Genomic DNA, 40631 nt, shown 5'->3' with positions numbered 1-40631 from the left:
CCCCCGCCTTTGTTGGCCTATCGGTGCCGGGGCCCCCCCCCCGGGATTCGGTGCCGTGCCGGGATGGGGCGCGAAAACCGGTTTACGCTGCATAAAGATATCTTTATATCTGTATCCAGATCGGCAGGCCATGGTGGTCCGCCGGTGTCCGATGCGGGCGCGAGGCGGTTTCGGCGGTCATGGACGATCTGCTTGCGACATTGAAGGCGGCGGCGGAACCCACACGGCTTCGGCTGTTGGCGCTGTGTGCCCATGGCGAGCTGACGGTGACGGAGCTGACCCAGATCCTGGGGCAGAGCCAGCCGCGCGTGTCGCGCCATCTGAAGCTGCTGTGCGACGCCGGGCTGCTCGACCGCTTCCGCGAGGGCACCTTCGCCTTCTACCGGCTGGCCGAGAAGGGCGCCTCGGCGGAGCTGGCCCGCGTGCTGGTGGACGCCATTCCCGGCGACGACCCCACGCTGACCCTGGACCTGGAGCGGCTGGAGGCGATCAAGCGCTCCCGCTCCGAGGCGGCGGCCAGCTATTTCCGCGACAACGCCGCCCGCTGGCACGAAATCCGCTCGCTGCACGTCCCCGAACGCGAGGTGGAGGAGGCGCTGCTGCGCCTGATCCCCGCCGACGGCATCGGGGAACTGCTGGACGTCGGCACCGGCACCGGCCGCATGCTGGAGGTGCTGGGGCCGCGCGCCCGCCGCGCCGTGGGCGTGGACCAGTCGCGCGAGATGCTGGCCATCGCCCGCACGAAGCTTGAGGACTCGGCCCTGCGCCACTGCCATGTGCGGCAGGCCGACATGTACCAGCTGCCGTTCCCGTCCGGCTCCTTCGACGCGGCGGTGATCCATCAGGTGCTGCATTTCGCGGAGACGCCGGCCGACCTGCTGGCCGAGGCCGCGCGGGTGCTGAAGCCCGGCGGGCTGCTGCTGGTCGTCGATTTCGCCCCGCACGGGCTTGAGGCCCTGCGCGCCGAGCACGCGCACCGCCGGCTCGGCTTCGCCGACGCCGAGGTGGTCGGCTGGTGCCGGCAGGCCGGGCTCGACTGCGGCTCCGTCGTGCATCTGCCCGGCGAGCCGCTCACCGTTTCCATCTGGCCGGCGGTCCGCACCGCGAAGAGTGCGCCGGCCTCCTCCTCCATCCTCTCCACCAGCGGAGCCCAGCCATGACGTCCGGCACCCCGTCGGTCAGCTTCGAATTCTTCCCGCCCAAGACGGAGAAGATGGAACAGAGCCTCTGGCAGGCGATCCAGCGCCTTGCCCCGCTCAGTCCCTCCTTCGTCTCGGTGACCTACGGGGCCGGCGGCTCGACGCGCGAGCGCACGCACAACACGGTGACCCGCATCCAGAAGGAAACGGGCATCCCCGCCGCGGCGCACTTCACCTGCGTGGGCGCCACGCGCGAGGAGATCGACGCCATCGCCCGGACCTACTGGGACGCCGGCATCCGCCACCTCGTCGCGCTGCGCGGCGATCCGCCGGAGAGCGCCGGCGGGGTGGGCGGCCGCTACGAGCCCTTCCCGGGCGGCTACGCCTACGCCGCCGATCTGGTGGAGGGGATGAAGAAGGTTGCTCCCTTCGAGATCTCCGTCGCCGCCTATCCGGAATCCCACCCGGAGGCGCCCAGCGCCCAGTTCGACCTGGACAACCTGAAGCGCAAGGTCGACGCCGGCGCCACGCGGGCGATCACCCAGTTCTTCTTCGACAACGACGCTTACTTCCGCTTCCTCGACCGCTGCGCCGCCGCCGGGATCAACGTGCCGATCGTGCCGGGCATCCTGCCCATCACCAACTTCGCCCGCGCGGTGGAGTTCGCCGGCAAGTGCGGCGCCTCCATGCCCAAGGGGCTGGCGGAGACCTTCGAAGGGCTGGACGACGACCCGGAGACCCGCCAGCTGGTCGCCGCGACGGTGGCGGCGGAGCAGTGCAAGGCGCTCCAGGCTCAGGGCATCAAGGACTTCCACTTCTACACGCTGAACCGGTCGGACCTGACCGTCGCCATCTGCCGCATGCTCGGCGTGAAGGCGAAGCAGACGGCGGTGCAGTAAAACCGCTGCCCCACCTTATGTTAAGGTGGCGCGGATGATCGCGGTCGCGGAGGGGCGAGGCCATGGACAGCCGGATCGGGTACGACGAGGACTTCTACGCCTGGACCCAGGAACAGGCGCGGCTTCTTCGCGACGCCGCGCGCGAACGGCTGAACACGCCCATCGACTACGACAATCTGGCCGAGGAGGTCGAAAGCATGGGGAGGTCGGAAACGCGGGCGGTCGAAAGCGCGCTCTCCCGCATTCTGGAACATCTCCTCAAGCTTGAGTTCTCGCCGTCCGCCGATCCTCGGAACGTCTGGAAGGCGTCGGTCGTGGAGCACCGCAGCCGCGTCCTGCGCGATCTGAAGGCAAGCCCCAGCCTGCGCGGCAAGATTGACCTTCCGGACGTGTATGAAACCGCCCGCGAGTTGGCCGTTCTCGGTTTGGCGCGGGACGGCATCGCGGAAGCCGATTTGCCGGCCGACTGCCCCTACGCGCTGGATCGCATCCTCGACAAGGGCTGGTGGCCGGCGAACCGGCACGGGCTGGAGGGCTGACCCATGGACGGCCGGACCGGGTACGACGACGACTTCTACGCCTGGACCCAGGAACAGGCGCGTCTGCTGCGCGAAGCGGCGCGCGAACGGCTGAACACGCCCATCGACTGGACGCAGGTTGCGGAGGAGATCGAGGATATGGGCAAGAGCGACCTTCGCACGGTCAACAGCCATCTTGCCCGCGTCATCGAACATCTTCTCAAGCTGGAATTCTCACCGGCCCAAGACCCGCGTGGCGGCTGGCGGAAGACCGTGCGGGAGCAACGCTCCGCCGCCGTGGATACGCTCGACGACAGCCCGAGCCTGAAGGGGCGCGTGGATCTCGCCATGGCGTTCCGTCGCGGGCGAGGCTATGCCATTGATGGGCTCGGCCAGGATCGCGTCGAGGAGCGCCTGCTGCCCGCCGAATGCCCTTACGACCTCGAACAACTCCTCGACGAGGACTGGTGGCCGGTGAATCGGCACGGCCTCGACTGACAGTGCACCGCGACCGACTGACGACTTCCTGAAACGGACAAGACCTTCCCATGCCCCACATTCTCGACACTCTCCGCGACCGCGTCCTGCTCTGCGACGGCGGGTTCGGCAGCCGCATCCAGGCGCTCGACCTCGACGTCGAGAAGGATTACTGGGGGCATGAGAACTGCACCGACATCCTGCCCCTGTCGCGCCCCGACATCGTGCGGGAAATCCACCGCGGCTATTATGAAGCCGGCGCGGACATGGTGGAAACGGACACCTTCGGCGCCTCCCCGGTGACGCTGGGCGAGTTCGGCATCTCCGAAAAGGCCTTCGAGATCAACCAGCGCGCCGTCGAGCTGGCGCGCGAGGCGGCGGAGACCTTCAAGGACGGCCAGCCGCGCTTCGTCATCGGCTCCATCGGGCCGGGCACCAAGCTGCCGAGCCTGGGGCACATCGCCTATCAGGATCTGGAGGACAGCTTCTTCGTCCAGGCCGCCGGCCTGATCGCCGGCGGGGCCGACGCGATCCTGGTGGAGACCTGCCAGGACCCGCTGCAGATCAAGGCCGCCGTCAACGGCATCAAGCGCGCGCGGACCGAGGCCGGTTCCGACACGCCGGTCTTCGTGCAGGTGACGGTGGAGACGACCGGCACGCTGCTGGTCGGCACCGACATCGCGGCGGCGGCGACGGTCATCCAGGCGCTGGACGTGCCGCTGATGGGCCTGAACTGCGCCACCGGCCCGCTGGAGATGAGCGAGCACGTCAAGTGGCTGACGCAGAACTGGCCGGGCCTCGTCTCCGTGCAGCCGAACGCCGGCCTGCCGGAACTGGTGGACGGCAAGACCCACTACCCGCTGCGCGCCGAGGACTTCGCCCACTGGCTGGAGCGCTTCGTGACCGAGGACGGGGTGAACCTCGTCGGCGGCTGCTGCGGCACCAACGTCCCGCACATCGCGGCGGCCAACCAAATGCTGCGCAAGCTGGCCCCGGCCGGTTCGCACCGCCCCGCGCCGAAGGGCCGCACGGTGCATTGGGTGCCGGCGGTGGCCTCGCTGTACAGCCAGGTCACGCTGCGGCAGGAGAACGCCTTCTTCGCCATCGGCGAGCGCTGCAACGCCAACGGCTCCAAGAAGTGGCGCGAGCTTCAGGAGCGTCACGACTGGGACGGCTGCGTCGAGATGGCGCGCGAGCAGGTGAAGGAAGGGTCGCATTCGCTGGACGTCTGCACCGCCTTCGTCGGCCGCGACGAGAACGCCGAGATGCAGGCCGTGGTGTCGCGCTTCGTCGGCTCGGTGACGGCGCCGCTGGTCATCGACTCCACGGAGTATGGGGTTCTTGAGAAGGCGCTGGCGCTGTACGGCGGCAAGGCCATCATCAACTCCATCAACTTCGAGGACGGGGAGGAGCCGGCCCGCAAGCGCCTCGCGCTCGCCAAGAAGTTCGGTGCGGCGGTCATCGCGCTGACCATCGACGAGGAGGGCATGGCGAAGACGCCGGAGCGCAAGCTTGCCATCGCCAAGCGCCTCTACGATCTGGCGGTGAACGAGTATGGGCTGGCCCCGGCCGACCTGCTGTTCGACCCGCTGACCTTCACCATCGCCACCGGCAACGAGGACGACCGCAAGCTCGCCATCTGGACGCTGGAGGGCATCGAGGCGATCTCCAGGGAGATGCCGGGCTGCCAGATCATCCTGGGCCTGTCCAACGTCTCCTTCGGCCTGAACGCGGCGGCGCGCCATGTGCTGAACTCGGTCTTCCTGGACCACGCGGTGAAGCGCGGCATGACCGGCGCCATCGTGCACGTCTCCAAGATCATGCCGCTGCACCAGATCCCGGAGAACGAGGTCAAGGTCGCCGAGGATCTGATCTTCGACCGCCGCGCGGACGGTTACGACCCCCTTCAGGTCTTCCTGTCGCTGTTCGAGGGCCGCAAGGCCGCCGACACCAAGAAGAAGGCCCGCGCCGAGACGGTCGAGGAGCGGCTGAAGGAACGCATCGTCGACGGCGACCGCACCGGGCTTGAGGACGACCTCGCCGAGGCGATGAAGAGCCATTCGCCGCTGGAGATCATCAACACCTACCTGCTGGACGGCATGAAGGTGGTGGGCGAGCTGTTCGGCGCGGGCAAGATGCAGCTTCCCTTCGTGCTCCAGTCCGCGGAGACCATGAAGGCCGCCGTGGCCTACCTGGAACCGCACATGGAGAAGATCGAGGGCCAGCAGAAGGGCACCATGGTGCTGGCCACGGTGAAGGGCGACGTCCACGACATCGGCAAGAACCTCGTGGACATCATCCTGACCAACAACGGCTACAAGGTCGTCAACCTGGGCATCAAGCAGCCGGTGACCGCCATCATCCAGGCCGCCAAGGAGCACAAGGCCGACGCCGTCGGCATGTCCGGCCTGCTGGTGAAGTCCACCGTCATCATGCGCGAAAACCTGGAGGAGATGACCCGCGAGGGGCTGGACGTGCCGGTGCTGCTGGGCGGTGCCGCGCTGACCCGGGCCTATGTGGAGACGGACTGCGTGGCCTCCTACGGCGCCGGCCGCGTGGCCTACGCGGGCGACGCCTTTGACGGGCTGACGCTGATGGATCAGGTGGTCACCGGCACCTTCGACCAGCAACTGGCCATCCAGCAGGCCAAGCGCGCCGGCAAGGCGGTCAACCGCCGCCGCGTGCTGGGGCAGGCGACCAGCGCCGCCACCGGTCCGGTGGACAAGGACGCCGTGCGGGCGCGCCGGCACCGCCTGGCCGAAGGCGTGCCGGTGCCGACGCCGCCCTTCTGGGGCGCCAAGGTCATCGAGCATGTGCCGCTGAAGACGTTGGTCACCTATCTCAACGAGCGGATGCTCTACCAGCTCCAGTGGGGCTACCGGAAGGACGGCAAGTCCTTCGAGGAGTTCAAGGAGTGGGCGAAGAAGGAACTGCGGCCGGTGCTCGACCGCATGCTCCAGATCGCCGCGAAGGAGGAGATCCTGCGGCCGCAGGCGGCCTACGGCTACTGGAAGGCGGCGGCCGACGGCAACGACGTCATCCTGTTCGCCGAGGACGGCACCAGCGAGGTCGCCCGCTTCACCCTGCCGCGCCAGGGCAAGGAGGACGGGGAGTGCATCGCCGACTTCCTGCGCGACGTGAATGACGGGGAGCGGGACGTGATCGGCCTCCAGGTCGTCACCATGGGCCAGCACGCGTCGGAGGTGGCGCGGGACTGGTTCGCGGAGAACCGCTACCAGGACTACCTGTACCTGCACGGCCTGTCGGTGGAGATGACCGAGGCGATGGCGGAATACGTCCACGCCCGCATCCGCGCCGAGCTGGGCTACGGCGCCGAGGACAGCCGCGACAAGGAGAAGCTGCTCCAGCAGGAGTATCGCGGCAGCCGCTACAGCTTCGGCTACCCGGCCTGCCCGAACCTCGCCGACCAGGAGCAACTGCTGAAGCTTCTCGACGCCGGCCGGATCGGCATCGAGATGTCCGACGAGCACCAGCTCCACCCCGAGCAGAGCACGTCCGCCATCGTGCTGCACCACCCGAAGGCGAAGTACTTCAGCGTGTGATGAGGCAACGCCTCCGCTCCCATGTTATACCCTGTGTTATTGGGGGGAGCGGAGGCATCCCATGGCGGTCGTTGACGAGAAGCTGAAGATCCTGCTGGACCGGATCGTTCCGGCGATGAACCCGGAGGCCGTCTACCTGTTCGGCAGCCGGGCGCGCGGCGATTTCCACGAGGACAGCGACTACGACCTGCTGGTCGTCATGCCGGACGATGCGCCGAAGGAAAAGCGGGCAGCGCGCCGGGCTTATGAGGCGAAGATCGGCACCGGGATTCCGGCGGACATCGTTCCCTGCACGCGGACGGGCTTCGAGCGCGCCAAGGACATGGTCGGCACGCTGAGCTACGAAGCTAACCACTTCGGAGTGCGGGTCTATGGACGCTGAGGCGCTGTCGGCCTGGATCGTCGTTGCCGACCGGGACATCAAAGGCATCCGCAACAACCTCTTCGGTCCGGAGCCTGAGGTCGGCGTCGCCGCCTACCATTGCCAGCAGGCGGCCGAGAAGCTTGTGAAGGCGGTGCTGCTCTCGATGGGGACCAACCCGCCGAGAATCCATGACATCGACGCGCTGATCGACCGCATCCCGGTGGAGAATCCCCTTCTGCCCATTCTGCGGCCGTTGGGGCGGTTTACCGAATTTGTCGCTGCTCTGCGCTACCCCGGCCCAGGTCCCTTCGACGACCCTCCCGACGAACCGTCCTTGGACGAGGTTTCCTCGTGGCTTGCGGAGATCGTCGCGGTTCGGGCGGAGGTGGTGCGGTATTTGGATCTCGCGATGTGAATGTGGTGGAACACCGATGGCAGTCGTTGACGAGAAACTGAAAACCTTGCTGGACCGGATCGTCCCGGCGATGAACCCGGAAGCCGTCTACCTGTTCGGCAGCCGGGCACGTGGCGATTTCCACGAGGACAGTGATTACGACCTGCTGGTCGTCGTGCCGGATGATGCGCCCCGGGAGCATCGGTCGGCCGTCTATGCCCATGCGGCCAAGGCGGGAACGGGCATCCCGGCCGACGTCATCCCTTGCCGACGTTCGTTCTTCGAGGCCAACAAAGATCAAGTTGGTACGTTGAGCTACAAGGCGACCCGTGAAGGAGTCCGTGTGTATGGTTCGTAAAATCGGCCCTGCGGACTGGATCGAAACCGTCGACGAAGACCTTCGTGCTGTCGAAGCGTGCCTGAATTCACCGAATCCCCCTGTCAAGGCTGCGACCTATCACTGTCAGCAGGCGGCAGAAAAGCTGGTGAAGGCGATACTCGTGTCCTTGGGAGCCGACTTCCCCAAAACGCATGACATCGACTCCCTGATCATCAGAGTTCCTCGAACCGAATCGGTTCGCGCCCACATAGAGCCTCTTGGGCGCTTCACGGCCTTTGCGACGCTTTATCGCTATCCGGGTGAGTCGAGCGATGTTTCCGACGATCCCACCCTGGACGAGGTCTCCTCGTGGCTTGCGGAGATCGTCGCGGTCCGGGCGGAGGTGATGCGGTATCTCGGCCTCTCGGCCTGACGGCGTAGGCCGTTCCCAAAGGGGCGCGGCTTCGCTTATCCTCGATTCATGAGCCAGAAAGCCCCCGCCAGCGGCCCTTTGGAGCTTCACCAGGAGACGGTGCGGCCGGAGTGGATCGACTACAACGGCCACATGAACGTGGCCTTCTATCTGCTGGCGTTCGACCACGCCACGGACGCGGTGCTCGACCATTTCGGGATCGGCAAGGCCTACGCGGAAGGCGAGGGGCGGTCGATGTTCGTGGTCGAGGCGCACCTGACCTACGCCCGCGAGGTGACGGAGGGGGACGGGCTGCGCTTTTCCTCGCGCATCCTGGGCTCCGACGGGAAGCGGCTGCACCTGTTCCATGAGATGCGCCACGCGGAGGACGGCTTCCTGGCGGCCACGGCGGAGTTCATGCTGCTTCATGTGGATCTGACGGAGCGGCGCGCCATGCCCTTCGCGGAGGAGACGGCGGCGTCGATCGCGCGCGTGGCGGCGGAGCATGCGCGACTGCCGGTCCCGGTGCAGGCCGGCCGGTCCATCGGCTTCCGGGGCGGGAAAGCACCGTAGGCGAACGGCTTTCCCGTTTGTCAATCTGGACGCGCCGACCTATGTCTTGGCGGATGAAGACGACAATTTTCGCCGCCTTCGCGGTTGTGACCGCCCTGACCATCACCCTGTTCGCGCCGGACAGGGCTTGGGCCGAATGCACCGACCCGGCGCAGCCGAAGGTCACATGGCGCCGCTGCTATTTCGACGGGCGCGACCTGGCCGGTGTGAACCTGTCCGGCGCGGAACTGCGCGACGCCACCTTCCAGCGCTCCACCCTGAAGGACGCGGATCTGTCGAACGCCGATGCCTACCGCGCCAAGTTCTTCAGCACGACCATGCCGGGGGTGAAACTGGATGGCGCGCGGCTGATCGAGGCGGACTTCACCCGCGCCGACCTGACCGGCGCGTCGCTGAAGGACGCCGACCTGCGCAACGCCAAGCTGGTGAACGCGACCCTGGTGAAGGCGGACTTCACCAACGCCAAGCTGGGCGGCGCCGATCTGCGCAACGCCGACCTGACGGGGGCCACCTGGATCGACGGCAAGCATGTCTGCGCGGAGAAGTCCGTGGGGCAGTGCAATTAGCTATCGCGCAAGTAATGAAGCGGCTTCGCGAAATATGATGTCCTGGAAGGAATGTCGCTTGCCCGCCTGTTTGTCGCCGCTATAAGTTTTGCACGCGACCAAGGGGAAAGGCGACGGGGATGGCGGGCACCGACGATTTCGAGAAGGCGCGCGACCTTGCCGGCCGCGCCATGGATCGCATGCTCGCCGAACGGCTGTCCCCCAATCCGGAGAACTTCACGCTGTGGTACGCCTATTTCGGCGGCCAGCTTCCGGACCTGACCCGCGCCATCGACATCGCCCAGCGCGACGGCTCCTCCCTGTCGCAGACCCATTGCGACGAGCTGTTCAAACGCTTCTTCACCCTGGACGCGGAAGCGCAGGCGATTCGCGAGACGTCGGAACGGGCGCGCTTCGCGCTCGGCCGCATCCTGGAGCAGCTGGGCACCGTGGGGTCGGAGACGGACCGCTACGGCCAGACGCTCGCCGGCTTCCGGGGGGAGCTGGACCAGCCGCTGACGGTGGAGGAACTGCGCGCCATGGTCGCCGCCATCGCCGCGGAGACGACCGCCATCGTGGACCGGCAGGCGCGCTTGCAGAACCAGCTTCTGGAGTCGAGCCAGCAGTTGGCCGAACTGCGCGTCATCCTCGATTCCGCCCGGCGCGAGGCGCTGACCGACGGGCTGACCGGCATCGCCAACCGCCGCGCGCTCGATCAGGCGCTGGCCGGGGCGGTGGAGAACGCCGCGCAGGACGGCACGCCGCTGTCGCTGCTGATGGTGGACATCGACCACTTCAAGCGCTTCAACGACACGCACGGCCATCTGGTCGGCGACCATGTCCTGAAGCTGGTCGCCAAGGTGCTGACCGAAGGAATAAAGGGCCGCGACACCGCCGCGCGCTACGGCGGGGAGGAGTTCTGCATCCTGCTGCCGAACACGGAGCTGACCAACGCGATCAAGGTCGCGGACCAGCTTCGTGCCTCGGTCGGATCGCGGCAGATCGTGAACCGGGCGCGCAACGTCGCCTACGGGTCGGTGACGCTGTCCATCGGCGCGGCGGAATACCGGTCGGGCGAGGACGTGCTGACCCTGCTCCGCCGCGCCGACGAGGCGCTCTACGCCGCCAAGCGGGGCGGGCGGAACAGGGTGTGCGCCGAGGGGATGCCGCTCGGTTAAGCCCGGCCGGCCAGCCGGTTGATCACCGCATCGGTCTCCGCGACGAGGCGGTCCACAAGAGCCGCCGCGGGCTGGCGGTTCGCCATGCGCAGGCCTTGTCCGGCCCACAGCGACAGGAACTCCGCCCGGCCCTGCTGCGCGGCGGCGGTGCGCATCGGGCGGGTCAGGGCGTTCTGGTAGGGGAAGGGCAGGATCGCCTCGCCCGACACCGCGTCCATGAAGCGGTTGACGACGCCGCGCGCCGGACGGCCTGAGAAGGCGCGCGTGATGCGCGTCTCGTGCTCGCCGGCCTTCAACAGGGCCTGCTTGTAGGCGTCGGAAACGCCGGCCTCGTTGCAGGTCAGGAAAGCCGTGCCCATCTGCACCGCGCAGGCGCCCAGCGCCAGCGCCGCCGCGATTCCGCGCCCGTCCATGATGCCGCCCGACGCCACCACCGGCAGGCGCACCGCGTCCGCCACCTGCGGGACCAGCGCCATGGTGCCGACAAGGCCGGCGCCGCTGTCCACGGCGCCCAGGTTGTTGGCGAAAGTGCCGCGATGGCCGCCGGCCTCGGCGCCCTGGGCGATGATCGCCTCCATGCCCGCCCGCTCCAGCGCCACCGCCTCGTCCACCGTGGTGGCGGTGCCCATCAGCAGCATGCCGCGCGCCTTGATCGCGGCCAGAACCTCGGCCGGCGGAATGCCCATGGTGAAGCTGATGCTCGCCGCACCGCTGTCCAGGGCCACGGCGACCTGCTCGGCGAAGCTGTCGGCCGCCAGCGTCGGCGGGGTGGGGGCAGGGAGGCCGAGTTCGGCGTGGCAAGCGGCGACACGCTCCAGCGCCGGGGTGAGATCGGCGGGCGGCTCCGGCGCCGGGGAGGGGGCGAAGAGGTTGATGCCGAAGGGCTTGGCCGTGCGGGCGCGGACGGCCTGCGCGCGTTCGGCGATCTGCGCCGGGGTCAGGTAGGCCGCGCCGATGAAGCCGAGTCCGCCCGCCTCGCTGACCGCGGCCACCAACTCCGCCGTGTCGCCGCCGCCCGTCATCGGCGCCTGGATGATCGGGTGGGCGAGGCCCAGCCGCTGCGTCAGAATGGTGTGTACCGGCATTGCTCCGCCCTCCGGGGATGGTCGTGTGTTGAGTGAGAGGCTAGGGCGGAGAGGCCATCGTGAAAAATGAATTGTTTTGATGGGGGCGTTCGCTTTTGGTGATGGCGTTTTGCCCCCTCCCTAACCCTCCCCCTCTTCGAGGTGGAGGGGACTGCCGCCGCTTCGCCAAAGCTCCCTCCACCGCCAAAGGCGGGGGAGGGGTGGGGAGGGGGCAAAACGCACCCTACGCAGCGCGCAGCCACACCGCCGTGTCGTGGAACGCGGCACCGCCCGCCGGGGGGATGGGCTCCGGCGAGGTCAGCGTGTTGATGCCCAGCCCCTCGACGAAGGCGCTGTTCGGCCAGATGCCCTCCACGATCACGACGCCGCGCGGGACTCCGGCGAAGGGCTTGGCGTGGACGACCACGCTGCCCTGCGTGTTGCCGACGCGCACCGCGTCCCCCTCGGCGAGCGACAGGGCGGCGGTGTCGTCCGGGTGGATCAGGGCGGTGGGGCGGCCTTCGCGGCGCTGCGCCGTCAGGGTCTCGGTGAAGCTGGTGTTCAGGAACTGCCGCGCCGGGGCGGTGACGAGGCGGAAGGGATGCTCCGCGTCGGTCGGGCGGCCCGGAGTCATGTGGTCCGGCAGGTCGGGCAGCTGGCCCGCGCCGTAGGGGCCGAGCGCCGCCCAGTCCGGGGCGAAGCGGAAGCGCCCGTCGGGGAAGGCGAAGCCGTTCAGGAAGTGCGAGGTCTCGAAGTCCGGCTGGGCGTCGATCCAGCGCTGTTCGGTCAGGGTGGCGGCGTCGGGCAGGTCGGACGCCTTGAGCATGGCGTCGATGATTTCCAGCGCGGTCATGCCGAAGCCCGGATGCTCCGCCCCGACGCGGCGGGCGAGTTCGGAGATGACCCAGTGGTTTTCGCGCGCCTCGTACTGCGGCTCGATCACCTTGCGGCCGATCAGGATGTGCATCTGGCCGCCGCCCCGGTAGATGTCGTCATGCTCCAGGAAGGTGGTGGCGGGGATGACGAGGTCGGCGAGCTTCGCCGTGTCGGTCATGAACTGCTCGTGCACCGCAACGAACAGATCCTCGCGCAGGAAGCCCCGGCGGACGCGGGCGGAATCCGGGCAGATGGTCGCCGGGTTGGTGTTCTGGATCAGCATGGCCGTCACCGGCGGGCCGCCCTGGATGTCCTCCCCGGTCAGCACCGCGCCGATGCGCGACTGGTCGAAGCCGCGCACCGTGGGGTCCAGCCGGTCGAGCCCTTCCGACAGGGTCCTGTCGAGCCTGTAGATGCCGGACGAGCAATAGAGCGCCCCGCCGCCCTTGTGCGCCCAGGCGCCGGTGACCACCGGCAGGCAGGATACCGCGTGCATCTGCGCCGCCCCGTTGTGGGCGCGCGTCAGCCCGTAGCCGAGCCGCAGATAGCTGCGCTTGGTGGCCCCATAGAGGCGGGCGAAGGCGACGATCTCCTCCACCATCAGGCCGGCGATGGCCGCAGCCCATTCGGGCGTGCGGGTGGCAAGGTGGTCCTCCAGCCGTTCCGCGCCGGCGGCGTAGCGGGCGAGGTAGGCGCGGTCGGCGAAGCCCTCCTTGAACAGGACGTGCATCACCGCGCAGGCCAGCGCGCCGTCGGTGCCGGGGCGCAGCATCAGGTGCAGGTCCGACACCTCCGCCGTGCCGGTGCGGTAGGGATCGATCGTGACCAGCTTGGCCCCGCGCGCCTTGCGGGCGCGGCTGACGTGAGTCATCACGTTGACCTGCGTCGCCACCGGGTTGCCGCCCCAGTTCACGATCAGGTCGCTGTCGGCCATCTCGCGCGGGTCGGCGCCGCGGATGTCGCCGTGGCCGGCCAGCCAGCCCATGTTGGCCGGGGTGTCGCAGACCGTGCTGATCTGGCGCGAATAGCCCTTGGCGTGGCGCAGCCGCTGGATCGCGCCGCGCTGCACGAGGCCCATGGTGCCGGCGTAGAAGAAGGGCCAGACGGCTTCCGGCCCGTATTGCGTCTCGGCGGCCAGGAAGGCGTCGGCGATGCGGTCCAGAGCCTCCTCCCAGCCGATTTCCCTCCATTGGCCGGAGCCTTTGGGGCCGGTGCGCAGCAGTGGGGTCTTCAGCCGGTCGGGGGAATGGACGCGCTCCGCGTAGCGGCTGACCTTCGCGCAGATGACGCCGGCCGTGTAGCTGTTGGCCGCCGCGCCGCGCACCTTTCCGATGCAGTCGGGGGCGAGCCGTTCGACCTCCAGGGCGCAGGTGCTGGGGCAGTCGTGTGGGCAGGCGGTCGGCAGGAACGGGGACGTCACGGAGCGTGGCCTCGGTGCAGGAGAACTTCCGCCGGAAGCTTATGTCCAGGGCCGCGGGCTCCGCAACCCGTCCGGAAAACGAAAAAGGCCCTCTTCCGACAGCGCCGGGAGAGAGCCTTTCCGTTCGGTTGCCTTGGGGCGCCTACATCATTCCCCCTACATCATTCCCAAAGTGCGCGGCAGCCACAGGGAGAGGATGGGGACGTAGGTGATCAGCACCAGGAAGCCCAGCATCGCCAGCAGCCAGGGCCAGACGGCCACGGTCAGCTCGGTGATGCCCATCTTCGTGATGCCCGACGCGACGTAGAGGTTCAGCCCCACCGGCGGGTGGCACATGCCGACCTCCATGTTCACGACGATCAGGATGCCGAAATGCACCGGGTCGATGCCCAGCTTGATCGCCACCGGGAACAGGATCGGCGCCATGATCAGGACGATGGAGGACGGCTCCATGAAGTTGCCGGCCATCAGCAGCAGGACGTTCGTCACCAGCAGGAAGGCGATGGTGCCGAAGCCCTGGGCGACGATCCAGTCGGCGATGGTCTGCGGGATGTTCTCCGACGTCAGGACGAAGGAGAAGAGCACCGCGTTCGTGATGATGTAGAGCAGCATCGCCGACATGTTCGCCGACGACAGCAGCACCTTCGGCACACCCGCCAGCGGCATGTCGCGGTAAACGAAGACCGCGATGATGAAGGCGTAGACGGCGCTCATCGCCGCGGCCTCGGTCGGGGTGAAGATGCCGGTGTAGATGCCGCCGATGACGATCACGATCAGCAGCAAGCCCCAGATCGCCTCGCGGAAGGCGTGGAACCGCTGGGCGGCGCTGGCCTTGGGCAGGCGGGGGTAGCCGTTCTTGCGCGCCCGGTACCAGGTGACGCCGCCCAGCAGGGCCGCCAGCATCAGGCCGGGGATCACCCCCGCCATGAAGAGCTGCCCGACCGACGCGGCGTTGACGGAGCCGCTGGTGGCGACCGAATACATCACCATTACGATGGACGGCGGGATCAGGATGCCCAGCGCGCCGGAGGTGGTGATGACGCCCGCCCCGAACTGGCGCGGGAAGCCCTGGTTCACCATGGCCGGCAGGATGATGGAGCCGATGGCGACCACCGTCGCCGGGCTGGAGCCCGACACCGCCGCGAACAGCGCGCAGCCCAGCACGCCCGCCAGCCCGAGCCCGCCGTGCCAGTGCCCGACCATGGCGGTGGCGAAATTGATCATGCGGCGCGCCACGCCGCCGTGCGTCAGGAAGTTGCCGGCCAGGATGAAGAACGGGATCGCCATGATCTCGAACTTCTCGATGCCGGTGAACAGCTTCAGCGCCACGGCCTCGATCGGCACCTGGGTCATGGTGAAGAGGAAGGTCAGAACCGTGAGGCCGAGCGAGATCGAGACCGGCATGCCGGTCAGCATCAGCACCAGCAGCAGGCCGAAGATGATGGCGGCGCTCATCGGTCGTTCTCCTTCGGCTCGTTCGGTCCGGGCGGCTCATTCGGTCCGGGCGGTTCATTCGGACCCGAGCGGCGCTTGCCACCCTCGTGATGGGCGATGTCGTGCGGGTGCAGGTTGTCGTCCATCTCGAACCAGTTGACGTCCTGCGCCTCGCGCTGCGGGTCGGCCGCGTCCTCCTCCAGCCCCTCGACATGGCCGTGGTCGTGGTGGGGCAGTTCGCCCGTGCGGACGAAGCTCCAGGCCACCTGAAGGAAGCGGAAGCACATCAGGTAGGAGCCGAGCGGGATCGCCAGATAGATGATCCACATCGGCCATTCCAGGTCGGCCGAGGTCTGGTCGGTGTCCGCCATGTGCCAGACGAAGTTGGCGCCCAGCGTGCCGACGGTGCCCGTGAACAGGGCGCCGGCGAGAAGCCCGAAGACGATGAACTTGGCGCGGACGGGCGTGTCCAGCTTGTTGATCAGCACGTCCACGCCGACGTGGATGCCCGTGCGCACGCCATAGGCGGCGCCGAACTTCGCCATCCACACGAACATGTAGATGCACAGCTCCTGCGCCCAGGCGAGGTTCCAGTGCAGGATGTAGTCTTGGATCACCGGAACGCCCGAGGCGTAGCGGTGGACGACGGCGACGAAGATGATCAGCGTCGCCGCGGCCATGAGGAAGCCGATCAGCACCTCCTCAAGCCGGTCGAGCAGTTTCATGAGCATGGCGGCGGCTCCGGCGAGCGCACGGTCTCCCTCTCCCCGGAGGGGAAGAGGGAGACCAGGGCGTCGGTTACATCTTGAAGCCGGCGGCTTCCGCTTCCTTGTAGATCTGCTGGATCAGATCCTTGCCGACGCGGGATTCGGCGTCCTTGTGGACCGGCTGCAGGGCCTTCACCCAGGCCTGGCGCTCTTCCTTGGTCTGCTCGTGGAACTGGGTCTTGCCGGACGCCTTCATCTGGGCCATCGCGGTGTCGTTCTCGTTCTGGGCGATGTCGTTGGCGTAGGCGGTGGCGTCCTTCATCGCGTCTTCAAGCTGGGTGCGGACGTCGGACGGCAGGCCGTCCCAGAACTTCTTGTTCACGATGACCGCGTAGCCGAGATAGCCGTGGTCGGTCAGCGTGGCGTGCTTCTGCACCTCGTGCATCTTCTGGGTGTACATGTTGGAGGGCGGGTTCTCCGTCCCGTCCACGACGCCGGTCTGAAGCGCCTGATACACCTCCGAGAAGGCCATCACCTGGGGCAGGGCGCCCAGCGCCCGCATCTGCGCGTCCAGCACCTTGGAGGACTGGATGCGCATCTTCAGGCCCTTCATGTCCGTCGGCTGGATGAGCGGCTTGTTGGCGCTCATGATCTTGAAGCCGTTGTCCCAGTAGGCGAGGCCGATGATGCCCTTGCTCTCCAGCTTCTGGAACAGCTGCTTGCCGACCGGCCCTTCGGTGACGCGGCGCAGAACCTCCTTGTTCGGGAAGATGTAGGGCAGGTCGAAGACCTCGAACTCCTTCGCGCCCAGCGGGCCGAACTTGGCGAGCGACGGGGCGAGCATCTGGACGGCGCCGAGTTGCAGGGCCTCCAGCTCCTCCTTGTCCTTGTAGAGCTGGCTGTTCGGGTAGACCTCGACCTTCACCTTGCCGCCGGTGCGCTGTTCGGCCAGTTCCTTGAACTTCTCCGCACCCTTGCCCTTGGGCGTTTCCGGGGCGACGACGTGGCTGAACTTGATGACGATCTGGTCCTGGGCAAACGCCACCGCCGAGGTCATCAGGCAGCCGGCCGCGGCCGCCGCGCACAGCAGCTTCGTGAGCTTCATCGGGCTTTCCTCCGTACAATTCTTGTTTCGGCCGCCGCTGGCGGGGCCGATTGTCGATGCTTCAAGCTTTGTGCATTGTTCGATAAATCCGGGCGGCATTGCTATTGTGGAAATCCGTATCCGCGGAGATAACGCTTTGGAACTCATCCGCCGCAGCCCCCGGCATAACGTGCCATCGCAGAGCACGCCCATGCAGGCGACGCCCATCGTCGCGATGGCGCTGGTCGTGGTGCTGCTGGGTGTCTTCCTGTGGCTGCTGCAACGGAGCGAGCAGGAGGAGGAGGCGCTCACCCTCATCAAGGATATCCTGTGGGTCGAGCAGAACCTGCATTTCCAGCTCAACTCCGACCAGGAGAAGCTGGAGCATCTTGCCGAGGCGCTGGGCCGCCAGGAGGAGACGCCGGACCATTTCGCCGCCATGGCGCGCCACGTCGTCGTCGCCAACCCGGCGATCCAGCGCGTGGTCCGCCTGGACGTCCACGGCAAGCCGGTCCTGTCGGAACCGCCGGTCGAGGACGATCCGGTGATGGACGATGCCTTCGGCCCCAGCCCGCGCGCCGACGCCTTCCTGATCGCCCAGTCCTCCGGACGGCGCGCCTTCTCCGCGCCCTACCGGCTGGACGGGACGGACAGCGCCTTCGAGATCGTCATCCCCGTCTTCCGCGGGTCGGAATTCGCCGGCGCCCTGGCCGCCGTTCTGTCCATCGATGCCATGCTGACCAGCCACGTTCCCTGGTGGTTCGCCCAGCGCTATCAGCTTGAGGTCGTGGATCCCTATGGCGCGGTGCTCGGCGCCAAGTCGCGGATCGAGGTGCCGGAGCCGCGGCACAGCCACACCGTGCCCTTCGACCCGCCCGGCCACGGGCTGATGCTGGTGGCCACGCTGCACCAGACGGAGGACAATCCGGGCCGCAACATCCTGGTCGCGGCCATCTTCGCGCTGGCCGTGTCCGCCCTGTGGAGCCTGTGGGCCCTGCGCCGCCACGTCGCCGGGCGCATCCGCGCAGAGGAAGCGCTGCGCGCCGAGCACGCCTTCCGCAAGGCCATGGAGGACAGCCTGACCGTGGGCATGCGCGCCCGCGACCTGGAAGGGCGCATCATCTACGTGAACCCCGCCTTCTGCCGGATGGTCGGCTTTTCCGCGGAGGAGCTGGTGGGGCGGGGACCCGTCATGCCCTATTGGCTTCCGGAGGATTTGCAGCACACCGAGGAGGTGTTCCGCGCCGTGCTGGCCGGCAACGCCCCGCCCAACGGGTTCGAGCTGCGCTTCCAGCGCGCCGACGGGGAGCGGTTCGACGCGCTGATCTACGAGGCGCCGCTGATCGACGCCAAGGGCCGGCACACCGGCTGGATGGGCTCCGTCCTCGACATCACGGAGCGCAAGCGGGCGGAGGAACTGGCGCGAAGGCAGCAGGAACGGCTCCAGCAGACCGCGCGCCTGATCAGCATGGGCGAGATGGCCTCCACCCTGGCGCATGAGCTGAACCAGCCGCTGTCGGCCATCGCCAGCTATTGCACGGGATGCCTGAACCGGCTGCGCTCCGGAACCGTGCAGACCGACGAGCTGGCGGCGGCGCTGGACAAGCTGGCCGCCCAGGCCCGGCGCGCCGGCCAGATCATCCGCCGCGTCCACGACTTCGTCCGCAAGAGCGAGCCCAACGTGGCCCCCTGCTGCCTGGCCGGGGTGGTGGAGGACTGCGTGGCCCTGATGGACGGCGACGCCCGCCAGCAGGACGTTCGGCTGCTGCTGGAGGTGGAGGACGGGCTGCCGGCCGTGCCGGGCGACCGCATCCTTCTGCAGCAGGTCGTCATCAACCTGATGCGCAACGGGATCGAGGCGATGGCCCACGCCCCGCCGGAGGAGCGCACCCTGCTCATCGGGGTCGCCGCCGGGAACGGCGCGGTTACCGTGCGCATCCGCGACCGGGGGTGTGGTATATCGCCCGAACACGCGGAGAATTTGTTTTCGCCGTTCTTCACCACCAAGACCGAGGGCATGGGCATGGGGCTGAACATCTGCCGGTCCATCGTCGAGCACCACCAGGGACGCCTGTGGTTCGAGCCCGCCCCGGAGGGCGGCACCGTGTTCCTGTTCTCCCTGCCGGCGGTTCAGGCATGAGCGACGCTCCCGCAAGCGACATCCCCGGCGGCGAGCCCCCCGCCAGCGAACCCCCCGCCAACGGGCCGAAGCTGCACATCGTCGACGACGACGAGGCGATCCGCGACGCGCTGGGCTGGCTGTTCCAGTCGCGCAACGTGCCGGTGGTCTCCTGGGCGTCGGCGGAGGCGTTTCTGGCAGACTACGCGCCCGATCTGGCGGGCTGCCTGCTGCTGGACATCCGCATGGAGGGCATGAGCGGGCTGGAGCTGTTCGACCGGCTGCGCGAGTTGGGCTGCCGCATGCCCGTGCTGTTCCTGACCGGCCACGGCGACGTGCCGAAGGCGGTGTCCGCCCTGAAGAAGGGAGCCCGCGACTTCGTGGAGAAGCCCTTCAACGACAACGACCTCGTCGACCGGGTGATCGAGGCGATGGCCTTCGACGCCGCCCAGCGGGAGCGCGAGGCGGGGCAGGCCGGTGTCGCCGCCCGGCTCGCCACCCTGACCCAGCGCGAGCGGCAGGTCATGCAGCTTGTGGTGGCGGGCAAGCTCAACAAGGTCATCGCTGACGAGCTGGGCATCAGCATGCGCACGGTCGAGGTCCACCGCGCCCACGTCTTCGAAAAGATGGGCGTCAAGACCGCCGTCGAACTGGCCCGCCTTCTGGCTGCGGTGGGGTGACCCGCCGGAGCTTCCCGTAACGCTTGACAACACGGCGGCGGGAAGCGGCAATGCATTTGGGAATGCGCTGAAAGGGCGGAGACATCGTTGCGCCTGCCGTCTTCGACACTTGGGCTTGGGCTCGCCACCATCGCGCCGCTGCTGCTGTTCCTGGTCATCGTGGTGTGGGTGCTCGACCACAAGCAGCAGGAGGAGTTGGAGACGGAACTGCGCGGCAACGCGCGCACCCTGTCGCTCGCCATCGACCGCGAGCTGGAAAGCCAGGCGCGCCCGCTGGAACTGCTGGCGGCGCTGGGGCGGAGCACGGTCAACGACCTGCCCGTGCTGCAGGCCCATTCCATCGAGGCGGTGCAGAACCAGCCCGGCTGGCTGGCCGTCGGGCTGATCGAGCCCGCGACGCTGAAGTTCCTGTTCCACACGCAGTTTCCGCTGGGCGCCGACCTGCCGCCGCCGCGACTCGACGACATCACGCGGCGGGTCGTGGAGACGGGCAACACCGTCGTCGGCGGGGTGCTTCCCCCCGGCGGGCCGCCCGGCCGGCCGGCGCTGATCATCCGCGCGCCCATCATGGAGCAGAAGCGCGTCCGCCACGTGCTCTCGCTGGCGGTCGGGCTGGAAAGCCTGGATGCGGTGGTTCGCGCGGCGGGGCTGCCGGCCACCTGGACCGTCGCGGCCATCGACCCGTCCCTGACCATCGCCGCGCGGACCCGCGAGGCGGAAATCTACGTCGGCCAGCGCGTCACCCCGTCCATAGAAGAGCTGCTGACGCACAACCATCATGGGCTGTCGCAAGCCACCACCAAGGATGGGCAGCTCGTCTACACGGTCTTCCACCGCTCGCCGGAAACGGGCTGGTCGGTGGCGCTGGGCGTGCCGTCGGCCCAGGTGCGGGGGAAGCTGCTGCAAAGCCGCTGGACCATCATCGCGGGCGGTCTGGCCGCCTGCCTGACGACGCTGGTGCTGGCCATCGTGGTCACGCGCGACTACCAGCGCCGGCGCAAGGCGGAAGGCGATGCCCGCGCGGCACGCGAGGCGATGCTGGTGGAGCAGCGCCGCCGGCTGGAGGCGGAGAAGGAGCATGCGGAGGCGGCGAACCGCGCCAAGTCGGACTTCCTCGCCAACATGAGCCACGAGCTGCGCACGCCGCTGAACGCCGTCATCGGCTTCAGCGAAGCGCTGCTGTCCGGCATCTTCGGGCCAAGCCCGCCGAAGCACCGCGAATACATCGCCAACATCCACGCCTCCGGCCAGCATCTGCTGACGCTGGTGAACGACGTGCTGGACATGGCGAAGGTGGAAGCCGGGCGCCTGGAGCTGTTTCCGGAGCGGGTGCCTGTGTCGGCCCTGCTGACGGAATGTCTGGAGCTGGTGGAGACGCTGGCCGGCCAGAAGGGGGTAGGGCTGAAGGCCGGGGCCGTGGCGCCGGATCTGATGCTGTTCGTCGACAACATCCGCGTGCGCCAGTCGGTGCTGAACATCCTGTCCAACGCCATCAAATTCACGCCGGAGGGCGGGCTGGTCCGCGCCGACGCGCGCCGGAACGAGGACGGGACGGTCGCCATCGCCATCGCCGACACCGGCATCGGCATGTCGGAGGACGAACTCCGCATCGCGCTGGAGCCGTTCCGGCAGGTGAACAACTACATGACCAAAACGCAGGCCGGCACCGGCCTCGGCCTGCCGCTCGCCAAGCGCTTCGTCGAGGCGCATGGCGGCCGGCTGGAGGTGCGCAGCTCCGTGGGGGAGGGTACGACGGTCGTCATCACGCTGCCGGCCGAACCCGCCCCCGTCGGGATGTCTGTAGTGAACGTTTAAGCGGCCTCGCGCTTGAGACGGACCTCGGCGGCGTCCAGGCCGGCGACAAGCTCGTCGACGGCCTGGTCGGCCATGGCGCGGGCGAAGGGCCACGCCTCGTCGTTGGCGAGGTGGGCGGCCTCGACACGGCCGGCCACCCGGTTGAGAAGGCCGCGCAGCGCGTCGAGCGTGCGTTCCAGCTGCTCCCGGTCGTTCTGGTTCCAGCGCTCCACCTGCGTCCGCAGCCGGTCGAGCCGGTCGGAGGCGTGCAGGAGAAGGTCGCGGCACAGGCTGTCGTGGGCTTGCCGTTGACGGCAGCTCATGGATGGATCCCCCTTTCGGATCGCTTCGGAATCGCCCGGCCGGCGGCTGCGGACGGCGTTTGTGCAGCGCAATGTTTTGAGGAACATGGTGCGTTGCAGCAAGTTGCGCGCCGCAGTGCCAAAAAGAAAACCGACCGGGTGGCCCTGCCATATACAATGGAGAGCGGCCCAGGTTCCCGAAGTGTGAAAGTTTCGTGGAGCGTTCCCTCGGTCGGGCGGTTGAGTCCGCCCGTGAATTGCGGATGTTGTTTTGTTTTTGGTTGCTGCGGTTTCTGCCTCATCGGTGACGAATCGTCAACCGAACCAAAAGCATATGCCATTGGCGATTTGTCGCAGCATCGGGGATAGGCCGGACGGCCGCCCCCTCGGCAAGTGGAAATTGTGTCGGGGAACTATTCGGCGGCAACGCCGTAGGGGTAGCTGTCGGCGTTGGCCGGTTCGGGCGCGGTCTGCGGCTGGTTCTGGTAGCCGGGGCACTGGTTGGCGCAGTGCTGTTGCGCCATGTCCCGCATCGTCGGAACGCATTTCCCACACTGCACCTGACGGTCGTAGTGCCGGAAGACCGAGGCCGGCGTCCGCGCGCCGTTTTCGAGGGCTTTCGTGACCTGCTTGTCGTTCAGCGCGTGGCAGATGCAGACGTACATGATCCCTCGACGATGGTGATAGGCGAGCGACGTTGGTGCACTCAGTTAATGCGATTGAGAATGACTGTCAAATGATCTGGATCATAGTTTGGGCCACATGGCGGCCCCGCGTCCGCTTGTCACACTCCAATCGAAAGGGCCAATCGAACGAGGAAGGTGGGCATCGCGATGCCCGGCCCGCGACAACCCTTGCATTCGCCCGCAGGGGGCGGTAGCCCCTCGGCATGACCGACGCACCCGAACCCCGCCAGCCGGGGCAGCCGACGCCCCGGCCGACTCCCCTGGGGCAGACCATCTATCTGGCGCCCGAAGGATTCGTGAACGACCTCGTCGCGGAACTGGGCGACGTGTCGGCGGTGGAGGACCGGTTGGTCTTCGCGGACGGCCCGGCCCGCCCGGCCGCCTGGGCGCAGAACATCTGGTACGATCCGGTCAAGATCGAGATCGCCTCGATCAAGGACGGGGCGCGGGCCTTGCGTGGGATCCAGCGAAACTGGGCGCTCTGGTCGCTGCGCCACCACCGCCGCGCCAACCTGATCCAGGAAAATCTGCCGCACGTCTCGGCCAAGCCGGTGGTCTTCCCGTCGCCGCTGCCCACGGCGCCGCTCGGCTCCTGGACGCTGCTGGACGAGAACACCATCGTCGCCGCCGCACGCTGCTCCAGCCCCTACCGGCACGGCGAGGTGAGTTTCGTCGAGAACAGGACGGCGCCGCCGAACCGCGCCTACCTGAAGCTGTGGGAAGCGCTGACCCTGTTCGGGGAACAGCCTGGGCCGGGCGACCGCTGCATCGACCTGGGCGCCTGCCCCGGCGGCTGGACCTGGGTGCTGCACGAGCTGGGCGCCAGCGTGGTCAGCGTGGACAAGGCCCCGCTGGACCCCGCCATCGCCGCCCTTCCGCGCGTCGAGTTCCGGCAGGAGAGCGCCTTCGGGCTGAAGCCGCAGGACGTGGGGCCGGTGGACTGGCTGTGCTGCGACGTCATCTGCTACCCGACGCGGCTGTTGCGGCTGGTCCAGCAGTGGATGGACAGCGGGCTCGCCAAGCGCTTCGTCTGCACGCTGAAGTTTCAGGCCGAGACCGACCACGAAACCGCCCGCGCCTTCGCCGCCATCCCCGGCGGCCGGGTGCTGCACCTGCACCACAACAAGCACGAGCTGACCTGGATGTGGCCGGTCGCGACCCCGTGACGGCTCACGCCCGCCGCAGCGCCAGTTCCAGCGCCGGGCGCAGGATGGAGGCGGCGGCGTAGCCGATCTCCACGACCTCTTCGGCGCGGTCGAACTCCAGGATGCCGATGTGGGCGAGGCGGGGGGCGATCAGCACGTCCGGCGGCTCGCCGGCGAGGCGGGAGCGCGTGATGCGGTCCTGCATGATGTCGATGGAACCGGCCATCACCTCCATCACGTTCGGGTTCGGGGCGGCGGTGCGCTCCAGCTGGTTGGCGAGGAAGCGCGTGCGCGGGCCGGGCCGCCGGCCGAGCCAGGAGGCGATCTGCGAGGTCAGGGTGGAAAAGGCGGGGGAGGTCGCGTCACCCGCCGCCGCGACATGCTCCGCCACCACCACGGGTGCCGGGGCGCCGCCTTTTCCGGCGTTGGAGCGCAGGGTGGGGCGGCCGAGCGGTGACAGCTCGCTGTTCAGGTTCACGGCGATCACCACGTCGGCGCCCAGCGCGCGGCAGAGCGACACCGGCACCGGGTTGACCAGCGCTCCGTCCACCAGCCAGCGCTCGTCCCGCCGCACCGCCGGGAACAGGCCGGGCATGGCGGCCGACGCCTGCACGGCGCTCAGCATCGGCCCCTCGCGCAGCCAGATCTCGCGCCCGGTGCTGAGATCGGTGGCCACCGCCGCGAAGGGCTTGTGCAGCCGCTCAATGGTCACGTCGGTGCGGTGGTTGCGGAAGCGTTCGAAGGTGCGCTCGGCCGCCAGCAGGCCGCCGCGCCGGAAGGTGAGGTCGATGATGCCCAGCATGCCGCGCCAGCCCATGCTCTGCGCCCAGCTCTGCAACTCGTCCAACTGCTCGGTCAGGTAGGCGGCCCCGACCACGGCCCCGATGGAGGTGCCGCAGATGACGTCGGGTTCGACGCCGATCTCCTCCAGCGCGCGCAACACCCCGATGTGCGCCCAGCCGCGCGCGGCACCGCTGCCCAGCGCCAAACCGATTTTCAGTCCGCTCACGCCATGCACCCCCGGAAGCCTCGTCCTTGGCTATTTGGGGAGAGCACCGGCCGGGGGAAATCCTTCCTTCGGAGGGACACGGACTGCACCGAAGTAAGCCGCACAAGGGAGCCGAAAATTGGCCGAAAGTTTTCGCGCAATTTGATCAGGACTGGCCACTTTTCTTCCAGTGCTGTGGCATTTTCATGGAAGAGAGATTTCATGGCGCGCGTTAACCAAACAGCAATTGGTCAAGCGCAGGATCGTCGCAGGAACCGACAATCAGGGATGGCGGAGGTTGCCATGGCCCAGGATCTGAAGAGCTTCAAGAAGGATTGGCAGCGCTGGACGCCGGCGGAAAAGCTGGTCGCCGTTGCTCTGCTGGTGGTCGCCACCGTCGTTCTGGGCGGCCCGGTCACGGTCTTTCTGTAAAGCACCGTCCACCGAAGGGAGCTAAAGGAGCGAGGCGAGCGCCGCGATCCCGAAGCCTCCCAAGACCGCGCCGGACGCGCGGTTGATCCACAGCATGGCGGCGGGCGTGACCCGACGCCGGAAAGCGCCCACCGAGGCGCTGAGCGCCAACCACCACATCGCGGATCCGACGAACACGCCGAGCACCAGGACGGCGGCCACGGTCGTGCTGTCTCCGCCCAGGTCGCCGGCACCTGACCCGCCGGCACCGCCGGACAGTCCCAGCCCGCCGAACACCGCGGCGAAGCTGAGGATCGTCGCCGGGTTGGCGAGCGTCAGCAGGAAGGTGGAGGCGTAGGCTCCGGCCAGCCCGCGCGCCGGGCGCGCCTCGGCCGGACGATCCGCCGGGTGCGCGCGCAGCGTGCTCCAGCCCAGCCACAGCAGCATCAGCCCGCCGACCAGCTTCAGGGCGACCTGCCCACCCGTCAGCGCGTCGGTCACCAGCGCCACCCCGAAGCCGGCGATGGCCCCGTAGAGCGCGTCGGCGCTGGCCGCCCCCAGGCCACTGGCGAAGCCGTGCGCCGGCCCGTCCGCCAGCGTGCGGCGGATGCACAGCAATCCGATCGGCCCGACCGGGGCCGCGATGCTGAACCCGATGACCAGCCCCTTCAGCAGGGCGGGCAGCATGTCCATGGGACTCCGCTCCGGCAGGCGGGAGGGATTGCGATTTTGTGATTTTCCAATCCTTGTGTCGCCAAGGATAGTGCTTTTGGCTGGGCAATTACATCGCGCTGAGGTGCTGACCTTAGGCACTCAGAGCGATCCCAACGAGCGACCGCCGTCCCGTTCCGTCATCCCCGCGAAGGCGGGGATCCAGGAAACTCCGCACAGACGTGGCTGAAAAGACTGGATCCCCGCCTTCGCGGGGATGACGGGTTCCCTATGGGACGTTTTCGGCAAATGTGATGGCGTTAACGCCTTTGGCTGGGAATCAGCGCCGCCGGGCGCCCCGGCCTTTCAGGTGAGCGCGTTGCAGCTTCGCGCCCGCGAGATCCGCGTTTTCCAGATCCGCGTTCTCCAGGTCGGCCTCGGTCAGGTTCGCCTGGGTCAGGGTGGAGCCGACCAGAAGCGCCTGCCGCAGGTCCGCCCCCATCAGGTTGGCCGCCCAGGAGCGGCCGGTGGGGCGGCCGGTCGGGTCCTTGATCTCCGCCGGGCCGAGATTCGCGCGCGTCAGGTCGGCGCCGGACAGCTTGGCGTAGCTGAGGTTGGCCCCGGACAGGTCGGCGCCCATCAGGTTGGCGCCCGTCAGGTTGGCGCCGGACAGGTCGGCCATCATCAGCCGGGCGCCGGTCAGGGCCGCGTCCGACAGGTTGGCGCCGCGCAGGGAGGCCGCGCTGAGGTTCACGTCGCGCAGGTCGGCCCGGCTGAGGTCGGTGCCGTCCAGTTCCGCCCGCTCGCCACGCTGTCCGAAGCTTTCGATCCAGCGCTCATGGTCGAAGATAGCGCGCTGGATTTCCGACCCCATGCTGTCGATGGGGCGGGGCAGGCAGGCGTTGCCGAGGTGGACCTGCGACAGGTCGCAATCGGCCATGCGCGTGCCGACCAGATCGGCGTTGTCGAAGGTGGCGCCGCCCAGCTGCGCCCCCGACAGGTTGGCGCCGTTCAGCCGCGCGCCGGTCAGATTCGCGTTGGTCAGAACCGCGCCGCTGAGGTCGGCGTTCTGAAGGACGGACCCAGTGAGATCGGCGTCGCTCAGGTTCGCACCAGCCAGCACGGCGCCGGTCAGGTCGGTGGGCACGCCGTCCGCCGCCTCGGCGTCGCCGCGCAGGCGGGCCAGGACTTTCCGGTGGAACAGGCGGGCGGTCTCGGCGTCCTGGACGTCGGGGCCGGTGCCCCGGCGGGCGCTGCCACCCGGTTCCAGCGTGCCGTTGCGCAGGTCTGCGCCGCGCAGGTTGGCGTTGGAGAGGTCGGCCGCGCGCAGCCGTGCACCGCGCAGGTCGGTCTGCATCAGGTTGGCGCGCGTGATGTCGGCGTCGCGCAGGTCCACGCCGAACAGGTCGGCCCCCGCCAGGTTCGTACCGCTGAGCCTGCAACGGGCCAGCCGCGCCCCGATCAGCCGCGCGCCGCGCAGGTCGCGCTGCGACAGGTCGGCGCCCTCCAGGTCGGCGAGCGTCAGATTGGCGCGCGCGCCGCCCGGCTGGCCCTTGATCCAGCGGGCATGCCGCTCCAGGACTTCGGCCAGTTGATCGGGCCGGAGCGGGGTGGCGGCTGGTGGAGGGGCAGTGGTGACCGCGGGCACGGAAAGGATCCGCCGCACTTTGTTTTCGACCCTCAAACTATGGGGGTAGATTCCTTACCGAAGCCTAAACGGTACAGTTCAGGCCATGTCCTGTCGGGCGGGGCGGACTTGTGGCGGCAATGCCACAGGCTGCGATCCTTTGGAAACAGTGTCTGGACAGTGGGCGAGCGGCGGTTTATCGATTCCGCAGGTTTCCCAAGCGGATTCGGGAATCCGGCCATCGCTCCGAATCGGGGGCGATTCGCCGCGTGTTTCAGCGCTGTAACCGGCCGCCCCGGCCGGGCCGTGTAAATTTTTTCGTGGGGAAGCCCGCGAAAACCGTCAGCTTGGCCGCTCGTTAACCATTGGTTCCTTGACACAAGGCGGGGTGTTGCCCCCAAAAAGTCTCAAACGATAGGGGTAGGGCCTGAATGCCCACCCGGTTTGGGACCAGATGGAGGCGATATGACCGAGGCGAAATCCCAGTCGACCCAAGCAGGCATGCTCGGCCGACGGGAACTGCTGCGCATCGGTTTGGCGGCCGCGGCCGCCGGGACGGTGATGGTGCCGGAGGTGTCGGAAGCGGCACTGCGCGCCCCGCCGCGTCAACTGACTCTTCTGAATTTGCACACCGGCGAGCGGGTGCGGACCGAATACTGGTCGAAGGGGCACTACCAGCGCGACGGCCTGCGCGAGATCAACCATCTGCTGCGCGACCACCGCACGGGCGCCATCCACCCGATCGACCCGAAGCTGCTGGACCTCCTGCACAACCTGACCCGCAAGGTCGGCAGCCAGTCGCCGGTCCACATCATCTCCGGCTACCGCTCCCCGGAAACCAACGCGTGGCTGCGCGAGCAGGACGGCTCCGGCGTCGCTCAGCACAGCTATCACATGCAGGGGAAAGCCATCGACCTGCGCGTTCCGGGCATGCCGCTGCGCAACCTGCACCGTGCCGCGCTCAGCATGCGGGCGGGCGGGGTGGGCTATTACCCCGACAGCAACTTCGTGCATGTCGACGTAGGGCCGCTGCGCCACTGGGTGTCGGAGTAACGCCGGTCCTTCAGCAAAGAAAAAAGCCCCCGCCGGGTCGTTCCGGCGGGGGCTTTTTCTTTGTGCAGGCGTCTCCGCTTATTCGACGGTAACGCTCTTGGCGAGGTTGCGGGGCTGGTCGACGTCGGTGCCCTTCAGGACGGCGACGTGGTAGGCCAGCAGCTGCACCGGGATGGCGTAGAGCAGCGGGGCGACCAGCGGGTCGCAGGCCGGCAGCTCCACCGACCAGCGCACCGTGCCGCCCAGCTTGTCGATGCCCTTCCGGTCGGCGATCAGCAGCACCTTGCCCGAGCGCGCGCACACCTCCTGCACGTTCGACACCGTCTTCTCGAACAGCCCGTCCGAGGGCACCAGCACGATCACCGGCACGCTCTCGTCGATCAGCGCGATGGGGCCGTGCTTCAGCTCGCCCGCCGCGTAGCCCTCGGCGTGGATGTAGCTGATCTCCTTCAGCTTCAGCGCCCCCTCCAGGGCCAGCGGGTACATCGCCCCACGCCCCAGGTACAGCACGTCGCGCGCCTCCGCCACCTCCGCCGCCAGCTCGCGCAGCCGCTCGTCGTGCGCCAGCACGTCGGCGGCGCGCGCCGGCACCTCGCGCAGCGCCTGGGCGATCTGCCGCATGCGCTCCGGCGCGATCGCCCCGCGCGCGCGCCCGGTCACCACCGCCAGGCAGGCCAGCGTGGTCAGCTGCGTCGTGAAGGCCTTGGTCGAGGCCACCCCGATCTCCGGCCCGGCCATCGTGTACAGCACCGCGTCGGATTCGCGCGCGATCGTGCTTTCCGGCACGTTCACGATCGACAGGATCTTCTGCCCCTGGCGCTTGCAGTAGCGCAGCGCCTCCAGCGTATCCAGCGTCTCGCCCGACTGGCTGATGAACAGCGCCACGCCGCCCTCCGGCAGCGGCGCCTCGCGGTAGCGGAACTCCGAGGCGATGTCGACCTCGACCGGCAGCCGGGCCAGCGTCTCGAACCAGTATTTCGCCACCACCCCGGCGTAGTAGGCGGTGCCGCAGGCCACGATGGTCAGCTTGCTCGCCTGCGCCAGGTCGACGCTGACCTCCGGCAGGGCGATGCGGCTGGTTTCCGGGTTGATGTAGGCGTTCAGCGTGTCGCCGATCACCTGCGGCTGCTCGTAGATCTCCTTGAGCATGTAGTGCCGGTAGCCGTCCTTGCCGATCAGCGCCCCGGACAGCGCGGTCGTCTTCACCGCGCGCTCCACCACCGCGCCGGATGCCTCGTGGATCACAGCAGCCGCGCGGGTCAGCTCGACCCAGTCGCCGTCCTCCAGGTAGCAGATGCGGTTGGTCAGCGGGGCGAGCGCGAAGGCGTCGGAGGCGAAGTACATCTCGCCCTCGCCATAGCCGACGGCCAGCGGCGTGCCATGGCGGGCGCCGATCAGCAGGTCCTCGCGGCCGGCGAACAGCAGGACCAGCGAGAAGGCGCCGGTGAAGCGCTGGAAGGCGGCGGCGGCCGCCTGGACCGGCTCCAGCCCTTCCTTGTCCAGATAGTAGGTGACGAGGTGGGCGATGACCTCGGTGTCGGTGGCGCTCTCGAAGACGTAGCCGTGGCCGATCAGCTCGTCCTTGAGCTCCTGGTAGTTCTCGATGATGCCGTTGTGCACGACGGCGACGCGGCGGGTGGCGTGCGGGTGGGCGTTGTGCTCGGTCGGGCCGCCGTGGGTGGCCCAGCGGGTGTGGCCGATGCCGATGACCCCGGGCAGCGGCGCCTCGCGCAGCTTGGCGTCGAGGTTGAGCAGCTTGCCCTCGGCGCGGCGGCGCTCGATGCCGCCGTGGACCAGCGTCGCCACGCCCGCGCTGTCGTAGCCGCGGTATTCCAGGCGCCGCAGGCCCTCGACCAGCCGGGGGGCCGCGTCCTGCGTGCCGATGATGCCGATGATGCCGCACATGGACCTGCAACTCCTGAAGTGATGGCCCTGGGGGATGTCGTCGTGGCGCGTCTGGCCGGGGCCAGCTTACGCCTTTTTCGCTTTTTCGGTCTGCTTCCGCTCGCGGAAGCGGCGCGCCCAGCCGGGGTAGGCCTGCTGCCGCCCGCGCGCCACGGCGAGGGCATCGCCCTCCACGTCCGTGGTGACCACACTGCCGGCCGCGACGATGGCGCCGTCGCCGATGGTCACCGGGGCAACCAGCGCGCTGTTGGAGCCGATGAAGGCGCCGGCGCCGATGTCGGTGCGGCTCTTCGTGAAGCCGTCGTAGTTGCAGGTGATGGTGCCGGCCCCGATGTTGGCCTTGGAGCCGACGCGGGCGTCGCCGATGTAGGTCAGGTGGTTGACCTTGGCGCCGGCCTCGATGCGGGCGTTCTTGATCTCGACGAAGTTGCCGATGTGGGCGTCCGGGCCGATCTCCGCCCCCGGGCGCAGGCGGGCGTAGGGGCCGATCTGCGCCCCGGCGTCGACGCGCACCTGCTCCAGGTGGCTGAAAGACTTGATCTCCACGCGGTCGCCCACGGTCACGCCGGGGCCGAACACGACGAAGGGACCCACCACCACGTCACGGCCCAGCCGCGTGTCGACGCTGAAGGTGACGCTGTCCGGATCGGTGAGGGTGGCGCCGTTGTCCATGGCCGCCTTGCGCAGGCGGCGCTGGATGAGCCGTTCCACCTCGGCCAGCTCGGCGCGGGAGTTGACGCCGACGACTTCGGCCGGGGCGGCCTCGACCACCGCGCAGGCCATGCCGTCGCCGCGCGCGATCTGCACGACGTCGGTCAGGTAGAACTCGCCCTTGGCGTTGCTGTTGCCGATGCGATTGATCAGGTCGAACATGCGCGCGCCGTCGAAGGCCATCAGGCCGGCGTTGCACAGCGTGACCGTGCGCTCCTCCTCGCTGGCGTCGAGATACTCGACGATCTTCTCCAGCCCGCCGCGCGTGTTCAGGATCAGGCGGCCGTAGGCGCCGGGATCGTCCGGGCGCATGCCGAGCACGACGACCGCCGGGTCGTTGGCCTGCCGGCGCGCGGCGACCATGGCGCGCAGCGTGTCGGGGGTAACCAGGGGGGTGTCGCCGTAGAGGACCACCACGTCGCCCGAGAAGCCTTCCAGCAGGCCGAAGGCGGCGCGCACGGCGTCGGCGGTGCCGCGCTGCTCGTGCTGGACGGCGGTGGGATAGGGGGCGACCGCGTCGGCCACGTCGTCCATGCCCGGGCCGACCACCACGACCACATGGTCGGGGTCGAGCGCCTTCACCGCCGCCAGCACATGGCCGACCATCGGCCGGCCGGCGACACGGTGCAGGACCTTGGGCAGGTCGGACTTCATCCGGGTGCCCTTGCCGGCGGCAAGGATCACACAGGCGAGCGGGCGGTGGGTCGTCATCGCGCTATCTCTGTTCTTATGGCGGGGTCGTTATGGAGGGCCGGCGGGAAAAGGGGTGCGTCAAATCAAGGGTTGTCCAGTGTCATCCTGTATTGAGTGCCACAGCACCCGGCCCGAGCCCAAGTCAACTTTTGTGTCAAGCTGTCATACGCGGTTCGATCCGGCCTCCCGCAACCGGCCGGCATGGCCTATGGAGCGCGGTCGCCGCCGGAGCGGTGGCGTGCTATCCATAAGGGCATTTGGGCCTCTCGCTTGGACAATTCCATCATGACCTTTCCCTTCTCCGTGGTCGTCTTCGACCTCGACGGCACGCTGGTCGACAGCGCGCCGGACATGACGCGCGTGCTGAACCGGACGCTCGCCCGGTTCGACCGCCCGGCACTGACGGAAGCGCAGGTGCGCACCATGGTCGGCGACGGCTCGGCCAACCTCGTGCGGCAGGCCTTCGCGGCGACCGGCGGCGCACTGGACGACGAAACGGTGCAGCCGGTGCTGCGCCATTACCTGGACACCTACTTCGAGCACGACGAGCCGTCGCGGCTCTATCCCGGCGTGTCGGAAACCCTGCACGCCCTGGCGGAGCGGGGCGTCCGGCTGGGCCTGTGCACCAACAAGCCGGAGCGCATCAGCCGCAAGCTGCTCGGCATGCTGAACCTGTCCGACCTGTTCGGCGCGGTGGCCGGGGGCGACACGCTGCCGGTGAAGAAGCCCGACGGCCGGCATCTGGCCTGGGTGGTGGACGCGCTGGGCGGCGGACCCGCCGCGATGGTGGGCGACAACGGCAACGACGTGAAGGCCGCCCGCGCGGTCGGCATCCCGGTGGTGGCGATGAGCTACGGCTATCCCCGCATGCCGGTGGAGCAGCTCGGCGCCGACATCATCCTCGACCATTTCGCGGAGTTGCCGGCGGCGCTGGAGCGGCTGGCCGGCTGAACGGCCTTTGGAAGGGCGGGGAAGGGCAGGGAATCGGGATCAGCGGAAGCCGGGCCGTAGGTCCCATCCTTGTCATGGTTAACGAGCGATTAACGGTAGCTAACGAAAAGTAAATGTCGTTAGATGGGGCCATCGAATGACGGCGAGCGATGGAGGAACCCGATGGCTCAGATCCTTTCCTTCCCCGGCAAGACCCAGTCCGTCGAAGCCAGCCGCGAAGAGGCCGCCCGCGCGGTTGCGCGCCGCCAACTCGAATCGGCCAGCGCCGATTTCGACCGCATGATGTCCCACCACGCCGAGCTTCAGCGCCAGATGGCCGAGTTCAACAGCCTGTGCGAGCAGGCGATGACCGAGCGCCCGTCGGCCGAAGTGATCTGCTACCCCGCCTTCCGCGCCGAAGAGCGCCGCTACGCCTGAACCGGAGCGGCCCCGCCTTCACGGGGCTGGCCGCGGCTTGTCCGGCGCCGGCTTCTCCGCGGTTTGGGGCACGACGTTGGCGGCCGTCAGGTGAATGACCACCCCGCCGAATCCGCTGTCGGTTTCCAGCCGCACCGGCAGGGGCGGCCCGCCGGGCGTCACCGGGGCGATCCACACGTCAACGGGCGCGCGTTCTTCCTGGGCACCGCCCCGGCGCCAGAAGGACGTCTCCGGCTTGCGGTTGTAGCCGGCGATGGGCGTGTAGGACACGCGGCATTGCCGGGCCGCGCCGGCGAACACCGAATAGCGCGACGCACCCACCATCCGCATTCCTTCGTCCGCGAACTGCATGTCGTAGCGCCGGCGCCCGTCGAAGATGGGCATGCTGCGCTGGCAGCCTTCGCCGCGCATCCCGGCGAGCAGGACCGCGACGACTCCGCTCAGGGGATCCTGCGTGTTCTGGCGCAGTTGTTCGGGCACCGGCTCCCGGTCGTCCTGGTCCGGGGGCGGCGTGACCTCCGTCCGGACGCCGCCCCGGCCGTCGTAGGTCAGCGTGACGTTGCGCGGCTCACCGCGCAGGGTGCTGACCTGGCTGTGCCGCGCCGGCGCCAGACCGTCCGGCCGGACCGCGCCGACGCTGCGCGAATGGGTTTCCCAGGGGAACACCCGGCCCAGAAAGCCTTCCGTGGCCGCATCCACCTGGACGCTGTAGCGGTCCCCGGAAAGCGTCAGGTCCGCCTGCGCGTCGAGCACCGCCACGCCGCCGATGTGGACGCGGTAGGACAGCTGCCAGTGCTGCGCCAGGGCGGGCAGGGGAGCGAAAGCGATCCCGGCAGCCATCAGGGCGGCAACGCCCCCGGCGCAACGGAGTGAGGCGGTTCGTAAGGCGGAGTTCCGTGAGGCGGTCCGGGGGGCGTTCAGGGCGGTCACGGCGGCGATCTCCGGGCTGACGAATTTCTTTCATATTGGTGCGAAACAGGTGCTTGACAGGTCCGGGCCAGCCCTATAGAAACCCGCCTCACCGCAGCGGCGGCAACGACGCGAAAGCGAAACGAGCCAAACGCCGAAACGGTTCGAGACCTCGCACGGATCATTGATCCACCGCAAGGTCTCCCTGGGATGGGCGCATAGCTCAGCGGGAGAGCACACCCTTCACACGGGTGGGGTCGTAGGTTCAATCCCTACTGCGCCCACCATCCCAGCCACCCTATCAAGCAGTTGAACGCGGTGCATCGGTTTGACGCTGGAGCGATCCTGGCGGCCGAACACGTACGCCGCGGTGTTCGATTCTCCGCCGTGCGGCGGATTTGGGTTCGGGCGCGTAGCTCAGCGGGAGAGCATTCGCTTCACACGCGAAGGGTCACAGGTTCAATCCCTGTCGCGCCCACCATTCCAAAATCCGGACCAATGCCTGCCCCAAAGCCCGAAGAGGGGGCGAGGCTTTGCGAATAACACCAATCCCGCGTCACAGTCCCCGCCGTCATGAAAACGGCGCGCGGTGAAAATTCACCGGTCGCGCCGTTTTGCGTCGTCGCCCGATTCCTGTTCAGGGATTGGCGTTCAGGAGTTGGCGTTCAGGGATGTGCGGCGTGGGTGTTGCGGTCGCGCGGGCTGGTGAAGGTCTTGGTAGCTCCGCACAGTTCGATGGCCCGCAGGACGGGGCGTTGCAGCCCGCGGACATGCACCTCGCCACCGAACTGCTCCATCGTCCGCTTCAGGACCATCAGCGCCTGGACGCCGGTGGTGTCGATCGTCGGGACTTCGGTCAGGTCGAGGATCAGATGCTTCGGGCGCATTGCGCCGATGCTGCGAACCATGGCCGAGTAGGACGCCGTCCATTCATAGGTCAGCGCACCGGCCAGCGACAGCGTGGCAACATTTCCGGTCTGCGTCAGACTATGGTCCATGGCACGTCACCCCCAATCTGGCGGGCTCTCGGCGACCGGGAGCCCGAACACCGCGTCGACCTTGTGCGCGCTGCCTGGGAGGCCATGTCTGGCGGCCTTGTCTGGAGCCCACGCGTGCGCGCTGGTCGAGCGCTTTCCTTGGACGGAATTTGTATCGGCACTAAACAAATAGTGATACCTACCCAAACCGCATAGGCCTGCAATCGGGCGATGCGCGTCCCTGCACCTCGAAATTGCATCGTAGGTGTTGCAACAAAATGTTCATATGAGTTCGTTCTGTATTGACGGGACGCTGATAAGGGAAAGATGGTTTTCAGCCTTTGTGGATTCTCAATCCTCGGTGAGTCCAAAGAGGGGTGCGACCGATTGCCTCAGGTCGGCGAGGGAGGCCTCCCGTACGCGTTTCCGGAATGTCTGCTTAAAAAACGCAACCTGCTAAAAATTTGGGCGCCACCGCCTGAACAGCCCGGTGCCGGCCGCGTATCAACACAAAATCATGGTGAAAAAGCCCTGTTCTTTTTGTGGGGAATGGCCGGCCTTTTGATTCAGATCAGCTACAGCACCGGTCCTTTTCGTCTATCGGTACACCCCTTCGATTCGGACCCCTCAACTGGAAGCAGTGACATGGAAGATTCGCGCGTGACCCTCCTCGCCCTCGGCCTGCTGGTCGTGGCGCTCGTCGTGATCCTCGGCTCGGTGGTCTTCTCGCCGTCCACCCTGGTTCTGCTGGCGACGCTCGGCGCTTGGGCGAACCTGACCTATCTGGTGGGCATCACGCTGAAGCGCTGATGGTCGGGCGGGCAGGGGCGGCCATCGGAGCCGGCCCCTGTCCGTAAGTTCGCGGTACAGACTCTTTCCGGCGCGCCCGTGGACTCTCCGACTGGACAGCGCCGGTCCGGCGGTTTATCCCAGCGCCGTTTGCGACGCTGCTGGAGAAAGCGCCATGAGCACCCTGGCCTCCGTTTCGGCCGATAGTCTTCCGGTCGACAGTCTGGCGGCCGATCATCTGGAGATCGTCCGCACGGTCGAGGATCTGCGCGCGCGGGTGTCGGCCTGGCACCGGAAGGGCGAGACCGTGGCGCTGGTGCCAACCATGGGCGCCCTGCACGACGGCCATCTGGCGCTGGTCCGCCGCGCGCGGGAACTGGCGGACCATGTGGTCGCCAGCGTCTTCGTGAATCCGACCCAGTTTGCCCCCCACGAGGATTTCGACCGCTACCCGCGCGACGAGTCGGGGGACGCGGCCAAGCTGGCCTCGGCCGGCTGCAACCTGCTCTACGCCCCGACCGTGCGCGGCATGTACCCGGAGGGCTTCGCCACGGCCATTTCGGTCGGCGGCCCGTCGGAGGGGCTGTGCGGCACCTTCCGGCCGCAGATGTTCGGCGGCGTCGCGCTGGTGGTGACCAAGCTGTTCCTTCAGGCGCAGCCGGACGTAGCCGTGTTCGGCGAGAAGGATTACCAGCAGCTCATGGTCATCCGCCGCTTCACGCGCGACCTGGACATTCCCGTGCGGGTGGAGGGGCTGCCCACGGTGCGCGAGGCCGACGGGCTGGCCCTGTCCTCGCGCAACGCCTACCTGTCCGCCGACGAGCGCGCCCGCGCGCCGGAGCTGAACCGCGCCCTGGTCGAGGCGGCCACGGCCCTGTCGGCTGGCGCCGAATCCGGCGCGGTTCTGGACGCGGCGCGGGCGCGGATCACGGCCGCCGGCTTTGGTTCCATCGACTATGTGGAACTGCGCGACGCCGAAACGCTGGAGCCGGTCAGCCGCGTGGAGCGTCCGGCGCGTCTGCTCGCCGCCGCCTGGCTGGGCAAGGCGCGCCTGATCGACAACGTGCCGGTGCTGCCGGGCTGACCGCTTATTGCCCCGTCGTCCGGAACAAGTCGGCCAGGGCGTCGCGGAGCATGCAGGCGGTCACCGGCTTGTGCAGAACGGCGCAGCCCAGAGCCTTGGCTTCGGCCACCGGGGCGGCGCCGGTTTCGCCGGTCAGCAGGATGGCGCGGACGGGGGCGTCGTACAGGTCCCGCAGGGCGTTCAGGACCGACAGGCCGGTGACGCCGTTGCGCAGCCGGTAATCGGCGATCACCGCGTCCGGCGGACGGGACGAGGTGCTGAGCACCGCGTCGGCCTCCTCCCACGATCCGGCGTCGAGCGTTGCGTAGCCCCATCCCTCGACCATCGCCACCAGCCCGGCGCGGACCAACGCGTCGTCCTCCACCAGCAGAATCAGCCGACCGTCGCCGTCGACGGCGTCGGAAATGGCGGCCGGCTCAGGGCGCGGCGCCGTACCGGTGGCGAGCGGCACGGTCACGACGAACTCCGACCCGACGCCGAAGCGCGACCGCACCTCCACCGGATGGCCGATCAGCCGCGACAGGCGCCGCACGATGGCAAGGCCGAGGCCGAGCCCCTGGTTGCGGTCGCGTTCCGGGTTGCCGAGCTGGGTGAACTCCTGGAAGACGTCTTCCAGCTTGTCCTCGGGAATGCCGATTCCGCTGTCGCGCACGGTGATGGTCACCGCGTCGGCACCGGCCGCGCCGCTGACCTCGACGCCGCCTTCCAACGTGTAGGTCAGGGCGTTCTCGATCAGATTGCGCAGGATGCGGCCCAGCAGATCCGGGTCGCTGTGCACGGCGGCGTCGCACGGGACGAGGCGCCAGTCCAGCCCCTTCGCCGCGGCGCGCGGCGTGTAGATGGCGTTCAACTCGTCCAGCAGGCCGGCGATCTGGAAGTCCACGGGACGGGGCTGCACCGCGCCGGCGTCCAGCTTGGAGATGTCGAGCAGCCGGTCGAGCAGCGTCCGCATGCCCTCCAGGCTCTTGTCCAGGTTGGCCATCATGCGCCGCCCGTGCGCGTCCGTGATCGAGGGGGCGAGCGCCGCGGCGAACAGCACCGCCGATTGCAGGGGCTGGCGCAGGTCGTGGCTGGCGGCGGCGAGGAACTTCGACTTGGACAGGTTGGCGCGCTCCGCCTCCTTTCGGGCGAGCACTTCGGCCTGCATGGCGATGGCCGCGCGCTCGCTGGCTTTGCGGTCGGTCAGGTCGCTGGAGATGCCGAAGAAGCCGACCAGCGCGCCGGCCCCGTTCCTCAACGCGCCGACGTCCAGAAGGACGGCGAAGCGCGACCCGTCCTTGCGGATGTAGGTCCATTCCTGCTCGACCCGGATGCCGCGCCGGGCGCGGGCGACGAACACCTCGACCCCGGGGTCGATGCGCTGGCCCATCTCCCGCGACAGGCGTTCCGCGGCCTGCTCGACCTCCTGGCGGTCATGGAACAACATGGGGGTGGCGCGGCCCACCACCTCCGCGCGGCTGTAGCCCAGCGCCCGTTCGGCGGCCGGGTTCATGTCCAGGATGGTGCCGTGCTCGTCGGTGGCGATGACCAGATGGCCGAGGCTGGCGAAAACGGCGTCCCAGATCGCCCGGCGTCGATCCTGCTCGGTTGCAAGGGTGCCGTGCCAGCTGTCCATCCGCTCCTTCCCCCGTGCGCGCGGCGCGCGCTTGTTCGTTAATCGCCCGTTTACGACGTCGAGCGTGCAGGCCCATGCTGCCCAGACGTGCATTGGCGTGTCCAGCGCAAATTTTCCGGACGGCGGCCGGACGGCGGGGTGAAATGCCGCACCGGATTGGTGCACCGGATTGGTAAGGATCGCAGGCGCGGGCAACCGCCCTATACTTGATCCCGCAGGCGCCCCCGACCGAGAGAGGGCGTGGAAAGACACATGGGAAGGAAGGCACGATGCCATACGATTCTGTGGACACCGCCCGCCGGCTCGGGCTGAAGGATGCCGAGTTGCTGCGCTTCCAATGCTTCATCGACGGGCGCTGGGTCGATGCCGACAGCGGCAAGACGGTGGAGGTCACCAACCCCGCCGACGGCACGGTCCTGGGTGCCGTCCCGATGATGGGCGCCGACGAGACCCGCCGCGCCATTGAGGCCGCCGACCGCGCCTGGCCGGCGTGGCGCGCCAAGACCGCCAAGGAGCGCGCCAAAATCCTGCGCGCTTGGTTCGACCTGATGATGGCCGCGCAGGAGGACCTGGCCCGCATCATGACGGCGGAGCAGGGCAAGCCCCTGGCCGAGGCGCGTGGCGAGGTCGCCTACGCCGCCTCCTTCATCGAATGGTTCGCGGAGGAGGGCAAGCGCGTCTACGGCGACACCATCCCGCAGCATCTGGAAGGCCGCCGCATCGTCGTCGTCAAGGAGCCCATCGGCGTCACCACCGCGATCACGCCCTGGAACTTCCCGGCGGCGATGATCACGCGCAAGGCCGGGCCGGCGCTGGCCGCCGGCTGCCCGATGGTCATCAAGCCGGCGACCGCCACGCCGCTGACCGCGCTCGCCATGGCCGTGCTGGCCGAGCGGGCGGGGGTGCCGGCCGGCATCCTCAGCGTCGTCACCGGCTCCGCCCGCGCCATCGGCGGGGAGATGACGGGCAACCCCATCGTGCGCAAGCTGTCCTTCACCGGCTCCACCGAGATCGGCAAGGAACTGATGGCGCAATGCGCCGGCACCGTGAAGAAGGTGTCGCTGGAGCTGGGCGGCAACGCGCCCTTCATCGTGTTCGACGACGCGGATCTCGACGAGGCGGTGAAGGGCGCCATCGCGTCCAAGTACCGCAACACCGGCCAGACCTGCGTCTGCGCCAACCGCCTGCTGGTGCAGGCCGGCGTCTACGACGCCTTCGCGGCGAAGCTGGCGGAGGCGGTGAAGGCGCTGAAGGTCGGCCCCGGCCTGACCACCGACGGCGCCCAGCAGGGGCCGCTGATCGACATGGCCGCCGTGGAGAAGGTGGAAGAGCACATCCGCGACGCGCTGGACAAGGGCGCGCGGGTGGTGCTGGGCGGCAAGCGCCACGAACTCGGCGGCAGCTTCTTCGAGCCGACGATCCTCGCCGACGTGACCCCGGCCATGAAGGTAGCGCGGGAGGAGACCTTCGGCCCGGTCGCCCCGCTGTTCCGCTTCGACACGGAGGAGGAGGCGGTGCGCATGGCCAACGCGACGGAATTCGGGCTGGCCGCCTACTTCTACAGCCGCGACATCGGCCGCGTCTGGCGGGTGGCGGAGGCGCTGGAATACGGCATCGTCGGCATCAACGAGGGAATCATCTCCACCGAAGTGGCGCCGTTCGGCGGCGTGAAGGAAAGCGGCATCGGGCGCGAGGGCTCCAAATACGGAATGGAGGAGTATTTGGAAATCAAATACTTGTGTATGGGCGGCATCGGTCGCTGATCCCGCGCGCAATCGCGGGGCCGGTCGCGCGGCACGATTTGACCGGTCCCGCGATTTTCCTTACACTGGCGCATCCGTTTATTGCCACGGCCCCGCTTGGGGTGGAAAGGCGGCAAGGTGCGCTTCCTGCGTCAGGGGCCGGATGGGGAGTCGATTTCCCTGGCCCCTCTGTTCATCGCGCTGTTCCTGCTGCTGCTTGCGGCGCTGGGAACCTGGGGCGTCGTCGCGGTGAAGACCGGGCGTACGTCCAGCGAGAGCGACTCCGCGGTTCCGAAGAAGAACTACGCGGCGCTGCCGACCATGACCTTCTCGCTGGGCGGCGGGGACGCCCGCATGGTGGATGTCAAGGTGCTGCTGGAAATCGAACCGACGGCGGACCCCAAGGGCGCCGTGCC

The 40631-nt window shown here is 68.3% G+C and carries 39 protein-coding genes and 2 tRNA genes (1 of these 41 running past the window's edge); 26 read left to right on the top strand and 15 right to left on the bottom strand.

What is annotated here, in order from left to right; all coding sequences use genetic code 11:
* Positions 1 to 179 precede the first annotated feature (179 nt).
* The 12 genes from ACSVC7_RS16535 to ACSVC7_RS16480 all read left to right on the top strand — a co-directional run bounded on the left by ACSVC7_RS16535 (position 180) and on the right by ACSVC7_RS16480 (position 10381).
* Entirely contained in the window at positions 180 to 1160 is a 981-nt protein-coding gene (locus tag ACSVC7_RS16535; RefSeq protein WP_448207883.1) for an ArsR/SmtB family transcription factor, read from the top strand.
* A complete protein-coding gene (gene metF, locus ACSVC7_RS16530; protein ID WP_448207884.1) occupies positions 1157 to 2038 on the top strand; it encodes a methylenetetrahydrofolate reductase in 882 nt (293 codons plus the stop codon). Before ACSVC7_RS16535 ends, metF begins: the two co-directional genes overlap by 4 nt.
* Positions 2039 to 2100: 62 nt before the next feature.
* Positions 2101 to 2577 carry a DUF29 domain-containing protein gene (locus ACSVC7_RS16525; protein WP_448207885.1) on the top strand — a complete coding sequence of 159 codons (477 nt, stop codon included), beginning with the start codon at positions 2101 to 2103 and terminating at the stop codon, positions 2575 to 2577.
* A 3-nt stretch (positions 2578 to 2580) separates the two neighbouring features.
* Complete coding sequence (locus ACSVC7_RS16520) at positions 2581 to 3054, top strand: DUF29 domain-containing protein (RefSeq protein ID WP_448207886.1); 474 nt, start codon at positions 2581 to 2583, stop codon at positions 3052 to 3054.
* A 50-nt stretch (positions 3055 to 3104) separates the two neighbouring features.
* Positions 3105 to 6596 (top strand): methionine synthase, encoded by a 3492-nt coding sequence (metH, locus tag ACSVC7_RS16515; protein ID WP_448207887.1) that lies wholly within the window; start codon positions 3105 to 3107, stop codon positions 6594 to 6596.
* A 61-nt stretch (positions 6597 to 6657) separates the two neighbouring features.
* Complete coding sequence (locus ACSVC7_RS16510) at positions 6658 to 6978, top strand: nucleotidyltransferase domain-containing protein (protein WP_448207888.1); 321 nt, start codon at positions 6658 to 6660, stop codon at positions 6976 to 6978.
* The gene (locus ACSVC7_RS16505) at positions 6968 to 7375 is read left to right on the top strand and encodes a HEPN domain-containing protein (protein WP_448207889.1); all 408 of its coding nucleotides are present in this window, start codon (positions 6968 to 6970) and stop codon (positions 7373 to 7375) included. The genes ACSVC7_RS16510 and ACSVC7_RS16505 overlap by 11 nt, the downstream gene beginning before the upstream one ends.
* A gap of 16 nt (positions 7376 to 7391) precedes the next feature.
* On the top strand, positions 7392 to 7712 hold the full coding sequence (locus ACSVC7_RS16500; RefSeq protein ID WP_448207890.1) for a nucleotidyltransferase domain-containing protein: 321 nt from the start codon (positions 7392 to 7394) through the stop codon (positions 7710 to 7712).
* Positions 7702 to 8106, top strand: a complete 405-nt coding sequence (locus ACSVC7_RS16495) for a HEPN domain-containing protein (RefSeq protein ID WP_448207891.1) — start codon at positions 7702 to 7704, stop codon at positions 8104 to 8106. Before ACSVC7_RS16500 ends, ACSVC7_RS16495 begins: the two co-directional genes overlap by 11 nt.
* Before the next feature lie 48 nt (positions 8107 to 8154).
* Positions 8155 to 8658: a thioesterase family protein gene (locus ACSVC7_RS16490; protein WP_448207892.1), complete on the top strand. Its 504-nt coding sequence runs from the start codon at positions 8155 to 8157 to the stop codon at positions 8656 to 8658.
* A 53-nt stretch (positions 8659 to 8711) separates the two neighbouring features.
* Positions 8712 to 9224: a pentapeptide repeat-containing protein gene (locus ACSVC7_RS16485; protein WP_448207893.1), complete on the top strand. Its 513-nt coding sequence runs from the start codon at positions 8712 to 8714 to the stop codon at positions 9222 to 9224.
* Positions 9225 to 9343: 119 nt separating this feature from the next.
* A complete protein-coding gene (locus ACSVC7_RS16480; protein WP_448207894.1) occupies positions 9344 to 10381 on the top strand; it encodes a GGDEF domain-containing protein in 1038 nt (345 codons plus the stop codon).
* Here the strand turns inward: ACSVC7_RS16480 and ACSVC7_RS16475 are convergent.
* From ACSVC7_RS16475 to ACSVC7_RS16455, 5 genes are all read right to left on the bottom strand, one after another.
* Positions 10378 to 11466: an NAD(P)H-dependent flavin oxidoreductase gene (locus ACSVC7_RS16475; protein ID WP_448207895.1), complete on the bottom strand. Its 1089-nt coding sequence runs from the start codon at positions 11464 to 11466 to the stop codon at positions 10378 to 10380. The genes ACSVC7_RS16480 and ACSVC7_RS16475 overlap by 4 nt on opposite strands.
* A gap of 223 nt (positions 11467 to 11689) precedes the next feature.
* A complete protein-coding gene (locus ACSVC7_RS16470) occupies positions 11690 to 13741 on the bottom strand; it encodes a molybdopterin oxidoreductase family protein (RefSeq protein WP_448207896.1) in 2052 nt (683 codons plus the stop codon).
* Between the two features lie 156 nt (positions 13742 to 13897).
* A complete protein-coding gene (locus ACSVC7_RS16465; RefSeq protein ID WP_448207897.1) occupies positions 13898 to 15196 on the bottom strand; it encodes a TRAP transporter large permease in 1299 nt (432 codons plus the stop codon).
* The gene (locus tag ACSVC7_RS16460) at positions 15193 to 15906 is read right to left on the bottom strand and encodes a TRAP transporter small permease (protein WP_448207898.1); all 714 of its coding nucleotides are present in this window, start codon (positions 15904 to 15906) and stop codon (positions 15193 to 15195) included. Before ACSVC7_RS16460 ends, ACSVC7_RS16465 begins: the two co-directional genes overlap by 4 nt.
* Before the next feature lie 67 nt (positions 15907 to 15973).
* Positions 15974 to 16987 carry a TRAP transporter substrate-binding protein gene (locus ACSVC7_RS16455; RefSeq protein ID WP_448207899.1) on the bottom strand — a complete coding sequence of 338 codons (1014 nt, stop codon included), beginning with the start codon at positions 16985 to 16987 and terminating at the stop codon, positions 15974 to 15976.
* A gap of 190 nt (positions 16988 to 17177) precedes the next feature.
* Between ACSVC7_RS16455 and ACSVC7_RS16450 the strand changes: the two genes are divergently transcribed.
* The 3 genes from ACSVC7_RS16450 to ACSVC7_RS16440 all read left to right on the top strand — a co-directional run bounded on the left by ACSVC7_RS16450 (position 17178) and on the right by ACSVC7_RS16440 (position 21580).
* Entirely contained in the window at positions 17178 to 19106 is a 1929-nt protein-coding gene (locus tag ACSVC7_RS16450; protein WP_448207900.1) for a sensor histidine kinase, read from the top strand.
* Positions 19103 to 19765 carry a response regulator transcription factor gene (locus ACSVC7_RS16445; RefSeq protein ID WP_448207901.1) on the top strand — a complete coding sequence of 221 codons (663 nt, stop codon included), beginning with the start codon at positions 19103 to 19105 and terminating at the stop codon, positions 19763 to 19765. The genes ACSVC7_RS16450 and ACSVC7_RS16445 overlap by 4 nt, the downstream gene beginning before the upstream one ends.
* Before the next feature lie 87 nt (positions 19766 to 19852).
* The gene (locus tag ACSVC7_RS16440; protein ID WP_448207902.1) at positions 19853 to 21580 is read left to right on the top strand and encodes a sensor histidine kinase; all 1728 of its coding nucleotides are present in this window, start codon (positions 19853 to 19855) and stop codon (positions 21578 to 21580) included.
* Here ACSVC7_RS16440 and ACSVC7_RS16435 read toward each other — a convergent pair.
* Both ACSVC7_RS16435 and ACSVC7_RS16430 read right to left on the bottom strand, forming a co-directional pair.
* On the bottom strand, positions 21577 to 21882 hold the full coding sequence (locus tag ACSVC7_RS16435; protein WP_448207903.1) for a hypothetical protein: 306 nt from the start codon (positions 21880 to 21882) through the stop codon (positions 21577 to 21579). The genes ACSVC7_RS16440 and ACSVC7_RS16435 overlap by 4 nt on opposite strands.
* Before the next feature lie 392 nt (positions 21883 to 22274).
* A complete protein-coding gene (locus ACSVC7_RS16430) occupies positions 22275 to 22526 on the bottom strand; it encodes a (2Fe-2S)-binding protein (RefSeq protein ID WP_448207904.1) in 252 nt (83 codons plus the stop codon).
* Between the two features lie 224 nt (positions 22527 to 22750).
* Between ACSVC7_RS16430 and ACSVC7_RS16425 the strand changes: the two genes are divergently transcribed.
* Positions 22751 to 23713, top strand: coding sequence for an SAM-dependent methyltransferase (locus tag ACSVC7_RS16425; protein ID WP_448207905.1), 963 nt, complete (start codon positions 22751 to 22753; stop codon positions 23711 to 23713).
* A 4-nt stretch (positions 23714 to 23717) separates the two neighbouring features.
* On the opposite strand, the gene ACSVC7_RS16420 is transcribed toward ACSVC7_RS16425, so the two are convergent.
* On the bottom strand, positions 23718 to 24701 hold the full coding sequence (locus tag ACSVC7_RS16420; RefSeq protein WP_448207906.1) for a patatin-like phospholipase family protein: 984 nt from the start codon (positions 24699 to 24701) through the stop codon (positions 23718 to 23720).
* A 282-nt stretch (positions 24702 to 24983) separates the two neighbouring features.
* On the opposite strand from ACSVC7_RS16420, the gene ACSVC7_RS16415 reads away from it, so the two are divergent.
* A complete protein-coding gene (locus tag ACSVC7_RS16415; RefSeq protein ID WP_448207907.1) occupies positions 24984 to 25112 on the top strand; it encodes a hypothetical protein in 129 nt (42 codons plus the stop codon).
* 21 nt (positions 25113 to 25133) lie between these two features.
* Here the strand turns inward: ACSVC7_RS16415 and ACSVC7_RS16410 are convergent, their stop codons facing one another.
* Positions 25134 to 25784, bottom strand: coding sequence for a LysE family translocator (locus ACSVC7_RS16410; protein ID WP_448207908.1), 651 nt, complete (start codon positions 25782 to 25784; stop codon positions 25134 to 25136).
* 298 nt (positions 25785 to 26082) lie between these two features.
* Entirely contained in the window at positions 26083 to 27390 is a 1308-nt protein-coding gene (locus ACSVC7_RS16405) for a pentapeptide repeat-containing protein (RefSeq protein ID WP_448207909.1), read from the bottom strand.
* Between the two features lie 444 nt (positions 27391 to 27834).
* Between ACSVC7_RS16405 and mepK the strand changes: the two genes are divergently transcribed.
* On the top strand, positions 27835 to 28422 hold the full coding sequence (gene mepK / locus ACSVC7_RS16400) for a peptidoglycan L,D-endopeptidase MepK (RefSeq protein WP_448207910.1): 588 nt from the start codon (positions 27835 to 27837) through the stop codon (positions 28420 to 28422).
* A 78-nt stretch (positions 28423 to 28500) separates the two neighbouring features.
* Here the strand turns inward: mepK and glmS are convergent, their stop codons facing one another.
* Together glmS and glmU are read right to left on the bottom strand one after the other, a co-directional pair.
* Positions 28501 to 30327, bottom strand: coding sequence for a glutamine--fructose-6-phosphate transaminase (isomerizing) (gene glmS, locus ACSVC7_RS16395; protein WP_483508416.1), 1827 nt, complete (start codon positions 30325 to 30327; stop codon positions 28501 to 28503).
* Between the two features lie 66 nt (positions 30328 to 30393).
* A complete protein-coding gene (gene glmU, locus ACSVC7_RS16390; RefSeq protein ID WP_448203169.1) occupies positions 30394 to 31749 on the bottom strand; it encodes a bifunctional UDP-N-acetylglucosamine diphosphorylase/glucosamine-1-phosphate N-acetyltransferase GlmU in 1356 nt (451 codons plus the stop codon).
* A 267-nt stretch (positions 31750 to 32016) separates the two neighbouring features.
* Here glmU and gph point away from each other — a divergent pair, with 267 nt between their 5' ends.
* On the top strand, positions 32017 to 32682 hold the full coding sequence (gene gph, locus ACSVC7_RS16385; RefSeq protein WP_448203168.1) for a phosphoglycolate phosphatase: 666 nt from the start codon (positions 32017 to 32019) through the stop codon (positions 32680 to 32682).
* A 162-nt stretch (positions 32683 to 32844) separates the two neighbouring features.
* Positions 32845 to 33099, top strand: a complete 255-nt coding sequence (locus tag ACSVC7_RS16380) for a hypothetical protein (RefSeq protein WP_448203167.1) — start codon at positions 32845 to 32847, stop codon at positions 33097 to 33099.
* Between the two features lie 18 nt (positions 33100 to 33117).
* On the opposite strand, the gene ACSVC7_RS16375 is transcribed toward ACSVC7_RS16380, so the two are convergent.
* Positions 33118 to 33939, bottom strand: a complete 822-nt coding sequence (locus tag ACSVC7_RS16375) for a DUF3108 domain-containing protein (protein WP_448203166.1) — start codon at positions 33937 to 33939, stop codon at positions 33118 to 33120.
* A 281-nt stretch (positions 33940 to 34220) separates the two neighbouring features.
* Here ACSVC7_RS16375 and ACSVC7_RS16370 point away from each other — a divergent pair.
* Positions 34221 to 34295 (top strand) — tRNA-Val (locus ACSVC7_RS16370).
* Positions 34296 to 34414: 119 nt separating this feature from the next.
* Positions 34415 to 34489: transfer RNA gene (locus ACSVC7_RS16365), tRNA-Val, on the top strand.
* Positions 34490 to 34673: 184 nt separating this feature from the next.
* On the opposite strand, the gene ACSVC7_RS16360 is transcribed toward ACSVC7_RS16365, so the two are convergent.
* Entirely contained in the window at positions 34674 to 35006 is a 333-nt protein-coding gene (locus ACSVC7_RS16360; protein WP_448203165.1) for an STAS domain-containing protein, read from the bottom strand.
* Between the two features lie 624 nt (positions 35007 to 35630).
* Between ACSVC7_RS16360 and ACSVC7_RS16355 the strand changes: the two genes are divergently transcribed.
* Both ACSVC7_RS16355 and panC read left to right on the top strand, forming a co-directional pair.
* On the top strand, positions 35631 to 35795 hold the full coding sequence (locus ACSVC7_RS16355; RefSeq protein ID WP_448203164.1) for a sugar tyrosine-protein kinase: 165 nt from the start codon (positions 35631 to 35633) through the stop codon (positions 35793 to 35795).
* A gap of 154 nt (positions 35796 to 35949) precedes the next feature.
* Complete coding sequence (panC, locus tag ACSVC7_RS16350; RefSeq protein ID WP_448203163.1) at positions 35950 to 36858, top strand: pantoate--beta-alanine ligase; 909 nt, start codon at positions 35950 to 35952, stop codon at positions 36856 to 36858.
* A gap of 4 nt (positions 36859 to 36862) precedes the next feature.
* On the opposite strand, the gene ACSVC7_RS16345 is transcribed toward panC, so the two are convergent.
* Positions 36863 to 38473, bottom strand: a complete 1611-nt coding sequence (locus ACSVC7_RS16345) for a hybrid sensor histidine kinase/response regulator (protein ID WP_448203162.1) — start codon at positions 38471 to 38473, stop codon at positions 36863 to 36865.
* Between the two features lie 269 nt (positions 38474 to 38742).
* Between ACSVC7_RS16345 and gabD the strand changes: the two genes are divergently transcribed.
* Complete coding sequence (gene gabD / locus ACSVC7_RS16340; protein WP_448203161.1) at positions 38743 to 40236, top strand: NADP-dependent succinate-semialdehyde dehydrogenase; 1494 nt, start codon at positions 38743 to 38745, stop codon at positions 40234 to 40236.
* 117 nt (positions 40237 to 40353) lie between these two features.
* A protein-coding gene (locus ACSVC7_RS16335; protein ID WP_448203160.1) for a flagellar basal body-associated FliL family protein crosses the window boundary here: on the top strand, positions 40354 to 40631 show its 5' portion. It continues 178 nt past the right edge of the window; only the first 278 of its 456 coding nucleotides appear in the window; the start codon lies at positions 40354 to 40356; the stop codon falls past the right edge of the window.

This window comes from Azospirillum mesophilum (genome assembly GCF_053470405.2).
Note: the sequence above shows the minus strand (reverse complement) of the source record. Positions and strands in the feature narration are given on the sequence as shown.

What these genes read in the sequence shown, in the direction of transcription:
- ACSVC7_RS16535 (WP_448207883.1), top strand. Translation starts at nt 180, where the DNA reads ATGGACGATCTGCTTGCGACATTGAAGGCGGCGGCGGAACCCACACGG.
- metF (WP_448207884.1), top strand. Translation starts at nt 1,157, where the DNA reads ATGACGTCCGGCACCCCGTCGGTCAGCTTCGAATTCTTCCCGCCCAAG.
- ACSVC7_RS16525 (WP_448207885.1), top strand. Translation starts at nt 2,101, where the DNA reads ATGGACAGCCGGATCGGGTACGACGAGGACTTCTACGCCTGGACCCAG.
- ACSVC7_RS16520 (WP_448207886.1), top strand. Translation starts at nt 2,581, where the DNA reads ATGGACGGCCGGACCGGGTACGACGACGACTTCTACGCCTGGACCCAG.
- metH (WP_448207887.1), top strand. Translation starts at nt 3,105, where the DNA reads ATGCCCCACATTCTCGACACTCTCCGCGACCGCGTCCTGCTCTGCGAC.
- ACSVC7_RS16510 (WP_448207888.1), top strand. Translation starts at nt 6,658, where the DNA reads ATGGCGGTCGTTGACGAGAAGCTGAAGATCCTGCTGGACCGGATCGTT.
- ACSVC7_RS16505 (WP_448207889.1), top strand. Translation starts at nt 6,968, where the DNA reads ATGGACGCTGAGGCGCTGTCGGCCTGGATCGTCGTTGCCGACCGGGAC.
- ACSVC7_RS16500 (WP_448207890.1), top strand. Translation starts at nt 7,392, where the DNA reads ATGGCAGTCGTTGACGAGAAACTGAAAACCTTGCTGGACCGGATCGTC.
- ACSVC7_RS16495 (WP_448207891.1), top strand. Translation starts at nt 7,702, where the DNA reads ATGGTTCGTAAAATCGGCCCTGCGGACTGGATCGAAACCGTCGACGAA.
- ACSVC7_RS16490 (WP_448207892.1), top strand. Translation starts at nt 8,155, where the DNA reads ATGAGCCAGAAAGCCCCCGCCAGCGGCCCTTTGGAGCTTCACCAGGAG.
- ACSVC7_RS16485 (WP_448207893.1), top strand. Translation starts at nt 8,712, where the DNA reads ATGAAGACGACAATTTTCGCCGCCTTCGCGGTTGTGACCGCCCTGACC.
- ACSVC7_RS16480 (WP_448207894.1), top strand. Translation starts at nt 9,344, where the DNA reads ATGGCGGGCACCGACGATTTCGAGAAGGCGCGCGACCTTGCCGGCCGC.
- ACSVC7_RS16475 (WP_448207895.1), bottom strand. Translation starts at nt 11,466, where the DNA reads ATGCCGGTACACACCATTCTGACGCAGCGGCTGGGCCTCGCCCACCCG.
- ACSVC7_RS16465 (WP_448207897.1), bottom strand. Translation starts at nt 15,196, where the DNA reads ATGAGCGCCGCCATCATCTTCGGCCTGCTGCTGGTGCTGATGCTGACC.
- ACSVC7_RS16460 (WP_448207898.1), bottom strand. Translation starts at nt 15,906, where the DNA reads ATGCTCATGAAACTGCTCGACCGGCTTGAGGAGGTGCTGATCGGCTTC.
- ACSVC7_RS16455 (WP_448207899.1), bottom strand. Translation starts at nt 16,987, where the DNA reads ATGAAGCTCACGAAGCTGCTGTGCGCGGCGGCCGCGGCCGGCTGCCTG.
- ACSVC7_RS16450 (WP_448207900.1), top strand. Translation starts at nt 17,178, where the DNA reads ATGCAGGCGACGCCCATCGTCGCGATGGCGCTGGTCGTGGTGCTGCTG.
- ACSVC7_RS16445 (WP_448207901.1), top strand. Translation starts at nt 19,103, where the DNA reads ATGAGCGACGCTCCCGCAAGCGACATCCCCGGCGGCGAGCCCCCCGCC.
- ACSVC7_RS16435 (WP_448207903.1), bottom strand. Translation starts at nt 21,882, where the DNA reads ATGAGCTGCCGTCAACGGCAAGCCCACGACAGCCTGTGCCGCGACCTT.
- ACSVC7_RS16430 (WP_448207904.1), bottom strand. Translation starts at nt 22,526, where the DNA reads ATGTACGTCTGCATCTGCCACGCGCTGAACGACAAGCAGGTCACGAAA.
- ACSVC7_RS16425 (WP_448207905.1), top strand. Translation starts at nt 22,751, where the DNA reads ATGACCGACGCACCCGAACCCCGCCAGCCGGGGCAGCCGACGCCCCGG.
- ACSVC7_RS16415 (WP_448207907.1), top strand. Translation starts at nt 24,984, where the DNA reads ATGGCCCAGGATCTGAAGAGCTTCAAGAAGGATTGGCAGCGCTGGACG.
- ACSVC7_RS16410 (WP_448207908.1), bottom strand. Translation starts at nt 25,784, where the DNA reads ATGGACATGCTGCCCGCCCTGCTGAAGGGGCTGGTCATCGGGTTCAGC.
- mepK (WP_448207910.1), top strand. Translation starts at nt 27,835, where the DNA reads ATGACCGAGGCGAAATCCCAGTCGACCCAAGCAGGCATGCTCGGCCGA.
- glmS (WP_483508416.1), bottom strand. Translation starts at nt 30,327, where the DNA reads ATGTGCGGCATCATCGGCATCATCGGCACGCAGGACGCGGCCCCCCGG.
- glmU (WP_448203169.1), bottom strand. Translation starts at nt 31,749, where the DNA reads ATGACGACCCACCGCCCGCTCGCCTGTGTGATCCTTGCCGCCGGCAAG.
- gph (WP_448203168.1), top strand. Translation starts at nt 32,017, where the DNA reads ATGACCTTTCCCTTCTCCGTGGTCGTCTTCGACCTCGACGGCACGCTG.
- ACSVC7_RS16380 (WP_448203167.1), top strand. Translation starts at nt 32,845, where the DNA reads ATGGCTCAGATCCTTTCCTTCCCCGGCAAGACCCAGTCCGTCGAAGCC.
- ACSVC7_RS16375 (WP_448203166.1), bottom strand. Translation starts at nt 33,939, where the DNA reads ATGGCTGCCGGGATCGCTTTCGCTCCCCTGCCCGCCCTGGCGCAGCAC.
- ACSVC7_RS16360 (WP_448203165.1), bottom strand. Translation starts at nt 35,006, where the DNA reads ATGGACCATAGTCTGACGCAGACCGGAAATGTTGCCACGCTGTCGCTG.
- ACSVC7_RS16355 (WP_448203164.1), top strand. Translation starts at nt 35,631, where the DNA reads ATGGAAGATTCGCGCGTGACCCTCCTCGCCCTCGGCCTGCTGGTCGTG.
- panC (WP_448203163.1), top strand. Translation starts at nt 35,950, where the DNA reads ATGAGCACCCTGGCCTCCGTTTCGGCCGATAGTCTTCCGGTCGACAGT.
- ACSVC7_RS16345 (WP_448203162.1), bottom strand. Translation starts at nt 38,473, where the DNA reads ATGGACAGCTGGCACGGCACCCTTGCAACCGAGCAGGATCGACGCCGG.
- gabD (WP_448203161.1), top strand. Translation starts at nt 38,743, where the DNA reads ATGCCATACGATTCTGTGGACACCGCCCGCCGGCTCGGGCTGAAGGAT.